The sequence below is a fragment of the Paractinoplanes hotanensis genome (assembly GCF_023717965.1).
GTDB classification, from domain to species: domain Bacteria; phylum Actinomycetota; class Actinomycetes; order Mycobacteriales; family Micromonosporaceae; genus Actinoplanes; species Actinoplanes polyasparticus.
Genome location: NZ_JAMQOL010000067.1, coordinates 1 through 55,492, shown reverse-complemented (window position 1 = coordinate 55,492; position 55,492 = coordinate 1). Strand labels below are relative to the sequence as shown.

The window sequence follows — 55,492 nt, the reverse complement described above, 5'->3', positions numbered from 1 at the left end:
CCGCAGATCGCGAACGGCACCGCCAACAAGGTGTGGATCGTTCCGACCGAGCTGACCAAGGCCCTCGAGGGCATGGGCGGCGCGCTGGGCGGCCTGGCCAACATGGCCGGCGACGAACCCACCTCCGCGCTCGACGCGCGGGCGGTCGAACGTGAAGCGGCGGCTGCGTCCGCGGCGGCGGCCGAGGAAGCCGAAAAGGTCAACGTCGACGTGCGCACGGCCGAGGCCCAGGTGTCGGGATCGGCCGGCCTGCAGCCCGGCGGCAGCCCGGCGACGAACCGTCGCGTCGAACGGACGTAAACGAACTCTCATCCCGCGTGTCGTCATGAGACTGTCGTCGTTTCGCCGGGACGCTGTCGGCCGACGATGGCATCGTCGACGGTGTTGCTGTCCGAGTGGAGGAGCGGACCACAATGGTGGGATGGCCTTGGCCGGAGGGTGATCCGGAGTCCCGTGGCGAGGAGCCGGTCATGCCGTCCTCGTCCGTGGACGAGAGGTTGAGCCGGAATGTCACTCAACGACTGAGAGCCGACGCCTCGCACTGCTTCGGTCAGGTCGCAGTCGAAGCGCAGAACGGTGTCGCCCTGCTGTCCGGCGTCGTTGAGTCGCACACCCACCGAGAGATCGCCGGACAGGTAGCGCGTGACACTCAAGGCGTTCGAGATGTGTGCAACATGCTGTCTGTGGCATCGCCGGACGACCGACCGACCGGCGGACGACTGGATCATGAGCGCGTCGGGCTTGCGGGGGAGCGGCCAAAGGCCGGTGACAGAGGGCAAGCCGGAGACACGCCGGTCCCACGCCACCCCACGCGACCGGTGGTGCAACGGCAGACACGGGTAGGAGCCCGGCTTCTGCTCGGCTTCGCGATCTGCTGGTGGCTTCTGTGTGTCCTCCTCGTGACCCTGGGAACGACCGGCATCGTGATCTGGTGTCTTGCCCTGGCGACCGCCCTGGCGGCTTACACGTCACGACGCGGCCGCGGTCGATGATCCCCTTCGCCGGCCTTGCCTCGACAGGTCGAGGGTGCGTCCTCAGACAGCCAGCGGGTGGCGGTCATCAGCGATGAGCAAAGTATCGGCCCTGCGGTTCTCGCGATCAGTGCGAGCGGTGAGGCTGTCAACCGCCGGAGCCGACCGGCAGTTCCGCTCCGGCCTGGCCCCGGGAGGGGTGCTGCATGCCGGCTTGGTCGTCGCCGAGTCCTGGGCCGAGCAGCCGATCACACCGCTGCGGCTGTTCGCCGGCATCCGACAGTGAGCCGCCGTCACCCGCGGGTGACGGCGGCACACTGTGCGACCAGTGGTGGATCACATCGTCGGCGAGTCGCGGTAGCTGCCGGTGTAGTAGTCCCCGACCCGCTCGCGGTACTCGGGCGTACCGAAAGTGTCCTTGTCGTACTCCGGGGAGTCCTTGATCTGGTCCTTGGTGCGGTCGACGTACACCTTGCGGTCGTCGTGGTCGACGCGCTGAACCGTACCGGCGGGCAGCAGCACCTTGCGGCCGAAGATCCACGGGCCGGTGTCTACGACCAGGCAGGCGCTGCCCACGTCGTAGGTGGCCTCGTCGATCTCACCGATGCTGCCGTCGGCGGCCTCTACGTCGTAGCCGGACAGGTCCGCACCGGCCTGTTCGTCCGCACTGATGCTGTCGCCGCGCCCCGCGGCCAGGTCTCCGGTACGACCGTAGCCGCCGCTCAGCACAGATTGGTCGCGCCAGACCCAGGGAGTGAACGCGAAGGGTTGCATGGCCGCCTCCTCAATTCGCTGGTGAATATGTCTTCTCCCTCGGCTGTCCGTATCCCGGTGACGGAACCGTGCCGTCGCATGTCGTTTCCGGGACGACGAAGGGCCGAGGTGGCACGGCGCTATTCGCCTTCTGCGTCGCGGCCGCGGGGCTCCTGCGGGCTGTTGGTCGCAGTGGCGCCGGGACCGTACGGAGACTGCTGGTCGGCCGGCACCTTGCGGTGCTCGGCGCTCGGGCTCTTGCCGGTCGCGCCGTCCGGGCCGTCGCTGTCCTGGACCAGGCGGGTTTCACCGCTGCGGCGCATCTCGGGCTGTTGGACGTTCGGCATGATCGGGCCTCCTTCGGTGACGGTGACCTGGTGTCTTCTCTGAAGGCATCCCCCGTGTGTGCCGGTCTACCCATGACAGTTCTGTGTCAGCGCCTATGAAGAAGCATCGGATGAGGACTCGCGTTTGCGGCGTGCCTGCTGCCGCCCGGCGCGGGTTGACGCGTCAGGTCGTGACTCGTCGATGGCGGCGTTCAGTTCGGCACCGACCAGCACCGCGAGCGCGGTCAGGAAGAAGAACAGCAGGAAGGCGATCGGCGCGCCGATCGGCCCGGCATCGCTCCGCAGGCCCGAGGAGAGGTAAGCACGGAGAGCCGCGCTGCCGCCGATCCAGATGGCCAGGGCGAGCACCGCTCCGGGCAAGTCCCTGGTCCAGCGGGTCTTGACGGGTACCGCGAGGTGATAGAGCGACGTCAGAGCGATCAAGGACAGCAGCACCGCGGTCGGCCAGTAGGCCACGGTGATCAGCCATGTCAGGTCCGGGCCGGGTAGCTCGGACAACAGCCGGGCAAGGATGCCCGGACCCACGATCAGCAGCGGCAGCAGGACCGCGCCGATCAGGAGGGCGGCCACGTAGAGGACGAGGCTCAGCAGCCGGGTACGCCAGAAGCTGCGCAGCCCGTCCATGTCGTAGGCGACCGTGATGGCGGTCAGGTAGTTGCTCAGTGCCGCGGATCCGCTCCACAGGGCGACCAGCAGGCTCAACGACAGGATCCCGGAGTCGCCTTCACGCAAGGTGGTCGTGACCAACGGCTGGACCACGTCTCGTACCGTCGATTCGGTGAAGATGTTGCCGGCCCAGCCGAGGACCGCGGTGGCCACCTGCTCCGCCAGGTCCTCGCCGAGCACGGCACCGATCGGCCCGACGAGGGTGAGCAGAGCGAGCAGCAGCGGAGGCAACGACAGCATCGTCCAGAAGCTCGCCTCGGCGGCCAGGCCGTGCAGCCGGTCGTGCAGCGCTTTCCGTGCTGTCCGCGCGGCCAGCCGGCCGCCGGCACGGACCCGGGTGGTCCACCAGTCCCGCCGACGAGCCGACTCACGGTCTTTCCCTCCGGTGTCCGCGTCGTGGTCCGCGCTGCCGCGTGCGCTGTCGAGCATCGAGTGTTCCCGTCACACGCGTTCCAGGACGATGGGCAGGTCGCCGTCGTCGTTCGGGGTGATGGTGAGGGTGTCGCTGTCACAGGTGTAGGTCCCGGCGTCGAAGAACGGGTCGATGTCGACAGCGTCGCCGGTACGTGCGGCACCGTCACCGGTGTAGTCCTCGAGCGGCACGTTGTCGAAGACACGCGCGGATGCCGGCTCGGTCAGATCGACGGTGAGCCGGGTCTGGTCCCAGTTGATGTCGCCGACCGGCTGCCAGGTGCCGCTCGTGGCCGGTGAAGGGCTGGTGCCCGAGCCGGCGTTCGTGGTCATCGTGCCCGTGGCCCGGCCGCTGTAGGTGAACTTCCCGCTCACTTCGGCTTCACCGAGGCGGGCGGAGAAGACGACAGGGTCCATGCCGTCGAAGGTGATCGCCGTGTCCCCGTCGGTCACGATGGCCACCTGGAACCCGGCGCCGCCGGTCAGATCGGCGTCCGCGGCGCCGCCGTCGGGGGCGGCGGGCAAGCCGGTGCTGCGCCACTGACCGACCGCGCACGCGGCGACGTCGGCCGCCGGTGCGGCACTTGTGGGCGCGGGCTCACCGGTCGCCGACACGTCGGGAGCGGGCGTCGGGTCGTCGTCACCGCAACCGGCCGTCAGGAGAAGTCCAGCGGCCGTGAAGCAGGCGAGAACCTTCTTGTTCATGGGTGGCTCCCCTCTGTTTTCAGTACGCCGGCACCCGCCGGATGCTGTTCGGCGCGACGCACCTCCTCTTCATCCGAGTACCCGCGGTGCGCCCGTCGACCCGGTCGGCCGTACGTCGACGTCGTGACAGTCCGATGACAGACGGCCTCTGCCGGAACCCGGGAACGCCGTGATGCCGTCGTATCCGGAAAAGAACGGACGACGGGGACAACAGCACAGTTCGAATCCGCTGAGAACCAGGAGAAAGCCATGATCAAAATGAGTCACCTGCTGGTATGTGGTTCGACCGCGCTCATGCTCGCCGGTTGTGCCACCTCCGGCAGCGACGATTCCAGCGCGGACCCGACGGCGTCCCCCGAGATGCCGGTGCTGCTGCAGGTGCGCAGTGGCGGCGGTATCGCCGGGATGGGGCCGCCCATCGGTGAGGTGCCGGCAGTGAGCTTGTACGCCGACGGACGTTTGATCACGCCGGGGCCGCAGATCCTCATCTACCCGCCGCCTGCCCTGCCCAGCGTGCAACTGCAGCGGATCGGTGCCGACCGGGCGGAGGCGCTCGCCGGGCAGGCCGTGGCAGCCGGGGTGCGACCGGACACCGACTTCGGTGATCCGCGGACACCCGACGCCACCACCACCTGGATCACCGTGAACAGCGCCGGGACGGAGGCGACCGTAGCGATCACCGCCCTCCGAGAGGCCGACGCCGACGATCCCGATCTCACCGCGGCCCAGCAGGCAGCCCGACAAGAAGTGAAGGCGCTGGTTCGCGAACTCGAAGGACTGCCGACGGCGGAGAGCCTGCCGGAGCCAGAGCCGTACCAGCCGGGTGAGATCGCCGTTCTCGTACGCCCGCACACGCCGGGCAGCCCCGATCCGGCGAGTCCGGCACCGGTCCGAGCCTGGCCCGGGCCGGCGCTGCCCGGTTCCGAGCCGCCCGGTTCCGAGCCGCCCGGAGAGAACTGGACCGGTTGCGTCATCGCCGATGGATCTGACGTGGAAAGGATCCGCTCGGCCGCGGAGGATGCCAGCACCATGACGGCCTGGACCTGGCAGGGCCAGGCATGGCAGGTGGGGATTCGCCCGCTGCTGCCGGACGAGTCGCGATGCGCCGACCTCTCGATGTGAGCTCCGGTACAGCGCTCCGTCCAGGTCGTAGGGGCCCGATGCGCCGAGGATGGCAGCCGCGGCCTGGCCGGGTCTCGCCGCGGGGCAGCTGTCATCGAAGTGAGCGACGTTCGTGTGATTCTCGTGCGGTCGCTCCGCGTAGCGTTCGACCAGAACCGTGATCCCCAGCGTCCATGACCTTTCCGGCCCGGCGGGCCGACGGGAGGAGGACGCACATGCACACGGAATCCGGCGCCCTGAGGCGGCTCGGCGACAGCGATCAGATGCTCGCCGACCCAGCTCAGGACATCCGCGGGTACAAGGTTCACGGGCGCGACGGAAAAGATCGTCGAACTCGAGCGGTATCGCAGATGGAGGAGGTGCTCTGATGGACCCCAGCGCGCGCAGGCAGGCGCCGGCCTCCCAGCCCGGCCCGAAAACAACAGTCCCGGCCGATGAGATGTCGCCGAGGCGTGCTGATCCCGGCTTGCGGCGGGCCGTCCTGGTCAACTGGCTGGTGCTCGCGCTGGGCGGGTGGCTGATGATCTCCGCTTTCCTGTGGGGGCGGGGCACCGTCGGCGGTTTCGGCGCCGGCTGGAGTGACTTTCTGGCCGGCGCGGTCGCGGCCGGTATCGCCGTAGCCCGAATCACCGCTCCACTGCGCACCGTCCCGCTCGGGGTGGTCACCGTTCTGCTCGGTCTCTGGCTGATCGCGGCGCCGTACGCGCTCGGCTACAGCAGCGGCACAGAAGCCGCTGTCGCGACGGCGAACAGCCGGGCGGTCGGGATTACCATCGCCCTGCTGGCGATGTTCGGCATGCTGGCAACGAAGGACGACAGACGCGCTCGCTGAGAGTGGCGTATGCCAGGCCGCCCACACCCGTGATGACCTCCTTGGTCAACGGCATCGAAGTGTCCGTGGTCCGGGTGCCTGCCGGGCCCCACCAGCCATCGCGGCCGGCAGGGACCGTCATCGAATCGACAACTTCGCGATCGCGGGATGACGGGGCCGCTGCGGAACGCCACGGTCTCGTGACAGTGCTGTGACGGTCCGCCATGATGCCGGTTGCCCGTCACACGGACGGGTGTCCGGCGCCGATGCGGTGGTCGAAGGATGTGAATGCCACGACGGTCGAGCAGCGACCAGCCGGCCGGTTCGTCGGGCGCTTGTCGGTTGGTCTGCTGGCTGTGGCCGTGGCCGGCGTGCTGTTCGCGCTGCTGGTGGTGTCGGTGCGGCGGCAGTGGAGCGGGTTGTTCGCGGTGGACCGGGCCGTGGCCGCATGGTTCAACGACATCGTCTCCGGCAGCCGGATCACCGTGAACATGTTGCGCGGGGTGACCGAGTTCGGCGTTCGCAACATGCTCACTCTGGTGCTGGTGGCTGCCACCGGATATCTGCTGGTGCGCCGTCAGCATCGGCTGGCGGTCTACGCGGTCGTCACGAGTCTGGGTGCGCTGATTCTGGACCCGATGGTGAAATTGCTGGTCGAGCGTCTTCGCCCGGTCGTCGACGTGCCCGTGGCGACCGCTCCGGGGCCGAGCTTCCCCAGCGGGCATGCGCTCGGATCGCTGGTGTCCTACGGCGTCCTCATGCTGATCTTTCTGCCGGCGGTGTCGCGACGACACCGGACGGTTCTCGTCGCCGCGACGGCAACGGTGATCGTCGCGGTCGGTGTCACCCGCATCGCTCTGGGCGTGCACTACCTCAGCGATGTGCTCGGCGGGTGGGCTCTCGGGGTGGTCTGGCTCGGTGTCACCGCGGTGGCGTTCCGGCACTGGCGTGCCGAGACCGGCCGCTCGTGGCTCCCGCTCTCCGGCGGACTCGCACCCGAAGCTGCCCCGCAGCTGCGCGCCACCGGGGGTGAGATGGCCCGGGAACCGCATCGATTCCGGGCGGCGGCGTCTCTACTGATCGCCGCGATCCTCGTCGTCGGCGCTCTGTCCGGTGTCGGTGTCCTGGTCACGGCCGTGTTGGCCGACGGCGCGGTGGGCCGTTTCGACCGGGAGGCCGTCGCTTGGTTCGCCGCCCTTCGATCTCCGGACCTGACCCGGGTCATGGACCTGCTCAACATCGCCGGTGACACCGGCCCCATCATCACCGTCACGTTGGGTGCGGGTGTGCTGGCGCTGGCAGTGTTCCGTAGCTGGCGGCCGGTGGTCTTCCTGTGGATTGCCGTCGTCGGTGAGGTCGTCCTCTTCCTGACCATCTCCACTGTTGTGGCGCGGGCACGGCCGGCCGTGCAGCCGCTGCAAACGGATGTGCCGGAGACCGGTAGCTTCCCGTCCGGGCACGTGGCCGGCTCCTTGTGTCTCTATACGGCGATCGCGGTGCTCGTGTGGCAGGCCACCGGCGCACGGGCGTGGCGCGGCCTTGCCGTGGCTGCCGCCGTGCTGCTGCCCGCCGGCGTGGCCTTGGCGAGGCTCTACCGCGGCGTACACCACCCGATGGACGTTGTCGGGAGCGTTCTGCTCGCCGCCGCATGGGTGACAGCCGCGTGGCTGATCCTGCGACCCGTCGCACCGCGCGGCCGGATCTCGTCGTCAGGTCAGGTTGTCGGCGATCTGCGGTAGTCCGCCACGTTGCGGCCTGACAGGCAGGCCACCCTTTCCGGTGCGGCTCGGCTTCACGCGACCCGGAGCACCAGGAGGATCACCGTCGCGACGTACACGAGGGGGATGATGATGCCTTCGAATCCGATGCCGCGCCGGTCGCGCATGATCAATCCGGCCGTGAGGGCCACTGTCATCAGGATCGTGGATCCGGCCAGCAGCAGCGCCGCGGAGGAGGCGTCCGTATAGACCGAACCCCGCAGATAGGTGGCGTCCGCCAGGAAGATCATCAGCGCGTCGAAGGCGTTGCCGCCGATGATGTTGCCGATGCCGAGACTGAGGGCGCCGATGCGTACGGCGGCGATGAGGGTGACGAGTTCGGGTAACGAGGTGATGGCGGTGGTGAGCGTGAATCCGACCAGATCGCTGGGCAGTCCGGTCGCCGCCACCACACCGAGCCCACCCTGACCGATGAGGTATCCGGTGCCGGCCACCGCCGTGGCCAGCGCGGCCAGCCGCCACCACAGCCGGGCGGTGCCGGCACTGTCGTCGGCGTCGTCGTCCGGCTCGTCCTGGCGGGTTTCGGAGGTCTGCTTGGCCTGCCACATCGGCTCGCGTCGCAAACGCTGGAGCAGGCGCAGCCCGTACAGGTAGACCAGCGGGATGGCCAGACTCGCCGGATGCACCCAGCCGATCCGCAGAGCCGGCGTGGCATAGGCCACCACCGGGATACAGAGCAGCGCGATGAGAACCAGCGACTGCAGCACGTTCTCCAGCGACGCTGCCGCATGCTCGATGTTCGACCGCCGGTACAGCAGGTCTGCGATCGCCAGCCACACTGTCTGCACCGCGATCCCGCCCAGCGGGTTCGCCAGGGCGAACTGGGCGTCACCGCCGAGCGAGCCCACCACCGTGGTGCCGATACCCGGCAGCGAGGTCACCGCGCCCAGCAACAGCGCGCCGGCCGCGGCTTCGCCCATCCCGGTCCGGTCGGCCAGCACGTCCACCGTCGTCGCCAGCCGCCGCCCCAGCGACATGATCACCACCAGCGCGACAATCAGCGCGACGACGCTGGGCGCCAGCGGCCACGGCGGACCGCCGATCATCCGACACGCTCGGGTCGCCGGTTCGGCGTCCGCTGCGGTGTTACGGCTGCGGTTCGGCTGTCGTTCATGCCCGGCTCTCTACCCGGGCGCGCTGTTGTTCATCCATCGCCGTGCGGCAACATCAAGGGCGGACGGGTTGCCGGACTGCTGCGCCGGTATAACGCTGAAGCTCTCGTCGGTTTCCAGGACCACAGCGGCGACGGTGTCCAGGGTGCGGATGTTCTGGGCGCGGATCCCACCTGTACCCCGGGGGGCGTCGGCCCGCGCCTCAGGGGTTGTCGTCCTCGGCCGGGCGCTCGTCCCCGGCCCCGTCAGTGTCCTCGCTGACAGGCCGGCTGCCGGATACCGGCGCGGCATCGTCGTCTCGCGCGCGGTAGCCCAGGACGGCGTGGTAGGCGACGGCGCACGCCGGTACGGCGATCAGCGCGCCGGCGATGCCGGCCACCAGGGTGCCGGCCGTGACGGCCAGCAGGGTGACGACCGGGTGCAACCGTACGGCGCGGCGCATGATGAACGGCTGGAGCAGGTTGCCTTCGGCCTGTTGCACGACGATGACGACGATGAGCACGATGACGGCGTCGCGGGGGCCGTTGGTCACGAGCGTGACCAGGGTGGCGGCAGCGCCCGCGACGGTGGCGCCGATGATCGGTACGAAGGCCGACACGAAGGTCAGGACGGCGAGGGAGACGGCGAGCGGGACGCCCAGCAGGAACAGCGCCGCGCCGATGCCGATGGCGTCGACGGCGGCGACGGCCACGACGCCGTGGGTGTAGGAGACGAGGGTCTGCCACGCGGCCCGGCCCGCGCGGTCCGCGGCGCGCGCTCGCGGGCCGGGGACGAGGCCGGTCAGCCAGGACCACATCCGGTCGCCGTCGCGCAGGAAGAAGAACAGCAGCGCGATCGCCAGCAGGACGGCGGCCAGGGTTTCGGTGGCGGTGGTGATTCCCGCGTACGGGCTGGGCAGTGCGTCGCGCAGGCCCTGGACGAGGCGGGCGGTGATGTCGTCGAGGCGGCCCTGGTCCAGGCCGGGCAGCATGTCGAGCAGCGTCTGCCGCAGCCGGCCGGCGCCTTCGACGACCTGGACCTGCAGATCGTCGAGCTGGCCGGCAGCGCGGTGCCCGATGAAGTACGAGGATGCGGTGAGCACGGCCAGCAGTCCGACCACGCCGATCAGTGCGGCAGGCGTGCCGGGCAATCCGGTCCGTTTCAGCCGGTTGGTCAGAGGGCTGATCAGGGCGGCCAGTAGCAGTGCCGCGATGACGGCCATGCTCAGTGGCGCCACCCGGGCCAGGACCCGCGCGGCCGTGTAGGCGGCTACCGCGAGCACCAGCACGGCGGCCGCGGCGGCACCGGCGCGCAGCAGCCGTTGGAAGGGGGTGCGCTCGCCAGGGACGGTCATACCGCCGTTCATGCCCCGTTGCAGCCGATAGATGCGCTGACGCACGGTCGTCGCGCCGCCGACCACGGTGCTGTTGCCGTGCGGTGGGGTGATCCGGCTCGTACGGTGATTCGGCAACGGAGCCGTCGGAAGGTGGATGTTCGTGTCGACAGGAGACTGGCTGCTGACCGCAGAAGAGCGCGGCAACCCGGCGTCGGAGCTGCCGGCATGGTCGTCCGGCAATCAGGTCCGGGTGCTCGTGCACGGTGCTGCCTATTTCGATCGGCTGGCTGCTGCGGTGCAGGCGATGCGAGCTGGTGACCTGCTGTTCTTCACCGACTGGCGGGGAGACCCGGACCAGTTGATGCGCCCGCAGGGTCCGACGGTGGCGCAGCTCTTCTCGGCGGCCGCCCGGCGGGGTGTCGTGGTGCGTGGCCTGGTGTGGCGTTCCCATTTCGACTGGGTGCAGTACAGCGCCGCGGAGAGCCGCAGCCTGGCCGACAACATCGACGATGACGGCGGCCAGGTGTTGCTGGATCAGCGGGTTCGCGTGTTCGGCTCGCATCACCAGAAAGTGGTCGTGCTGCGTCACCCGGGCCGCCCGGAGTCCGACGTCGCGTTCGTCGGCGGCATCGACCTGTGCCACGGCCGGCGCGATGACAGCGAGCACCGCGGCGATCCACAAGCGGTGCGCATGTCCGGCCGCTACGGCAACCGGCCGCCGTGGCACGACGTCCAGGCGGAGATCCGCGGACCGGCGGTGGACGTGGTGGACCGTTCGTTCCGGGAACGCTGGACGGATCCGGCCCTGTTGCGCCTGGGCAGTCCGATCGCCATGCTGCGTGACCGTCTCGCCGGCCGCCCGAGCACCGGCGGGCCGTTGCCGCCGAGTCCTGCCCCACCCGCGCCGGCTGGTCCGCACACCGTGCAGGTGCTGCGGACGTATCCGGCGAAGCGGCGGCCCTACCCGTACGCGCCACGCGGGGAGCGATCGATCGCCCGCGGCTACGTCAAAGCGATCCGGCGGGGGCGCCTGCTCATCTACCTGGAGGATCAGTACCTGTGGTCCACGCAGGTGGCCGACCTGTTCGCCCAGGCGCTGCGGGACAACCCGCTGCTGCACCTGGCCATCGTGGTACCCCGGCATCCCGACGTCGACGGCCGGTTCGCGCTGCCACCGAACCTGATAGGCCGGCGCCACGCCATCGACGTCTGCCGGAAGGCGGGCAGCGACCGGGTGCACGTCTTCGACGTGGAGAACCACGCCGGCGATCCCGTCTACGTGCACGCCAAGGTCTGCGTCATCGACGACGTCTGGGCCAGTATCGGCAGTGACAACTTCAACCGCCGCTCGTGGACCCACGACAGCGAACTGTCTTGCGCCGTCCTCGATGACACCCGCGACCAGCGAGAACCACACGATCCCGCCGGCCTCGGCGACGGCGCCCGCCGGTACGCCCGCGACCTGCGCCTGACGCTGATGCGCGAGCACCTGGACCGGGCGCCCGGCGACGACGCCGATCTGCTCGACCCGATCGCCGCCGTGCGCGCCCTGGCTGCCTCGGCGGACACGCTCGACGCCTGGCACACCGCCGGCCGTCCGGGTCCCCGCCCGCCCGGCCGGCTACGCCGGCACATGCCCGCACCGATGTCGCGGTTCACCCGGACGTGGGCCGCCCTGCCGTACCGGATCCTGTACGACCCGGACGGGCGCCCTGGCCGGCTACGCCGTACTCGCAATTGGTGAGGACCGATCTGGCCTGCCTCAGCAGCGTCGCACGGTCGCTGGAGTCCATCGCGCTGTTGAACGTTCGGCCAGGCGTAACGCCGCGTGCCGCCTGTCGTCGGTCCCGCCGGTGCCGTGCGGCATCCGCGAGGGCGGATCGTCACGGGACCGTCATCAACCTGGCGGGCGACCGCCAACCCAGCGGCACACGCTCGGACCAACCGCCGCCGGCCAGGGAGGATGACCAATGAGCATGGCGTCATTGCATCACGTCGCGCCGACTGTACGGCCGGCGGATTCAAAGACCGTGATGGAGCTGGTCCTGTCCGGCGACGTCGACATGGAAAACGCGCAAGAGCTGCGGCGCTACCTGACCGGCGCTTTGGAACGAGGCGCTGACATCGTCATCGACCTTGCCGATGTGCGGCTGATCGACTGTGCCTGCCTGGACGTTCTGGTCAGGGCCGCGCGGACGGCCCACACGCTCGACAGCGTGATCAGCCTCGTCACCCCGTCGGACCTGGTGCGTATGACGCTGCGAGTCACCGAGGCCGACATCCTCTTCCCCATTTGTGACGATCGTGCTGCGGCGTTACGTCGCTGCGGGACGGAAGAGGCTGCCCAGCGAGATCTCAGTCCGTCGGATCCTTTCTGCTGATCCTCCCGTCACGCGCATAATCGCTGAAAGTCCGCGCCGCCGACCTCGCCTGTGCCGACGAGGCATGGGCCGGCGTCGACCGGGGTAACGAGTACGCGGCCGGTGGCCGAGCCGGAGAGGTCTCTTCTCGACAAGGGGGCAAGCTGATGGCCGGGCCACCTGGCACCGAGAAGGCGCCTCGGCAACGGCTGTTCCGGCTGTCGTCGTGGCGTGAAGCCAAATTTTTGGCCGAGGCGCTGCGCATGGAGACAGTGGGTGGCGCCCTGCTGCTTCTGGGCGCGGTGCTCGCGCTGGTCTGGGCCAGTACGCCCTGGGCCGGCACGTACGAGCGGCTGAGGCGATTTGTTCCGTGGCCGGGCGGTGAAGGTCTGCACCTCGATCTGGATCTGGCGCACTGGGCCGGTGACGGCCTGCTGGCGATCTTCTTCTTCGTGGTCGGTCTGGAGCTCAAGCGGGAGTTCGTGGCCGGCGACCTGCGCAATCCGCGTAAGGCCGCGCTGCCCATCGTGGCGGCGGTCGGTGGGATGGCCGTACCGGCGTTGATTTTCGTTTTGTTCAATCTGGGGGAGAGCGCGGCCCTGCGCGGCTGGGCGGTGCCCACAGCGACCGACATCGCCTTCGCGCTGGCGGTCCTGGCGGTGATCGGGTCGCATCTCCCACTGGGATTGCGGGCCTTCCTGCTTACCCTGGCCGTGGTCGACGACCTGTTCGCGATCACGATCATCGCGGTGTTCTACACCGACGATTTCAACCTTCTGCCGCTGCTCGGATCGCTGGCGCCGATCCTGGTGTTCGCCTGGTTGGCGCAGCGCGGCCGGACCTGGTGGTGGGCGCTGATTCCACTGGCGGTGACGTCCTGGGCGCTCATGCACGCTTCCGGGGTGCACGCCACGATCGCCGGGGTGCTGCTCGGCTTCACCGTGCCGGTGCTGGCGCGCAAGGGCGCGGAGCACGGTCTGGCGGAGCACCTGGAGCACCGGTGGCGACCGGTCTCGGCGGGGGTCGCGGTGCCGGTGTTCGCGTTCTTCGCCGCCGGGGTTTCGCTGCGCGGCAGCGACCTGGGCGCCGTCGCGGCGGACCCCATCGTCCTGGGCATCGTCGCCGGCCTGGTGCTGGGCAAAGTCATCGGCATCTTCGGCTCGTCGTACCTGATGGCCCGGTTCACCGGCGCGGAGCTCGACGACGAGTTGTCCTGGACCGACCTGCTCGGGGTGTCGCTGCTGGCCGGGATCGGCTTCACCGTCAGCCTGCTCATCGGCGAGCTCGCCTACGGCACGGGCTCGGAAGGCGACGAAGCAGCCAAGGTTGCCGTCGTCGCCGGCTCGGTCATCGCCGCCGTCCTGGCCGCGGTCGTTCTTGGCCGTCGCAACCGGGTATACCGCCGTCTGCAGGCCCGCGCGGACGTCGACGCCGACAACGACGGGGTCCCCGACATTCACCAGGAGGAATCGTCGCGGTGAGGAAACCACATGCGGCCGCCGCCCCGGACCGGTCCGTCCGTTCCGGCTCACCCCCGCGTCCGGGCGCATCGGCCCTGGCTTGGTGGGTCCCTGGCTGTTCGGGCGGCGTCACCGGCTGACGAACGGCGTGTCCGTAAGACCGTCACCGAGGAGGAGCTTTGGAATCACGTCTGTTCGCTGCGGAGGCCGTCGAACCGGCTTACTCGGCGGGGCCGCTGCTGCTGATCGCGGCGGCCTCTGTCGTGCTGTTGCTGTTTATGATCATCAAGCTGAAGCTCCACGCCTTCCTGGCGCTGATCCTGGTCAGCCTTCTCGTCGCGCTGGTCGCCCGGGTGCCTCTGACCGACATCGTCACCACCCTGACCTCCGGCTTCGGCTCGACGCTGGCCAGCGTCGCCCTGCTCGTCGGCCTGGGTGCGATGCTCGGCCGGCTGCTCGACTACAGCGGCGGCGCCCAGGTGCTCGCCGACAGCCTGGTCCGCGCCTTCGGGGAAAAACGTGCTCCCCTGGCGCTGGGGGTGGCTGCCCTGCTGTTCGGCTTCCCCATCTTCTTCGATGCCGGCTTCGTGGTCTTCCTGCCGATCGTCTTCACCATCGCTCGGCGGCTCGGCGGCTCGATCCTGCTGTACGGGTTGCCGGTAGCGGCGGCTTTCGCCGTCATGCACGCCTTCGTCCCACCGCATCCCGGTCCGGTTGCCGCGGCCGAACTGCTCGGCGCCGACCTCGGTCTGACCCTGGTCTTCGGCCTGCTCATCGGCCTGCCCACCTGGCTGATCGGTGGCTACTGGTTCGGCACCTGGGCCGGGCGGCGCTACCACATCGCGGTGCCTGATGTCTTCGGTGGCGGCTCCGCGAGGACGGACCCGACGGCGGCAACCGCCGCGCCGGACGCCGCGCAGAGCGGCTCGGACGGAACCGTAGTCGCGGGCACCGTCCCCGCAGTGGCCGGCCAGTCAGGCGGCCCCGGGACGGACGACGAACCAGTGCACCCGGCGAACCCGCCGTCGTTCGCCACCGTTCTCAGCCTGCTGCTGCTGCCGCTGATCCTGATCTTCCTCAACACCGGGCTGAGCACCCTGGCTACCGCCGGCACAGTCGACGAGGACTCCACCGTCGTCGCCGTGGCGCAACTCATCGGTTCCACTCCGGTGGCCCTGCTGATCACTGTGCTGGTCGCCATTGTTGTGCTCGGCCGGCATCGGGGCGAGTCGGCGGAGAAGATCGAGTCGGTCGTCAACAGCGCGCTCGGGCCGGTGTGCGCGGTCATTCTGATCACTGGTGCGGGCGGCATGTTCGGTGGCGTGCTGCGGGCCAGCGGTATCGGCGAAGCCCTGGCCGACGTGCTCGCGGACACCGGACTCCCCGTGATCGTCGCGGCGTTCGTCATCTCGGTGCTGCTGCGCGTCGCCCAGGGCTCGGCAACCGTCGCCCTGACCACGACCGCCGGCCTCATCGCGCCGGTCATCGAGGCCACCAGCGGGCTCTCCGGCCCGGACCTCGCGCTGATCGTGATCGCCATCGCCAGCGGAGCCACCGTGCTGTCGCACGTCAACGACTCGGGTTTCTGGCTGGTCAGCAGATTCTTCGGGATGGACGTCAAGACCACCCTGAAGACCTGGACCGTGATGGAGACCCTGCTCGGCACGATCGGCTTCGCTCTGGCCCTGCTGCTGAGCCTGATCCTGTGACGGCTACGGTGCCCGGCGCTCAAATCGACCGGGAAGCACCGTACGCCTGTCGGTGGGCACGCCGAGAAACCGGTCGTACCGTAGCGGTCCGTTCTCGTGGACGGACAAGCCCGTGGTGCCGTAGCGTCAGCAGAACGGTGGCGGTGGCGTATGACGGCTTCCGATGTGCCGAAAGCGCCGAGCCGGGGGAGCCCGAGAGGGGCACAACATGCCGTGGTGGCTTTGGTTGATCCTCATAGTTGGTGTCATCGTCCTCGTGGTGGGCGTGGTCCTGGCCGTTCAAGCACGTCGGCGTAGCGGCGGGGTCATCTCCGTCCGGGATGATCCCGATGGTGGTGGCCGGTCGTGAGCCTGCTGGTGCGAGCCACCGAACTGGTGAGAAGACCGGTGGTGACGATGGGCGGCGAGGACATCGCGCAGATCAAGGACGTCATTTTCGACGCGTCCGGTGGGGGCGTCAGCGGCTTCACCCTCAACGGCCGCGGCCTGTTCGCCGGTCCGCTCGACCGCGCGCTGCCCATGGCCGCGGTGACGGCGATCGGCCGTGACGCCGTGATGGTCCCCGGCGCCGATGCACTCGCCGCGAGGGCCGACGTGGCTGACTCGGCCGACATTCGTAACAGGAACGTGCTGGACAACCGGGTCGTGACCGACACCGGGACCGACCTGGGCACAGTGGTCGACGTCATCCTGCAGGTGGGCCGGACGACCGACGTCGCCGGCTACGAGATCGAAGCCGCCGAGGTGCTACGCGAGGGCGGTCGGCGCGTGTTTCTCCCTCTGCCCGACGCGCTCGCGGTGTCCGGCGAGGCGTTGATCGTGCCCGCCGGCGCCGCCGAGTTCGTGGCGCACGATCTCGCGGGTTTCGGTGCCGCCGTCGAGGCGTTCCGCAACCATCTGAAGGGCGGGCCCGATGCTGTTCAGTGAGGCCACAGGCCGCACGGTGCTCAGCACCGGCACCGCCGAGACCGTCGGAACCGTCTCGGGCTTCCTGGTCGACCCGATCACCGCTCGAGTCGTGGCGATCCGGCTGAAAAGGACGCACAGCCGCGGTGACACTGTGCACTGGCCGGACTTGACTTCGTTCGGCGTCGACAACGTCACCGTCGCCTCGGCCGACGTCGTCACTGCCGCCACCGGCGCCGCGAAGGATCTCGACAGCAAGGCCGCCCAACTGCTCGGCAAGCGGCTTCTCACCGATGCGGGCGCCGAGATCGGAACAGTCGACGACATCGACTTCGACCCCGACAACGGCGCGGTCATCTCCTTGCTGAACAGCACCGGAAACGTCAGCGGCGACCGGCTCATCGGATGCGGCTCCTACGCCGTTGTCGTCAAGGACGCCGCAGGCGAGCAGTGACCATCGGCCTCTCCGCGAAATACTGCGGAGTCTTGGACCGGCGTCGACCCGGGCCATGTCTCTCCTCCGACCGCAAGAGATCGGCGTGATCGTGGCCCTGATGAGTGCGGGCCTCAAGTCAGACTGGCTTTTCCTCCATGGGGCGCCGCCGGTCCGGGCCGGCTGGGGAGTGGTCCTGGAAGATCTGAACTACCGGCCCTCGCCGGGCCGGCGCTCATTGGTTCGTGCGGATTCCGTCATCGCCGCCGCCACAGCGGAGCGTTGAGCGCGGCCATCCCTGCCGCCACGACGACCGCACCGGCGCCGACGAGAATCATCCATCCGACCGGGATCAGCGCGCCGGCAACGGCCGTCACCACTCCGGCAACCGCCAGGCAAACGAGCAGTGTGCGCACGAGAGACTCCCTTCTGGAGATAATCGACCGTTTCAGCGTGGCCGCCCCGGGTGGCGAGCTTGCCCCGGAACATGCACAGTCGTGTGACAGCGCCGAGCCCGACAGCTGTGACACCCGATGAAGAAGATCGGCAACGCACTGTCACCGGAGTGTCACGAATTCGGGTCTGGACCGTCCTGCGCCGCGGGCATCCCACAGGCATCTGTCGATGCGTTTGGGAGGCGATTCTGATGATGACTCAGGCTCGGATATTGCTCGCCGGTCTATTGGTGGTGGTGGTGTCCGGCAGTTCCGGGTGTGAGGCGGCCGGACCGCCGGCGTCGGCGCCGTCATCTCCCGCTGTTCCTACCGCGGCCAGTAAGGCGCCGACGCCCTCCGGCTCGTCGCCGCAGTTGGAGGCCTCGTGCGTCGCAGGGAAGTGGCGGGTCACCGGCGTCCGTTCGGCCGGCGGGTTCGGCACAGCCGCGGGGCGGGTCGATGGCGGCGCCGGCGCGACCATGATCGTCGATGCTGACGGTGTCACCTCGGTCGACTTCACCGATTCCGAACCGGTGACCTTCTCGGCGGAAGCCGCCGGAGCGCAACTGAAGGGCCGGGTCGAGTACACCGGAATGCTGACCGCCGCCGTCCAGTTCCGGCCGGCTGCGGGTGACGGGCCGGGCACCTGGCGTCCGGTGAGTACCGCCGACGACAACGAGTTGCGAGCAACGGTGCGTCTCACCGAACCCGTTTCGCTCACGCTTCTCGACGATGCCCGCATCGGAGACATGGTCAGGCGCGAGCTGCCTCGGGCCGGGGACGCTCTCGACATCCGGCCGATCCTGAGGGGCGGCACCTACCGCTGTGCGAGGGACGACCTCGAGGTTCGGACCGAGCAGAACGGCCCCAACCTGACCTGGGTCTTCAAGCGCGCACGCTGACGACTGCGCACATGGCCGGGAGGGAGACACCCGTGTCGGGAGCGTACGCGCGGGCCGTGGTCCGCTACCGGTGGGCGTTGGTGGTCGGATGGCTGCTGCTGGCCCTGGCTGCCGTCGGCTACCAACCGCCGTCCCGGGGAAGTGGGCTGGAAGGACTGATCTCGGCGGAGAACCCGGCTGTGCAGACCGAGCTGCGCTCGTTCGAACGGTTCGGCTTTCCGCTGATGAGCCGGGTCGCCGTGGTGCAACACGATCCGGCTGGACTGTCTGCCCTCACCCAGGCGGAGGCCGTCGCCCGCGCCGCTGCCGTCACCCAGGGCCAGTATCCTGACGCCGGCCCCATCCTCGGTGCCATACCGGTGATGAATACGGCCGGCTGGTTCCCGTCGAGCCAGCAGCGCGACACCACCATCCTGACGCTCTTGTTCATGCCGCCGAATGTCGGTCCGGGCACGCAGATGGGTGCCGCGCACCGTTTCGTCGAGCGCCACTTCGGCCCGGAGGACCGGGTGATCGGCGTCACCGGGACGCTGCCGGCCCAGGTCCAGCAGGGCGTGGTGGTGGGCCGCTCGGTGCATACCACGGAGTTGGTGACGCTGGCGGCGGTGCTGCTCATCGTCGCGGTTGCGTTCCGCTCCGCGGTGGCGCCCTTCGTTACGCTGATCACCGCTGGAGCCGCGGCCTTGCTCCTGCTGGACGTGGTGGGCGCGCTCGGCTGGCTGCTGCAGGTGGCGGTGCCCAATGAAGTGGCGCCGCTGCTGATCGCGTTGCTTCTCGGGGTGGTCACCGACTACGTCGTGTTCTACCTGTTCGCCATGCGTCGTGCGCTGGCGAAGGGACTTGACCGGTACGAAGCAGCCCGGCAAGCCACGCAGGACACCACCGTGATCGTCACTGTGGCCGGGTTGACGGTCGCGGCGGGCACCGGTGTGCTGGTGGTCGCCCGATCGCCGTTGTTCCACGCCTTCGGGCCCGGTATGGCGCTGGCGGTCCTGGTCGGCCTGCTCGCGGCCACCACACTGGTGCCGGCTCTGATGGCGATCCTCGGCCCGTACCTCTTCTGGCCGGGCGGGCATCGTCCTGGGGCCGCCTCGGAGCGGGACTCGCTGATCAGCCGAGGTCGACGAACCGCCTGGCTCGTGCGGCCGCGCAACGCTGCGGCGGTACTCGTCGTAGGCGTCGGGCTACTCGCCCTGGCGTCGGTGCCGATGCGCAGCCTCGGCCTCGGCATGTCGTTCGTCGCTTCGCTGCCGGCTGAGAACGAGGTTCGGCAGGCTGCGGTCGCGGCGCGGCAGGGGTTCGCAGCGGGGGTACTTTCCCCGACAGTCGTGCTGGTCGAAGGACCTGGCGTGACGCAACAGCGGGATGCCCTCGCCAGGCTTCAGGCGATGCTCGCCGACCGACCGGCGGTCGCCGATGTCCTGGGGCCTTCGCAGCAACCACTGCCGGACGAGCTCGGCTTGGTGCTGTCTCGGGACGGCGCTGCGGCCCGATTCCTGGTCATTCTTGACACACAGCCGCTGGGTGCATCGGGAATCGAAGCGGTGGTTCAGTTGCGCCGGGATCTGCCGGCCCTACTCGACGCCGCCGGCCTGGTGGCGGCCACCGCGGGAGTCGGCGGGGACACAGCGGTGGCCGCGGACATCGTGTCCCAGACCACCGCGGATCTCCGGCGGATCGTCGTGGCGACGGTTGTCGTCAACCTGATCATGCTGATCCTGTTCCTGCGGGCGCTGGTCGCACCGCTGCTCCTACTGGCGCTCAACGTGCTGGGACTGGCGGCCACGCTGGGATTGAGCACGTGGTTCTTCACCGACGTGCTGGGCGGGGACGGCCTCACCTTCTATGTGCCGTTCGCTACCGCCGTCCTGCTGGTGGCCCTCGGATCGGACTACAACATCTTCACCGTCGGTCAGGTATGGCACGAGGCTCGTCGGCGGCCGATGCGCCAGGCGCTGGTGCTGGTCACTCCGGCCTCCTCGCGGGCGGTGACCACGGCGGCGGTGATCCTGGCGGTCAGCTTCGGCCTGCTCCACCTCATCCCTCTTCAGCCGTTCCGGGAGATCGCGTTCACCTTGGCGGTGGGCGTCGTGGTGGACGCCGTTCTGATCCGTTCGCTGCTGATGCCGGCGTTGCTGTCGTTGCTGGGTTCGGCCAGCGGCTGGCCCAGCCGACGCTTGCGGCGCGCCGGGTCACCGCCGGAGAGGCAGACCCGTCGACGTCTGACGAAGCTCCTCATGCCACAGCGTGGAGCCGTGCGCCGGTCGATGGGCGGGGTTCGTGCCCCGTCACGACGGGGCGCAGTCACCTTCGCTGAGCAGGTGCACCGCCGCGTGGACCGCGACCACACGGCCGTCATCGGCCACCACGGGGTCGGCGACGACGCGGACCCGTGAGGGCACGCCTTCGCGATGCAGCCGTAGCGTCAGATCGAGTGTTTCACCGGCACGTGTCAGACGGTGGATCGCGGCGACCGCGGCAGTGGCGTCCTCTGCGGCGACATACCGGGGCAGGGCGGACAGCTTCACCGGGCCTCGTGCGGGATCACGCCGCAAGATCCGGTAGGTGTGCGCGGACCAGGTCGTCTCTCCTTTGACGAGGTCCCATTCGGCCCACCCGGCGTCCGCCGTACGCTGCAGCCGCTCCAGGTGGGAGGCCATGCGTCGCTCGCTGTCGTGGTACTGCCAGTGCGCGAGGAGTCCGTCACCGAATCGGGAGGCTCGCGTGCTCAGAACCACCGGCAGCTGCCCGCGGTTGGTCAAGACGGACGTCGGCGTGGCTGCCGACTGGAACGGCTCCCCGGTCAGCAGCGCATGCCGGTAGCCGTCGAAGATCCCGTTCGTTGTCGCGTGCGGGTGCAGGTCGAGCATGCGGCGCCCACAGATCTGCTCAGCACTGCGCCCGGCGGCGTCGGTCGCGTCCGGGCTGCAGCGGTCGAAGCGGAAGTCGACGACCTTGCCGTCGTGGTCACGCACCGGCGCCAGCAGGGCGAAGGACCCCGGCAGGGTTTCCAGCACCGCCTCGACCCAATGCGCTGCAGGCGAAGCGACCGGCGCGCCGCCGCCCTTGCGTAGCAGCTGCGAGAGCCGTCGGCCGCACGCCTCGGCGACCGCCCCCACATACGCCCTGACGCCTGCCTCGGAGGCGCCGCCCTCGGCCCAGAGGATCGAGGCGACTGCGAAGGTGCGTCCGCCGTCACGCAGCGGGATGCAAGCGCGGAGTTCACCCTCTCCGAGCAGCTCGTAGCCGAGCTCGGCGGCGCGTGTGCGGACGAGCCAGAGGGGACGTCCGTCCGTCACAGCGCGCAGGAAGGCGACGTTGAGGTCGCTCGGCACCCGATGCCACGCGCTCGCCAGGTTCTGCGGCAGCCCGTACGTGCTGACGAGCCGGACCGCGCCGTCGGGCTCGAGCACGCCGATCAGGACGGTGGTCCACCTCGTCCTGCAGGCGCTGAATGGCGGCGGTCAGCCGGGCGGTCTCACCGCCGGACGTACTCTTTCGCGCACGACCAGGCATCTATACCCCTCAAATGCCCACATTCGGATGCTCACTTCGTCCAGGAGGGCGGTGGTGAGCCCTCCACGTGGATACGGACGAAGCGTACCTTCGGGTGCTGGCAGGCGCTCGTCTAGACACTGTCGCGGCCGCCCGTCAACGGGGCGTGCTCAGTTGCGTTCGGTCACTTCTGTGCGGCACTGCCGGGACAGCCGCTCCACCTCCTGCTCGGTGTCCTGCAGGCGGTCGAGCAACTCCTGCAACCGCGCGGAATTGAAATCGCGCGCCGCCTCGACCGCCTCGCCGACCGTTGACAGCGCGGTGCGAGCTCGCTCGAGGCCCTGCGCGCAGCTGGCCGGCACGGTGATGTTCCGGTCGTCCGGTGCCGGGACCGGTGAAGGGGCGGCCGTGACAGCGGACCCGGGAGCAGCAGCGTTGCCGTCGTCCCGGCCGCCTGCGCTCGCCATGACGGCCCCGCCCAGCAGAAGGCCGACAACGAAAGTCAAGGCAGGGACGATCCAGAACCAGGGACGTGAGCGGGAGCCGTCGATCCGGGCGTCCGATGGGTGGGCCGGTCGGGACATGACAGCCTCCTCCGAAGTCAGGTGACATCGCCTACCCGTCCTTGAGGCACGTGAAGCGATTTCGAGTAGTGGCTCGCCATGGCTGAACTGATCCGCCGCGTGGACGCCTCAACGTCGAACGTGATCGATGGCCTCATTCTCTTCTGGCTCTCACTCTGGGAGCCGGCCGCGATCGGCGACACCCTGGCGCAGTCCGAGCACACGCTCGACAGCGCCGGGATTGGCTGACGGCTCTTGGACGGTTGTGTGTCAACTCGGTGACGTCCGCGGGCCCGGAGTTTCCATCGGGCGGTCACGGCAACAGTGCAGACGAACCTCGATGGCGCAGGTGTCAAGTAACGGCACCAAGGCCGCTCCCGGCCTACCGTTGCGGCCCGAGGTCGTTGCGCCGCAACCCTGCGGTGGCCACCTCGCACGGCCGGGGCCTGAGCCGTTACCCCTCTGCACATTTCGGGAGTCACCATGTCCTCAGTGCTGTACGCCAGTCGCGTCTCTGCCTCTCCGGGCATGGACAGCCCGGGCACTGCCGATGCCGATCGCCGGGATCGGGCGAGCATCGAGATCATCGGCCGCATGCGCGACCCGGGCTGCCCGGCTACCGAGCGCCGGCTGCTGCGGGAGCAGGTGGTGCGGTGGAACCTTGCCATGGCGCGCGGACTGGCGTCGCGCTATCAACATCGCGGCGAGACGCTCGACGACCTGACACAGGTCGCCGCGCTTGCCTTGGTGAAGGCCGTCGACGGCTATGACCCGGAGCGGGGCCACAGTTTCACGGGCTATGCCGCGCCGACGATCCTCGGCGAGCTCAAACGGCACTTCAGGGACCGGGTCTGGGCCGTGCACGTGCCGCGGGGCCTCCAGGAGCGGTGCCTGGAGGTGACCCGGACCAGGACCGAGTTGGCGCAGCGCCTGAACCACGTTCCGTCCGCGGCGGAGATCGCGACGGCCATGGGTGTCACGGAGTCGGAGGTCCGTGCCACCGAGGCCAGCGTTTCGGCGTACCGGGCCGACTCGCTCAACCGGCCGGTCGGCGGAAATGAGGACGCCGCCGAACGGCAGGACCTGCTCGGGTGCCGGGACGGCTCGTTGGAAGACCTGTGCAACCGGCTGACCGTACGGGCGGTCGTCGATCGACTGCCGCGACGCGAGCGTGAGGTCATCGAGGGCTACTTCTTCGGCGACCGGACTCAGGCCCAGCTCGCCGCCGAGCTGCGCACCTCCCAGATGAACGTCTCCCGGCTGCTGAGGCGCACCCTCGCACAACTGCGCGACCACCTGACCGAAGACGCGGCTCCCGCTCCTCGGCAGCCGCGGCCGAACTCCGGACGGCTGCGTGTCCGTACGCACCAGGTCCGACCGGGATACCTGGTCGCTGCGGTCCGCGGCCGGCTCGACGACCAGGGCGCGGCCGACTTGCGTGATGCGCTTGTCGATCTCGCCGCCACCCACCGTCCGCCGATGCTGATCGTGGATCTCCGCTATGCCGAGGCCGCCGCGGCGACGGTGGCCGGTGCGCTGCTCGACGTCTACCGCGCCGGCGGGCACACGGGCACACGCCTGTATGTGGTCAACGCACCGGCGCAGCTGCACGCGCTCCTGTGCCGGACCGGGCTGCATCGCCTGTTCGCCTGCCGGCCGGTCCGGCCGGTCACACGCCCTGCGGTGGTCAGCCGGGACGCGTCGGACCCGCCGACCGATCCGGTACCGGACGTCCCTCGGGCGGAGGCGGTCGGCGACCTCCGTTCCGGCGAGGGCGCCAGCGCGACCACGTCCCATGCGGCGGCGTCGCGGGGTCTCGTCGAGCGTTGGCGCCAGTCAACGGGTATTCCGTGTCGCCGGGTCACCACTGCGGGCCGCCGCGGCGCCGTCGGGCCGATGGCCCCGTTGGTCGGGATCAGGCCGGTCTGGAGTCTCGTTGTCGATGGCCCGCTGCCGGTTATCGCCTCGGTGAGCGGTTCGCCGTCGCGCGACAGCGTCGGCGTGGACCCGAGTGCCTCGGCAGAGGTGAGCAGCGCACCGCGTTGTGATTCATCGCTGCCGAGGCAGCCGGCGTCACGAGGCCAGGGGAGCGACGGACGGACCTTCGTGGCAGCGATTGCTGGGCTCCGGCCGGACGGCGGTGCTGGGTTGCACGGCGGCGTCCACCGTGACCGATCCAGCGTCCTCGAACGTGAAGGTCACCGGGATGGTCGTCCCGGCAGGAACCGCTCTGTTGAGCCCGACGAGTTGCACGTGATACGCGTCGAACGGTGGCACGCCGAGCCGGGAGGCCGCCGGATTGGGTTCCACCGGCTGAAAGGTCAAAGCCGGTACCGCGGTGGCGTTGCCGTCGCAGTCGGCGTCCCAGCGGATTTCTCCCGCATTCGCGTAAGGACTCTGTACGGAGCGCAGAACATCGGCGCGCCGGCCCTCGTTGTAGACGGTGAACCACAGGCGTGCGTCATCGCCTTCCTGGTACCGCACGTCCGTCGGCGCCTCGATGTGCACACTGAGCAGCTCGATGGGGCCGACGGTCGCATTGGCGCCCATCACACTTTCCTGAAACGGCGCCTGCGGATCGCCTGGAACCGCAACCGGATCTTCCGTTTGGCAGCCGCTCACGACGGCCGCCGCCATGATTGCCACGATACCCGCCGTCATCCTGGTCATCCTGGTCATCCTGGTCATCCTGGTCATCCTGGTCATCTTGGTCATGCCGTACTGCCTACCCGGAGCGGCGCAGCCGCATAGCCCCGCATCGACACGACTTCCGCCTTCGGCGCTTGAAACCAATACCGGCTCATAGGCAAGGCTATGGCGTTCAGCCGCTTCGCTCGGCAGACGCTGCGCCGACGCTGTGAACGGAGGCCGAGTGACGGCCGGTCTTACGCTGTCGGGCATGACTCGCTGGCTGACCGCGTCCCTCGACAGTCCGTCACGTGACGCCGAGACGTTCTGGCGGGAGGCGACAGGTTCGACCCTGTCGCCTCGCCGCGATGCACACGGAGACTTCGTCACCTTGCTTCCAGCGCAGGGCGACGCTTTCCTGCGGATGCTGCTCGTGGATGACGGTCCGGCGCGCGCGCACCTGGATCTTCACGTGGACGACGTGGCTGCGGAAGCGAGCCGCATGGTGCAGCGAGGTGCCTCGGTGGTTCGCGAGCAGGATGAGCGGGTTGCTTTACGCTCGCCGGCTGGTCTGCCGTTTTGCTTGGTGCCGTGGCGCGGTGAGTCGGTGTGGCCGGAGGCCGGCGGAAGACGGCACCGGATGTGCCTGGACGTGCCGTCGGCGTCATACGACGTGGAAGGGCGGTTCTGGAGCGCTGCTCTCCGCCGCGAGCGGACCACGCCGCTGAATGTGGTGATGCGGCGTCTGGACGGCGGCCGGGCCGGCATGCACCTGCATGTGGAAAGTACGGACCGGCAGGCCGACACGCAGCGGCACCTCCGAGCGGGGGCATCGATCGAGCGCGTAGCGGCGGACAGGACGGTCTTGCGCGATCCGGCGGGCCGCGAGTACTGCCTGACCGACGTGAATCCTCGCTCGAGTACCGGTTGACACGGGTGCTCCACCCGCTTGCCGTCAGAGGACCGATCGGGGAGGTCACGCGACTGTCATGCATCTGCGAACAGGTTGTGACCTGGAGCGCCGAGCATGGTGCCCGACTTCACCGACGGAGGATGAGAGATGCAGTCCCACGCTGCGGTGAGCGACCGATGGGAGCGGCTGTCCGCGGCGCCGCTCACAGCCCTGTCTCTGGCTTTCCTCGTCGTGTACGCGGTGCCGATCCTTTTTCCCGACATCAGTGCGGGATGGCGCCACCTCTGCGCGACTCTCAACGTGGTCATCTGGCTGCTCTTCGGCGCTGACTATGTCGTCCGGGTCGTCCGGACCGACGACCGGCTGGGCTTCATCCGGTCACACTGGTTCGAACTCATCGTCCTGATCTTGCCTGTCGTGCGACCTTTGCGGGCGTTGCGCCTGGTCATGGCGGTCAAGATCCTCAACCGGCGCGCCGAGTCCTTCACCCGAGGCCGGCTTGCGGTGTATGTCACGGCAACCACCGTTCTGCTGGTCTTCGTGGCGGCGTTGGCGGTGCTCGACGCCGAGCGAGGCCGGCCCGGCAGTTCCATCGAGACCTTCCCCGAGGCTTTGTGGTGGGCCGTCGTCACCGTCACCACGGTCGGGTACGGCGACTACTCCCCGGTGACCCTCGAGGGACGGCTCGTCGCGCTGGCCATGATGATCGGGGGCATCGGCCTGCTCGGCTTCGTCACCGGGTCGCTGGCGAGCTGGATCGTCGAACGGATCTCCACCGAGGATCAGAAGACCGAAGCCACCCGCGAGGACGTGGCCGGCCTGCTCCAGGAGATCCGGGATCTGCGGCTCGAGTTCGCCCAGTTACGTGCCGCCGTCGGCGAGACCGGCCCAGGCCTGGCACCCGAAGCCGACGACGGGCGACGATCGCTGCCCGGGTGATCCGCGCCGCGTCATCGACCCTCGCTACCCGGTATCAGCGCTTTCCCGCCGGGCCGGCCAACGATGGTTCCCGGCCGCGACGGCGGACTGCGCCTGGCCGTTCCGCGGGGCCAGGCGTGCCGATCGGAAACCCACCACCACGGAGTCGCGTCAATGGTCATGGAACCGTCACACTATCGTTCGGCCGTCGTGCGGCCCCAGGCATAATTTCCGGTGCATGAGCCGGGTTTCGCATCTCACCGATGTCTACGGCCGGGTCTTCGCCGTCGTGGCTTCGGTGTTCGCGGTTGTTTTCGTCGCCGCAGGCTGCGCCTGGCCGGACCGCCCGCCCGCGGACGAGGGCGTCGTGGGTTCGGAGTGGCAGATAGTGGCTAGATCCAGCCCCGGCGCCGCAACGGCGACTGCGCGGGCAGAACTTACCGAGATTGTTCTCGACGAACGCCAGGACTACGACCGGCTCCTCGTACGTTTCCAAGGAAACCGTCCGGGCTACCGAGTGGCCTATCGCGACGACGGACGCACCTTGGCGTTGACTTTCCGTAACGCGCGGGATTCCGCTCAGCGTCCTACCGCGAACCTACCGGCGATACAAGAGGTAAGCCCGTCCTCCACCGAGAACGGCGCCACAGCGACCGTGGTGACCCTGTCCGCCGCCCGTCTGCCGTTCCGGGTGGGGCTGTCCATCGGCTCGTTCTACGTGGACGTTGCACACCCAGGCGCCGTGCCCGAGCACGCTGCGGGCGGATGAGGCTCACCCCGCTTGCGGGTCGGCCGGCCGAGACGCTGACCAGGAGCGCGACGGCGTCTCTTGTCATGAAACTGTGATGGGAGGGAGCGGGCAGTGCCATTGCCGGCCGGTACTTGTGGAGCGGTGCAAGTCGTACTGATGCAGGAGGATGCCGTGGAGGCTGAGCGCTGGGACCAGGAGTTCGACCAGATCGTCACTCGACTGGTTGCCGAAGAGCCGTCTCTCGGCAGTGGTGCGCGCGGCGCTCGTCGGCCCAGCGTTGCGGCCAAGGCGCTGCTGGCCGGAGTCGCGGCTGTGGCGTGGGCTGCGCTCTACCTGCTGATGATCGCGGCGCCTTGGATCTGGGTACTCGTCACCGTGCCGGCAGTCGCGGCCGGCATCGTGATCGCCGTACGCCTCAGCTACCGGGAAAGCGCTCGCCCGGGCTCCGGACGCTGACCGTGTTCCGTACCCGGCAGCGCAGGTCGCGGAAGCCCGTGCGGGCGCGTCGGCTGGACCGCCGTCAGGAGAGCAACGCGGCCAGCCCCTGACTGCGGAGCTGTGCGTGCACCTCCGGTGCGGCGTGGACGACTTCGACGTCCGCGTCGTGGGTCTTCGCTCTGTCGTATCCCATTCGCAGGGCATCGACACCTGCCTCGGAGATCGCGGGAACCGCACTGAGATCGACGACGATGCGTTCCGGGTTGGTGGCGGCAAGAACCATGCCGAACCTTCCTCGCAGCAGGTCGGCTGCCTCGGCCGTCGCGATCTCGCCTTGCGGTTCGATCGCGATGGCCATCGTCTTCTCGGGCAACCGATGCGTGTTGATCACGTAGGTCATCGCTGGTCCTCTCGCGTGAAGTCGCCGGTCGGCGTACTCGTTGACACCCCGACGGTCTCGCGCCCCTTTGACGATCACACCGCGGAGCGTGCACGCTCCAATGACAGGTCGGCAACGGGGAGCGCGAGCCGGGAATATCGACGCCCAGCTCGGCGAGGGCATGGCGACCGTGCTCCAGCAGCCAGAAGGCGATCTCCGGCGGGCGGGCCTCTGCCGCCGTTGATCCGGCCAACTCCAGCGGAAGGCGTTTCCGGTACGGGCAACAAGCCTTCCGCCAGCCGCTCAGCTCTGCGCGAGCAGCGCGTACGGGTGACAGTCACCCCTTCAGCGATGGCTCGCCCGCGAAAAGCGCGGCGTCGGTGCGCAGGACCGGCGCACCCACAGGTCACGAGGCGCGTAGATCGGCGAGGGGGCGGGTATCCCCGGAGCCGTTCCAGTCCACGTCGAAGCCGTGATCCCGGAAGGCGCCGACGACCAACTCGCCTACCCGCTTCATATCGCCCGGGGCGCCTTCCGGAGCGCCCCAGAACGCGAGCGGGAGGCGGCCGGTGCGCTTCGCCCGCTTAGTGTCCTGTCGGGTGTAGTAACAGAAGCCGTGCAGCCCGGCTGCCGCTCCACCATGGCTGCGATACGCCCGGGCGCACTCGGCGAAGCCGTCTTCCTGGCTGCTCCCGATGTTCTGCAGGGCCACGACTCCGGCGCCGGTGAGCGTTTCGAAGACGGCGGCGATACGAGCGCTGGCGGCGTGCCATTGGCGAGCCTGCATCCGGACCGGGTCGGGCTCGGGGGTCGCCTGCCGCGGAACGGGACGACCGGTGACCCGGGACAGCAATTGCGCGACGGCCGGCGCCCTGGCGTTGTCCAGGACGTGCAGTCCGTTATCCGTGGCGATGTCGGCTTGCGCACCGGCATTCAACAGCAGTTGCACGGCGTCGGTGGAGGACGCGAATTCCGCCGCCAGGAAAAGCGCCGTCCGTCCGTCGCCGCTGCGCTGTTCCAGGGAGGAACCGGCCCGGACGAGCAGGTCGAGAACTGCCAGGTTCTGCGCTACGGGTGTGGCGTCGGCGCCGATCGCCGCCGAGTGCAGGGCAGTGAACCCGTACGGGTCGACGGCCGACATGTCCGCTCCCGCGCCGAGATGGTCCTGGACAGCTCGCACGTCGCCGAGCCGAGCGGCTTCGAAGATGTCCGAGTGGTCGCCCTTGGCCGTCATGGACCGTCACGATACCGACCGGGTCAGCAGCTCGATGGCGGCTGGGGACCATTGTGCGGCCCCCGGCCCGCCGGCGGAGGGGCATACCGATTGTGGCAGCCCGCGTTGCGGCGAAGTAGAAGTATCAGTCGTGCACAACGGTGATGACGACGTTGCCGACCTTGTGTCCGCGGTCGACGTGTCGGTGGGCATCGATGATCTCGGCCATCGGATAGCTGCGGTCGATGACGATCTGGAGCCGGTTCTGGCGGAGCAATTCTTGCAATGCGGCCAGGGCGGCATGTTTGCGTACCGACATCCCGGTCCGGACCCGCGGGCCGCTGGAAAGGGCCGTGCGCAAGGCGAGCACGTTGTTCCACAGGCCGACCGTGGACAGGTAGCAACCGCGCGGTGCGAGCACCGGCCGACAGCGGGCGAAGGAGCTGCGACCGACAGTGTCGAAGACCACGTCGTAGCGCTCACCGCCGGCAGTGAAGTCCTCGACGGTGTAGTCGAACACTCGGTCCGCGCCGAGCGACTCGACGAGCTCGGCGTTCCGGCCGCTGCACACGCCGTGTACCGTGGCGCCGACCTGTTTGGCGAGTTGAACGGCGTACGTGCCGATACTGCCCGATGCGCCGATGATCAGAATCTTTTGCCCGGGTTGGATGCCGCCCAGCTCACGCAGGAAATGCCACGCGGTGGTGAACCCGTCGACGGTGGCTGCGGCTTGCGTATACGTCACGTTGGTGGGCATCGTCGTGACGGATGCCCGCTCAGACAAGCATTTGTACTCGGCGTTCGCCCCGGCGCCGAAGCTGGTGAAGCCGAAGACCCGGTCACCGATCCGCAACCGGCGCGCCTTCGGCCCGACCGCCGTGACCTCGCCCGCGAACTCCAACCCGAGCACCCGGAAGCTCTTGCGGGGGCGGCGCAGACCAATGATGATCCGTCCCCAGCGCGGCTCCCCCCGGCGCATCCCGCACTCGGCGGACGTCACCGTGGTGGCGTGCACCCGGACCTGCACCTGATCGCCGCGTGGCAACGGCGTCGGCAGGTCGACCAGCGTCAGCACATCCGGGGGACCGTACATCCGGAACAACACAGCTCGCACGTACGACATGATCCGGCGTTGCTGCTGTGACGGCGCTGAGGAGATTCACGCAGTCGGAGAGCCGGCCGCTGCGCGCCGGGCGAACATGATCACGCAAACCGGGACGTGCACAGTGAGTGGATGACAGCGCCCGGAAAGTCGCCGGTGATCCCGATGCGCCCTGGGTAAACGACGCCGGGTTCCCGTGCTGCGGCCAACTCTGGACTACTGCAGCTAAAGGGAGCCCGCTTGCGGACTTCGTGTGATTGGCTCCTGTGCCAGGTCGGTGCTCTCGTGTGCCGCTACCGGTGCGGCGGCCGGCTGGTGGCTCGAGTGACGCGCGAACTCGATCGCGGTAGGGGTGTCGGGAAAGACGAGTCCGGTCCGGTACAGGTGGGCGGTCGCGGCGACCGTGGTCATGACCTTTTCGTGGACAGGGCCGACTCCGGACAGCAGGACGGTGATTCCCCGGTGCCGTAACCGGGTGACGGCGTCGCCGAGGATGTGGGCTCCGGTGGCGTCGATGGTGGACACGCGGGACATGCGCAGGATGACGACGCGGATGTCGGCGACTTCGGTCAGCTGGATCAGGAAGTCGTGGGCGGCGGCGAAGAAGAGCGGTCCGTCGATGCGGTACGCGACGATGTGCTGATCGAGCAGGGCCTGTTCCTCTGCGGTGAAGTCGCCGGTCTCGAGCGGGATCTGTTCGACCCGAACGGACTGGGCGACCGCACGGAGGGCGAGCACGACGGCCACGCCGAGGCCGACCGCTACAGCGGCGACAAGGTCGAACACGACCGTGACGGCGAAGGTCAGGACCAGCACGACGGCGTCGCGGCGGGTGGCGCGTAGCAGCGCGAGGAGGGAGGCAGCCTCGACCATCCGCACGGTGGTGGCGATCAGGACGCCGGCCAGCGCTGCGAGCGGAATCCGGGAGACCAGTGGGGCGGCGGCCAGTACGACTCCGGCCAGGACGACGGCATGGGTGAGAGCGGCCACTTTTGAGCGGGCGCCGGCGCGGACGTTCACGGCGGTGCGGGCGATCGCCGCCGTGGCGGGAACTCCACCCATGACCGGAGTGACGAGGTTGGCCAGGCCTTGGCCGAACAGTTCGCGGTCGGGGTGATGGCGTTCGTTGACGGTCATGCCGTCCGCGACCGTGGCCGAGAGCAGACTTTCCAGCGCGGCGAGCGCGGCGACAGCCAGCGCGGCGGTGAACAGGCTCGGCACGGCGTGCCAGTCCCAGAAGCTCACCGACGGGGCGGGGAACCCGGACGGCAGCGCACCGATGCGGGCTAGATCGAACGGCGCCAGTTCGGCGAAGACTGAGCAGGCGATGACGGTGAACAGCGAGAACGGCAGTGCCGGGCGCCACCGGGCACCGACAAGAATGACCGCCGCGACCGTGGCGGTCATCAACGCGGGGGCAGGATTCGGGTGCTGAACGAAGCGGAGCAGCGCGTCGCCGGCGACGGCCCACACCTTGTCGCCCTGGGCGCCGACGACACCCAGGGCCGCCGGCACCTGCTGCAGGGCGATCACCACGGCGATACCGGCGGTGAAGCCCTCGACGACGGGAGTGGGCAGGTATCGCACGTACCGGCCGAGGCGGGCGACGGCCAGAGCGATCAGCAGGAGGCCGGCCATGGCGCCGACCATCAGCACGCCGGGCCCGCCGAAGCGGTCCACGATCGGCAGCAACACGACGGTCATCGCCCCGGTCGGCCCGGAGACCTGCAGGTTCGACCCGCCGAAGAGGGCGGCCAGGGCACCGGCGACCACGGCCGTGACCAAGCCGGCTTGGGCGCCCATGCCGGAGGCGACACCGAACGCCAACGCCAGCGGCAGCGCCACGATCGCGACGGTCACGCCGGCCAGGATGTCCCGGCGCGGCGAGCGGCGGGCCGCAGCCCAGTCGGAACGCTGTGGCAGCAGCTCGACGAAACGTGTAGCCCATGGGCTCATCGGAAGGTGCCTTCGGCACGCAGTTGCTCGCGCAGACCGTCGCGGTCGTCGAGCACGGAGGCGAGGATGCGCCGGCCCGCGGCCAGCAGATCGGCCACGTCGGTAGTGCTCAGCGCGTAGACGACCAGGGCGCCTTCCCGGCTGGAGATGACCAGGCCGGCCCGGCGCAGCACGGCGAGTTGCTGAGACAGGTTCGACGCCTCGACATCGATCTCGGCGAGCAGATCCCGAACCGCCAGCGGTCCGTCCTGGAGGAGTTCCAGCACCCGTACACGCACGGGATGACCGAGCGTGCGGAACAGCTCGGCCTTGACCTGGTGGAGCGGAACACCCACGGCAACAGTCCCGTCGTTGCGAAATACGGATGCTCGCAATTTAGCACTTGAAGAATCCTTCAAGTCACGGCGTGCGCAGGGCGTCGCCCCGGATACCCCGTCGCCGTGCAGGTGCGCAGTCGCCGGCGCCGTGAACTGCCCGTCGCGGTCGGTGCCACGGTGCTGCGGCTCGGGAGCGGCCGGCGAGCGCCATGCGGAATCATCTGCGCGATGAGGTGCGGTCGCCGTGTGCCAGGGTCTTGTCTGCCGGCTTCTTGAACTCGACCTTGCGCTTGCCCTTCATGTAGTCGGCGAGCGTCCGGTACACCGCCGGGTTGACCTGGTGGTGGCGCAACCGATCGCGGTGGTTCTGGTAGTCGGGGTTGACCAGGTAGCCGGCCACGACCAGCGATGTGGTGCCCGCGATAAGTGCGGCAGTCTTGTCGTCGTCCGTCGTACCGGTCTTGCCGAACACCGGGTGCCTGACGACGCGCTTCGTGTCGGCGGCGGTGCTGCCGTGGCAGCGGCCGAGCTGGGCGGAATCGCCGACCGGGCAGCGGGCTGCGTCCAGTGCCGCACGCGCCACGTCCTTGCTGGTCGCCCGGGTGCAGTACGACTTACCGACGTCGAGCTTCCGGCCGTCGTGGGTGCTGATCCGCTCGATCGGGGTCGGTTCGCAGTGCATGCCGTCCGCGGCCAGCGTGGCGTACGCGTTGGCCATGTCGAGCGGCGTGGTGGCCGACACGCCGAGGGTGAAGGCGCCCCATTGGTGTGCGTGCTTCGGTGACGCGTACTTGGCGTCGCTCGCCGCCCGGAACTTGACTCCGAACCTCTTGGCGACCGCCACTGCCTTCTCCGCGCCGACCCGCTCCACCAGGGGGACGAAGTAGGTGTTGATCGACTTGGCGAAGCCGGTCCACATGTTGTATCGGCCCTCGCCGCCGCCTCCGGCGTTGCTGGGGCACCAGAAGCGCGTGCCGGGACAGGCGGAGTCGTTGCCCCGATCGATGATGTATCGCGTCTTGGCCCGCTTCTTGGCCTTGATGGTGTAGTCCAGCGGGTAGCCCTCTTCCAGCGTGGCCACGATCGTGAAGATTTTCATGACCGAGCCGGCCTGGTAGCCGGTGATGTCGCCGCCGCCGGTCAGCAGCGGGTTGGTGGTGTTCGGGTACGAGCCCCGGATGCCTTTGGCGGCCTTCTTGGGGTCTGAACTGAGACGGTTCTGCGGATCGGCCGGGTCGTCCAGTTTGTAGCGCCGGTTGGCGGCGAGCAGCCGCACCTTGCCGTTGCCGGGCTCGACCGCGGCTAGCAGCAGGGCGTTCTTGTTCTTTTCTGAGATCAGTTGGGCGACTCGGCGCCGGGCGTCCTGCTGGGCGTCGACGTCCAGGGTCGTGGTGATCCGGTAGCCGCCGCTCTTCAGGCGGCGCTCACGGTCGTACGTGTTCTTCCCGAACTCCTGCCGGCTCATCCACCAGCGGTAGAAGTAGTCGCAGAAGAGGCCCCAGTTGTTCTTGGCCACCGACACACAGCCATTGCCGATTCGTTTCACCTTCCGAGGCACGGCTGCCTTCTTGGCCTTGGCGGCCTGGGCCGGGGTGATGGCGCCCATCTCGACCATGCCGGGGATGACGTAGTTGTTCCGGCGCTGCCGGATCTGCCGGTGGCCGTCCGGTGTGGCGGGGTTGAAGCTCGACGGCGCCTTGACGATGCCGGCCAGCAACGCGGCTTCTGCGATCGTGAGGTCCTTGGGCTTCTTGTTGAAGTAGACCCGGCTGGCGGCGGACACGCCGTACGCTCGGTTGCCGAAGGGCGCGATGTTCAGGTAGCGCTCCAGGATCTGGTTCTTGGACAGCTGCTTCTCCACCTGCAGCGCGTACTTCATCTCGGCGAGCTTGCGCTTGGCCGTGTCCTCGGTCGCGTCGACCACCTGCTGCGGATTCGTCGCCGAGTACGCCAGCGACATCCGGACCCACTGCATCGTGATCGTCGACGCGCCTTGCTTGGATTTGCCGTTGTTGTTGTTGACGAACGCGCGGACGACACCCTTGAGGTCGACGCCGTTGTGGTGGTGGAACTCCCGGTCCTCAGCGGCCACGATGGCGTCGCGCATGTGTTTCGAGATGTCCTGCAGAGGCACGTCGCTGCGGAACTCGTCGTAGAACTGTGCGATCTGCGTTCTGTTGTCGGACGCGTAGACCCGCGTGATCTGCGGCGATCTGAAATCCCGGAGTTCGCTCGGCAGACTCGCGACGGCCCGGCCAGTGGCCTTGACCATCAGGCCCGACATGGCCGCAGCCGGAAAGGCGGCCGCAGCCACTATGACTCCCGCGAGCGCGCCACAGAACAGCAGCGAGAACGCCTTGAGGTAGATGTTGTGGTCGCGCCGACGCATCCAGGAACCCATTGCACCGTCCTTCGAAACTCGGCCGGATTGATCATCTTTCACCGGCTTTATGACGATCAACAATCGGTACCCCTGCACTCCGATGAAACCTGACGAGGGCTCCAGGGAGAACGCCGGCCTCAGCGATGCCAGGCGCGGGCTGGATGCCGCGACCGTGGCGGCGGGCCGCTCGCGGGGGACGAGGGCGCCGTACCTCCGGCCGCGGCACCAGCGCCCAGATTTCCCGGGTGGTGTGGCGGGTGCTCTGCGGGTCTGTGACGGTTCTGCGACGGTCAGGCCGATGACCGGGGGGCGGCGACGGTGATTCGCGGGCCGAAAGGACGGTGATTCGCGGGCCCGAAAGTGAGCCTGGTCGCCGGATCGGCAAGGGAGAGCGCGTCATCGAACCGACAAGGTTCTGTATGAAGCCCGCGGAAATGGCCGCCTAGCGTTTGCCGTGGACCCCTTGTACCTCGATGAATCTACCGGCTCGGCGAGCCGGGGAGGAGACGCACGATGAACATCGAGTCCGGCACCATGATGCGACTGGGCGACAGCGGCCAGATGCTGGCCGATCGGGACCAGGACATTCGCGGACGCAAGGTTCTGGACCGGGATGGCCACGAATTGGGCAAGGTGGATGATCTGCTGATCGATACCGAGCACCGGAAGGTGCGGCTTGTCCGGGTCGAGCACGGAGGCTTGTTCGGCATCGGCGCCACACCGCTGTTCATCCCGGTGGAGGCCGTAGAGCGCGTGACCGACGAGGAGGTCGGGATCGACCGTTCCCGGGTGCAGGTGGCCGGCGCCCCGCACTACGACCCGGACCTCGTCGACAAGGACGAGTACTTCAACGAACTGTACGGGTACTACGGCTATGCGCCGTACGGGGCGCCGGGCTATGTCCCGCCGAGCCGTGGGTTCTTCCGCTGACAGCTGACCCGGGCGTCGCCGCACGGCGACGCCCGGCACCGGCGGACATGCGAGATCGCGAGTCCGCTGATCTGGACGGTGTCGCTGATCTGGACGGTGTCAGAGCGTTGGCTTTCGATGTGTCCGACCGGCGGCCGCGATCACATGTTGATCGTGGCCGCCGATGTCTGCCTGTCGGGAGTCCCCGGACGGACACTGGTGCCGGGCTGTGGCCGGCTGCTGATTTGTGGTGATCTGGACGCCGTCGAGGACGATGGGCTCGCGGCGGGACGGCCGGTCGTGGGCGGCGAAAGAGTAGGGGCTCCGGTCGGTTCCCGCGTCGGATTACCGGTGGGGGCCGATCCGGAGGGCGCTGCCGGCGTCCCGCTCGCACTCGGCGAGGTGGATACGGCCGGAGATGACGGGACAGCGGGAGACGACGGAACGGCGGTAGATGAGGGAACCGCGGGAGACGACGGGACCGGCGGAGACGACGGAACCGGCGAGGCGGATGAGGTCGTGGGCGCGTCGGTGCGGGGCGCCGTCCGGGTCTCGGCGGTCCGTGGTGAACGTTGTTCCGGGACGAGCCGATGAGTCCGCGTTGCCCCGGCCGATGTGGGCGACGTGCCGGATGACGATCGGACCTGGGTGACGGCGCGACCGCACTCGGCCCCGTTGAGGCTGAAACCGCTCGGTGTGCCCTCCTCCGTACGGTCGAAGGTGCCCTTGACGAGAATCGTGGCGGCCGAACCAGGCCGCAGCACGTCGTCCGCGATGATCGTCACCCGGTCGGCGCTCTGCGTCCACGTAGCACCCGATATGTCCGAGACCCGGTGACCGGCGGGCACGGTGAAACGCGCCGACCAGTCGGACAGCGGTGTGTCTCCCGTATGGGACATCTGCAGCTGAGCGGTGAACGAGCCGTCGGCCCGCCGGTTGCTCAGGTAGTCGGCGGCGCATGAGGTGACCTGCTCGTCCGACGCCGGCCCGCCGGCCCGCGCGGCCTCGTCACCGGGGGGCGTGACGAGGTTCGCGCCTATCGTGCCGGACAGCACGGCGGCGGGCGCGACTGCCAGCGCGATCGCCTGCCGGGAGAGGCGACGCCGCCGTCGCGGCACGACGGGAGCCGTGGCCCCGGTGGAGGCGACTGCCGTACGCAGTGTCCTTCCGTCTGCCTCGCGCGGTGTGACGCCGGCCGGTCCGACCTGCCGAATCACGCGGGCAACCTCGGCGGCGGAGGGACGATCAGCCGGATCGGGCGACAGGCAACGGCGATAGAGGGCCTCGACATCGGGCGGCAGCCCAGCCGGGCGCGGCAGCTTCGGCACCGGCGTACGGCTCCGCTCGGCAAGCAGCTCGTCGACCCTGGTCGACTGCCAGGGCGGGCGACCGGCCAGGCACTCGTGCATGAGCAGGCCCAGCGCGTACACGTCACCTGCGGGAAACGCATGCCCTCGGTGCAGTTGCTCGGGCGGCAGGTAAGCGGGCGTTCCCCAGAGGCGCCCGGAGGGGTCGACGGGCAGCCGCCCGGCGGGAGTGGCGACGCCGAAGTCGACCACCTTGGCGCCCGCGGCGGTCAGCATGACGTTGCCCGGTTTGACATCTCGATGCACGAGGTTGGCTCTGTGCGCCGCGGCCAGGGCGTCGGCGACCTGAGCGCAGACAGAGAGCGACTCCGTCCAGTGCATCGGTCCGTCCGCGGCGATGCGCGCGGCCAGCGTGATCCCGTCGATGAACTCCAGCACGACGAAGGGTTGCCGGTGGCCGTCGTCGGTGGTTTCGCCGTAGTCGTACACCCCGGCCAGGCTCGGGTGGGACAGGCGCGCAGCGGCTCGCGCCTCCTCGAGGACGGCCCGGGTGAGATCGGCGTCCCCGGTCAGCTCGGGCGCCAGCAGCTTGACCGCGACGGTCCGGTGCAGCACCAGGTCACGGGCTCGCCACACGGTAGCCATCCCGCCGCGACCGACGGCACGTTCGAGGCGATAGCGCGCTGCCAGAACTCGCAACACACACCTCCTCGACCCGGCCACGACGGAACTTCGTGCACACCTCCAGATGGCCTACCCGGCGGTGAGGACGAGAAACGGCGGCGCCGGTGATCACGCGCGTTGTCAACAAATCGTCATACGTGCGGCGGCCGCCCACCGGCAGCCGGGCAACCTTACGGATGCGTGACGAACGTTGCGAACGACGTACGGAACGGCGCCGATCGGTTGCCGTCGGCTGCGCCCGGCTGCCCTTGCGGCCTCCACTGGATGAGAGGTCATGCCGAACGCCGCCTCTCCCGGGCTCGGCGACGGCGCCGACGAACGGAGGCCGACATGCGGACATCACCGATCCTGACCGGCCTCGCCGCCGTCTCGCTGATCGTGGCGGGATGCGGCGGCGGGGGAGACGACGACGCGACGGCGAGCACTGGTGGGGAGTTCTCGGTCTATGTCTGCGAACCGGAACATCTCGTGCCGCAGAACACCAACGAGACCTGCGGCGCCGAGGTGCTGGGAGCACTGTTCACACCGCTGGTGGACTACGACGTCAACAGCAACGACGTGCGGATCGGGTCCGGCACGGCCGAATCGATCGAGTCCGGCGACCAGCGCGTCTGGACCATCCGGCTCAAGCAGGGATGGACGTTCCACAACGGCGAACCGGTGGACGCGGCGGCCTATGCCCGCGGCTGGAACGCCGGGGCCTACGGCCCGAACGCCTACGGAAACGCCTACTTCTTCGAGAACATCCAGGGCTACGACGACCTGCAGGTGCCCGAGGGCGCCGCAGCGGGCACGCGGCCGGAGGCCACCGAGATGAGCGGCGTCGAGGTGGTGGACCCGCTGACCCTGCGCGTGACCCTCGTTCAGCCGTTCAGTCAGTTCCCGGTGACTCTCGGCTACACGGCGTTCTATCCGCTGCCGCGGTCCTACACCGGGGACCCGGACGCCTTCGAGGAGCGCCCGGTCGGCAACGGGCCCTTCCGGATGGACGGCGCCTGGCAGCACAACCAGCAGATCCGGGTGCAGAAGTACGACGGCTACGCCGGCGAGGAGGCGAAGGCCGACGCGATCACGTTCCGGATCTACAGCAACGTCAACACCGCGTACAACGACCTGCTCGGCGGCAACGTCGACATCATGGACGCTCTGCCCCCGGAGCGACTGGCCGGTGCGCGCAGCCAGTTCGGTGACCGCTACATCGAGCGGCCCAGCTCGTCTTTCACCTACCTCGGATTCCCCCTCTACGACGACCGCTTCTCGGACGCACGGCTGCGCCGGGCGCTGTCGATGGCCATCGATCGGCAGGCCATCATCGACGCGATCTTCTCCGGCGCGTACACCCCGGCCCGGTCGCTGGTCTCCCCGGTGGTCGCCGGGGCGCGTCCTGACCCCTGCGGCACCGCGTGCCGCTACGACCCGGCCGCGGCGAAGGCACTGCTGCAGCAGGCCGGCGGATGGGACGGCGCCTTGACCCTGTGGTTCAACAGCGGCTCGGGGCACGAGAAGTGGATGGAGGCGGTCTCCAATCAACTGCGCTCCAACCTCGGCATCACCTCGATCACGTTCCGGTCGCTGGAGTTCGCCGAGTACCTCAGCCTGCTGGACGCCGAAGACGTCACCGGGCCCTTCCGTCTCGGCTGGGTGATGGACTACCCGAGCCCGCAGAACTACCTGCAGCCGATCTACTCCACCACCGGGTCGAGCAACAACTTCGGATATTCCAACCAGCAGGTCGACCGTCTCATCGAGCAGGGCAACGCCGCCGAGTCGGTCGACGCCGGCATCCAGCTCTACCAACGAGCGGAGGATCTGATTCTGGCCGACATGCCGAACATCCCGATGTGGTTCGGCAAGGTGCAGGGAGCGCATTCGGCCCGGGTGGGCGACGTCGCCATCGACGCCTTCGCCCGCATCCGGCTCGCTCAGGTCACCGTCGACCAGTAGGGCTGTGTGATGGTCCGCTACACGCTCAGGCGCCTGCTGCAGGCGATCCCGGTCCTCATCGGCACCACGTTCATCGTCTTCGCGATGGTGTTCGCGATCCCCGGCGACCCGATCCGGGCGCTCGCCGGGGATCGCCCGATGGCCGAGGGCACGTACCTCGCGCTGCGGGACCGCTACAACCTGGACGATCCGTTGCTGGTGCAGTACGGCAAGTACCTGTGGGGTCTGTTGCAGGGAGACTTCGGCCAGGACTTCAACGGGCGGGCGGTCTCGGAGATCATGCTCGAGCGGTTCCCGGTGACGATCAAACTGGCCCTGGTCGCCTTGGCCTTCGAGATCGTGCTCGGGATCGCCGCCGGCGTGCTGGCGGCCCTGCGGCGCAAATCCTTCCTGGACAGCCTCGTGCTGGTCACCACCACGGCGATCGTCAGCATCCCGACCTTCGTGCTCGGCTTCACCCTGCAGCTCGTCCTCGGGGTGCGACTGGGCTGGTTCCCGATCGCCGGACTGACCGACGGCGCCCGTAGCTATCTGCTGCCCGGCTTCGTGCTCGGCGCGCTCTCGCTCGCGTACGTCGCCCGTCTGACCCGCACCTCGCTGGTGGAGAACCTACGGGCCGACTACGTGCGCACCGCGACCGCCAAGGGTGCGGCGCGCACACGGGTAGTCGGCATCCACGCGTTACGCAACTCGCTCATCCCGGTGGTCACCTTTCTCGGCGTCGACCTCGGCGCCCTCATGGGCGGCGCCATCGTCACCGAGGGCATCTTCAACCTTCCCGGCGTGGGCCAGCAGGTGTTCCTGTCCGTACGCGCCCAGGAGGGACCCGTGGTGGTCGGCATCGTGACCGCCCTGGTGCTGGTGTTCGTCCTGGCCAATCTCGTCGTGGACCTGCTCTACGGCGTGCTCGATCCGAGGATCCGCTATGACTGAGGACTCCACTGCCCGGATACCGGCTACGGCCGGCACGGACGCGTGGACCGCCGATGAGCCCCGGCCGCCGGAACGGCGCGGTGGTCTCTGGGCCGATGCCTGGCGTGAGCTGCGGCGGGACCCGGTGTTTCTGATCTCCGGGTGTGTGGTCCTGGTCTTCGTGCTCATGGCCGCCTTTCCCGGCTTGTTCACCCGGACCGATCCGCGGGCCTGTGACCTCTCGCTGTCGCTCGCGCCGGCGTCGTGGGCCCACCCGTTCGGATACGACGTGCTGGGTTGCGACTACTACTCGCGCGTCGTCCACGGCGCCCGGGCCTCGATCGCCATCGGCATCCTGGTCACCCTGGGCACCGTGGCGGTGGCGGTCACCCTGGGCTCGCTGGCCGGCTACTATCGGGGCCCGGCGGACACAGTGATCTCCCGGTTCACCGACGTCGTGTTCGGCCTTCCGTTCGTGCTCGGCGCCATCGTGCTGCTGTCGACGGTCGGCAGCCGGGGCATTCTGCAGGTCGGGCTGGTGCTGGTGGCACTCGGCTGGCCCACGATGACCCGCCTGATGCGCTCGTCGGTCCTGACCGTGCTCGGCGCCGACCACATCAGCGCCGCCCGCGCGCTGGGAGCGTCGAATCCGCGGATCCTGGCTACCCACGTGCTGCCGAATGCGATCGCCCCGGTGCTGGTCTACGCCACCATCTACGCCGGCATCGTCATCTCGGTCGAGGCCACCCTGTCGTTCCTAGGCGTCGGTCTGCAGCTGCCGGCGATCTCCTGGGGGCTGATGATCTCGGACGCGCAGTACCGGATCGGGCAGGCGCCGCACCTGCTGCTCTGGCCGGGCCTCTTCCTGAGTCTGACAGTGCTGAGCTTCATCCTCATGGGCGACGCCCTGCGCGACGCTCTCGACCCCAAGCTGAGGTGAACGACGATGGTCATCGACGTCACGCGGACCGGCGAACCGTTGCTGGAGGTGGAGGACCTGAGTGTGGAGTTCCGTACCCGTGACGGTGTCGTCCGTGCCGTCAACAGCGTGTCCTACACGGTGCTGCCCGGCGAGACGTTCGCCGTGCTGGGGGAGTCGGGCTCGGGCAAGAGCGTCAGCGCCCAGGCGATCATGGGCATTCTCGACACCCCTCCGGCGCACGTGACCGGCGGAGCCATCCGGTTCGCCGGGCAAGACCTGCTCACCGTGGGTGAGCAGCAGCGGCGGCGACTGCGTGGCGACCGGATCGCGATGGTCTTCCAGGACGCGCTGACCGCGCTCAACCCGGTCTTCACCGTCGGCTGGCAGATCGCCGAGATGCTGCGCATCCACCGCGGGTGTTCACGTGCCGAGGCGCGACGGCAGGCCGCCGAGCTGCTGGACCGTGTCCGCATCCCGGCCGCTGCGGACCGGCTGGGCGACTACCCGCACGAGTTCTCCGGCGGGATGCGCCAACGCGTCATGATCGCCATGGCGCTGGCGCTCGAGCCGGAGCTGCTCATCGCCGACGAGCCGACCACCGCGCTGGACGTCACCGTGCAGGCCCAGATCCTGGAACTTCTGGCGGAGCTGCAGGCCGACAACGGCATGGCCCTGGTGCTGATCACCCACGACCTGGGAGTCGTCGCGGAGGTCGCCGACCGGATCGCGGTGATGTACGCCGGACGGGTCGTCGAGACCGCCGATGCGAGCCGGCTGTTCCGGGCGCCCGCCCACCCGTACACCGAAGGTCTGCTCGCTTCGGTGCCGCGGGTGTCGGCCCGGGCGGGACGCCTCGAACCCATCGGAGGCGCGCCGCCCAACCTCGCCCGTATCCCGCCGGGTTGCCCGTTCCATCCGCGGTGCCGCCATCGCCGCCCGGTCTGCAGGGTGGATGATCCGCCTCTTTACCGGGTGGAGAGCGGCCGGCGTAGCGCCTGTCATTTCTTCGAGGAGGTGCTCGATGGCCGGAGCTGATGTGATCATGGCCGCTCGTGGCCTGGTCAAGCATTACCCGCTTACCCGCGGTGTGGTTCGCCGCAAGCGGTACGGCGAAGTGCGCGCCGTTGACGGAGTGAGCCTGGAACTGCGGCGCGGCGAGACGCTCGGTGTGGTGGGAGAGTCCGGCTGCGGAAAGTCCACCCTGGCACGACTGCTCGTCATGCTGGAGGAGCCCACCGCCGGGGAGGTCTTGTTCGACGGGACGCCGGTGCGTGGACTGACGCGCACCGACCGCCGGCGGTTCCGGCGGCGCGTGCAGATCGTCTTTCAGGACCCGTACTCGTCGCTGGACCCGCGGCGCACCGTCGGCGACCTCGTTGCCGAGCCGTTCCGCATCCATCGCGACGTGCTCCCCAGGTCGCAGATCCGCTCCCGGGTGCGGGAACTGCTGGAGGTGGTCGGCCTCGATCCGGACTTCGTCAACCGCTACCCGCACCAGTTCTCCGGGGGGCAGCGTCAGCGCATCTCCATCGCCCGGGCGCTGGCGCTGCGTCCCGAGGTCATCGTCTGCGACGAGCCGGTCAGCGCGCTCGACGTCTCGGTGCAGGCCCAGGTGGTCAATCTTCTCGAGGACCTGCAGCGCGAGTTCGGGATCGCATACATCTTCATCGCCCATGATCTCTCGGTGGTCCGGCACATCTGTGATCGGGTGGCCGTCATGTATCTCGGGCGGGTGGTGGAGGCGGGATCGGAGGGCGAGGTGTACGAGCATGCCGCGCACCCGTACACGCAGGCTCTGCTCTCCGCCGCTCCGGACCCCGAGCCGGACCGCCGCCGGCCGGAGCGCATCGTGCTCACCGGCGACGTCCCCAGCCCGGCCGATCCGCCGTCCGGATGCCGCTTCCGCACCCGCTGCTGGAAGGCCGCCGATGTCTGTGCCGCGGATGACCCCGACTTGCGCCCGCGGTCGCGGCCGCATCCTGACGCGTGTCACTTCTCGGAGGAACGGGTGGTCGCCGGTGGCGCGGCGGATTAGGGGGCCGCGGGAAGTTCGACGACGAAGCGGGCGCCGCCGGCGGCGCGGTCCTCGACCCACACCCGTCCGCCGTGCCGCCGCACCTCCTCGGCCACCAGAGCAAGACCGAGGCCGGTGCCCTCCGTACGCCGCGGGTGCAGACGGCTGAACCGTTCGAAGATTTCCCGGCGGCAGCCCGGCGGCACCCCGGGACCGCTGTCCTCGACGAGAAGGCGCACGGTGCCCGCATCGCGGTCGGCGGCGACGCGCACCAGCCCGCCGCCGTGCCGTTCGGCGTTGACGGCCAGGTTGGTCATGACCCGCTCCAGCCGAGAGCGGTCGCCGATGACCGCGCCGGCCTTGAGCGGGACGTCACTGACACGCCGTCCGGTCACCCGGTCGGCAACGGCCATGATCTCGGCGACGGGCACCGGTCCGGTCGCCAGGGGGGTCTCAGCCGCTGTGGCGACCTCCAGCAGGTCGGTCAGGACGTGCCGGAACCGGTCGACCTCGTCGGTGAGCAGGTCGAGCAGTTCGCGATCGGCGGGCTTGAGGTCGTCGCGGTGGGCTCCGAGCAGGGCGACCGCGTTGACGATGGTGGTCAGCGGCGTCCGCAGCTCGTGGCTGACGTCCGCGGCGAACCGGCCGTCGCGCTGCACCCGCCGGTGCAACTCGGCGACCGTCCGGTTGAACGCCTCGGTGAGAGGGCGCAGGTCAGCGTCGTGGCGGGCCGACATGCGCACGGTGAGGTCTCCCTGCGCAACCGCGCCTGCCGCACGGGTCAGCGCGGTGACCGGTCGTAGCGCCGCCCGGGCGGCCCACCGGCCCAGCCCCGCTCCGGCCAAAGCCGTGGCCGACCCCGCACCGATCATGATGAACACCAGCATGCGCATCGTCTGGGCGATGTCGTCGAGCGCGAAGACCTCGACGTAACCGGAACCGCCGGCGAGCGGGCGGACGACGACCAGGGATCGGCCGTGCGGCAGGGAGACGTTCGCCGTGGCCGTCCGGCTCCGCAAGGCGGCGGCTCGCAGATCCGCCGGCAGATCGCCGGCGTCCGCGGTGGCCTGGCTCGCGTACCAGCGCCCGTCCGTGGCGACCAGGGAATAGGACGTCAGCGGGCGGTCCAGGCTACGCAACGTCTCGGCGATCGAGCCCGGCGCCTCGCCGAGCGCGCGACCGGCCACCTCGGCGTTGACCGCCGCTTGGCGCTCGGCGGATACCCGGCGCTGTTCCACCATCACCGGCCGCACCAGCGCCGAGCTGACGACGGCCAGCACGGCCGAGACGGCGAGCGCACCCAGTGCGAACGTGGCGCCGACCCGGTCGTGGAGACTGAGCGCCATCGGAGTTCTCATCGTCGCAGGCGGTAGCCCAGACCCCGTACGGTGATCAGCTGCCGTGGGCGTGACGGGTCCGGCTCGACCTTGGCGCGCAGTCGCCGGATGTGCACGTCGACCAGCCGCCCGTCGCCCAGGTAGTCGTAGCCCCACACCTCACGCAGCAGCTCATCACGGCTGACCACCTCGCCCAGGCGCTCCGCGAGCGTGACCAGGAGGCGGAACTCGGTCCTGGTCAGCGTGACCGGTTTGCCGCCGGACAGCACCACGGCCTCGGCCGGACGCACCTCAAGCGGACCGGCGGTCACGACGCGCTCCGGGCGGGGACCTTGTGCCCGCCGCATCAGCGCGCGGACGCGTGCCGCCAGGACCTTGGCCACGAACGGTTTGACGATGTAGTCGTCGGCGCCGCTCTCGAGACCGGCGACCATGTCGTGGCTGTCGGCCCGGGCGGTCACCATGATCAACGGCACGTCGCTCACCGTCCGCAGACGACGGCACAGTTCCAGGCCGTCGAGGTCGGGCAGCATCAGGTCGAGCAGCACCACCTCGACCGGTAGCTGCGCGAACAGGTCCAGGGCCTGCCGAGCGGTCGCTGCGACGTCGAGGCGGAACCCCTCCTCCCGCAACGCGATGGTGAGCACGCGCTGTACGGCCGGGTCGTCCTCGATCAGCAGCAGGTGCTTGCCGGGCCCGCCGTCGCCGGCCGGCCACGGCGCCGGTGCCCGACTCCGGTGCCCAGTCGTCGCCCAGAGGCCGCAGACCCGCAGGACTGACCCGACCGGGGGCCGCGGATTCGAAAGCTCGAGGCCGCGGCCACGCCGGCTCAGCTTGTTCCGGTGTGCCAAGAGCACGCTTGCGCCGGCCGCACCGAGAAAGCCGACTTCCGCCAGATCGACCACGATGAGAAGCGGATCGCCGGTCTCTGCTTGGAGGAGAGTGCCATCGAGGCGGTCGACGTTGTCACGGTCGATCTCTCCGGACAAACGCACCAGCGTGCGTTCTCCGCCCCGTTCGATGGTTGCTTTCAGATCCGGCCACGTGTGGTGGTCGGCCGCACCGGAGAAATCCATGATCAGCGCCCGGTTCCCTCGGGGACCGGCGCCGACGGAAGGCGGTCCGTGGTCAGAGTGCGACCGCTCTCCGGGTCGAACAGGTGAACCTTGTCGAGATCGACCCAGACGCGGGCGGACGCGCCCTCGCGGGCACGTGACTCCACCGACATCCGGGTCACCAGGCCCTCGGTCGCACCCAGGTCGCTCGCGCCGGCGTCGGCGGCCAAGTCCTCCAGGTCACGCGAGACGGCCCGGTCTCCGCTGACTGCCAGGTAGACGTACTTGTCGGAGCCGAGCGACTCGACGACGTCGACGGACGCCTCGAATTGAGCACCGCGCGCCCGGGCGGCGTCGTCGACGAGAGCAGCATCCTCGAAGTGCTCAGGACGAGCGCCCAGGACGAGTTGCCGTGGCGTGTCGCTGTGTGACACCAGGCGGCGGAGGCGGTCGTTCAGCGGCAGGTCACCCAGCGGTGTCCGCAGCATCGACTCCTCGACCTGCGCGGGTAGGAAGTTCATCGCGGGTGAGCCGATGAAGCCGGCCACGAACAGGTTGACGGGGAAGTCGTACAGCGCCTGCGGATCGCCGACCTGCTGCACCACGCCGCCCCGCATGACCACGACGCGGTCGCCGAGCGTCATCGCCTCGGTCTGGTCGTGCGTCACGTACACCATGGTGGTGCCGAGTTGCTTCTGCAGCCGGGAGACCTGGGTACGCATCTGAACGCGCAATTTCGCGTCCAGATTGGACAGCGGCTCGTCCATGAGGAAGGCCTTCGGATTGCGGACGATGGCGCGTCCCATTGCCACGCGCTGGCGCTGGCCGCCGGACAGATTCGCCGGCTTGCGGTCCAAGTGGTCGGTCAGCTCCAGCACCCGGGCCGCTTCGTCGACCTTCTGCTTGATGACCGACTTGTCGAGCTTGGCCAGCCGCAGGGGGAACGCCATGTTCTCGCCCACGGTCATGTTCGGATAGAGGGCGTACGACTGGAACACCATCGCGATGTCCCGGTCCTTGGGCGCCTTGTCGTTGACGCGTTGACCGCCGATGCGCAGCTCGCCCGACGTGATGTCCTCGAGCCCGGCGATCATGTTGAGGGTTGTGGACTTTCCGCAACCCGACGGGCCGACCAGGATGATGAACTCGCCGTCGGCGATCTCCAGGTCGACGTCCTCGACGGCGACGGTGCCGTCCGGGAAGCTCTTGCTGACGTGATCCAGCACGATTTCGGCCATCGCGACTCTCCTAACCCTTCACGGCGCCGGACGTCAGACCGGAGACGATGCGCCTCTGGAAAAACAGCACGAACAGGATGATCGGAATGGTGATCACGACGGCGGCCGCGGATATCGCGCCCGTCGGATCCTCGAATTGCGACTCGCCCGTGAAGAACGCCAGCGCAGCCGGGACCGTGCGCGCCTGTTCGGTCGAGGTCAGCGAGATGGCGAACAGGAAGTCGTTCCAGCAGAAGATGAACACCAGGATCGCGGTGGTGAAGACCCCGGGCGCCGCCAGCGGCGCGATCACCCTTCGGAACGCCTGGCCCTGGGTGGCGCCGTCCATCTTGGCCGCCTTCTCGAGGTCCCACGGGATCTGCTTGAAGAACGCCGAGAGCGTGTAGATGGCCAGCGGCAGGGCGAACGTGATGTACGGCAGGATCAGGCCGGGCCACGTGTCGAACAGCCCGAGCCGGCGTTCGATGTCGAACAGCGGGGAGATGAGCGACACCTGCGGGAACATCGCGATCAGCAGCGACACCCCGACCAGTGCCTGCTTGCCGGGGAACCTGAGCCGGGAGATCGCGTACGCCGCGAGCATGCCGAGCAGCACCGCGACGAAGGTGGCGATCAGCGCGATGCCTATCGAGTTGACGAGAGCGCGCACAAATTGGTCGGTGGCAAAGATCGTCCGGTAATTGTCGAAAGTCCATTCCCGTGGAATGAAGCTGCCGTCGGTGAGAGTGGCGGTCGTCTTGAACGACAGGGAGATGATCCAGAGCACGGGGACGAGGGCGAACACCACCACCAGCGCGTCGATCAGCCCCCAGCGCCATTTCGCCCGCGGGCCGGCGTCGATCGTTGTCATCACCGGCTCCCTTCTGTGCCGGATCCGGGGGCGGCGGTGCCGAAGAGCCGCACGAAGACGAACGCGATGATCGCCACCGTGAGGAAGATCAGCACGGACATCGTCGAGCCGATGCCGAGATTCAGCCCGCGGATCAGATTGTTGTAGGTCAGCATCGACACCGACGACGTCTGGTTGGCGCCCTGGGTGAGGACGTAGATGTTGTCGAAGACACGGAAGGCGTCGAGGGTCCGGAACAGCAGCGCCACCAGGATCGCCGGTTTCATCACGGGCAGCATCACCCGGACGAACCGCTGCCAGGCGCCGGCGCCGTCGACCGATGCGGCCTTGAGCAGGTCGTCGGGGACGAGCGCCAGCCCGGCCAGCAACAACAGCGCCATGAACGGGGTGGTCTTCCACACCTCGGCCAGGATGATGATCGCGAGCGCGCCGGCCCGCTCGGTCAGCGGCGCCCCGTCCGGCGCCACGAGCTCCGCCAGATAGCCGGTGCCCGGCGTCCACGCGAACCGCCAGGAGAACGCCGCGACCACGGTGACTATGCCGTACGGAATCAGCGCCGAGGTGCGCACCAGGCCTCGCCCGACCAGCGTGCGATGCATCACCAGGGCCAGCGCCATGCCGAGCACCAGCTCGATCGCCACCGACACGACGGTGATGAGCATGGTGACGCCGAAGGCGGTCCACCAGTAGTTGTCGCTCAGCACGACCGCGTAGTTGCCGAGCCCGACGAACTCGCGCCGCTCCGGGAACTTCAGGTCGTATCGCAGCAGGGACAGCCAGGCCGAGTAGAGGATGGGGTAGCCGGCCACAGCGACCATGACGATCACCGCCGGGGCGCACAACAACCAGCCGAGCCTTCGCTCCGCCCGCGTTCCCTGACTCGAAGTCTTCGCGCGGCGGCGTCCCCGCGGCCGGGGCTGATCCGGCCGCGACCTCTCCTGCTCGGCCGCCGTAGCGCTGCCGGCCGGTGTTCTCGCGATGCTCACGGGAGCACCCCCTTCGACTCCAGAGCGTCCTGGATCCGTTCTCTGAGCAGCCTCAGCGCCTCCTGCGGGTCGATGCCCGACGGGGGCGACAGGGTCGCCGAGACCACCGTCGACACGTTCTGGTAGGCGGGCGTCCTCGGCCGTACGGCGGCGTCCCGGAGCTCGGCGAGGATGACGTCCTTCATCGGGTACGCGTCAGCCATCTCCGGCTCGTCGTACACCGCCTCGATGGTGGGTGGCACACCGTCGTTGAGCGCCGAGAAGAGCTGATGCTCGGGGTTGCGGATGCAGAGCGCTGCCTCGAACGCGAGGTCCGGGTGCCGGCTGTAGGCGCTGACCGCCAGGTTGAGCCCGCCGATCGTGACCCGGCTGGGCACGTCCGCCTCGACCCGGGGATAGCGCGCCCACCTGACGTCGCGGGCGAGGCCGGGCGCCGCCTCCTGCATCGCCGGGTAGACGTACGGCCAGTTCAGCTGGAACGCTCCGCCGCCGGACTGGAACTCCAGGCGAACCGGATCCTCGACGGAGTTGCTGAAGGACGGGCTGACCAGGCCCGAGTTCGCGAGCGTGCGGAGCAGGCGCAACGCCTGTAGTCCGTCCTCGCCGAGCGCGACCTGTTCGGCGTCCTCGCCCAGGATGGAGCCGCCGGCGCTCTCGACCAGCGTGTTGAAGAGCACCACGAGGCCTTCGTACTGCGCTCCCATGGTCAGGATCTGGTGAGTCTGCCCGGCGTCCTTGAGCTCCTGAGCCATCCGGAACATCTCGTCCCAGGTCTGCGGTGGCTCGTCGACCAGATCCGTGCGGTACCAGAGCAGTTGGACGTTGGTGTTCTTCGGCGCCGCGTACAGCCGGTCCTCGAAGCGGGCGCTGTCGAGCGGTCCCTCCAGGGTGCCCCGCTCGGCGCGGGCGCGATTCTCGCCGGTCCACTCCACGATCCAGTCCGCGCTGGCGAACTCCTGCGTCCACGTGACGTCGAGTCCGAGAATGTCCATGCTCTCGTCCTCGGCGGCGAGCCGCCGCACCATCTGCACGCGCTGTTCGTCGGCCTGCCGGGGCAACGTGCGATAGTCGATGCGATAGCGGCCGCCGGCCTGTTCGGTGCAGTCTTCGACCACCTGCTGAAGGTTCTGCTCCGGCGCGCTGTACAACGTGACTGTGGGAATGCCGTCCGGGTCGCCGGATCCACACGCCGCGAGCGGTGCGAGAAGAACGCACGCCGCCGCTGCGACAGCTGTCTTGTGCCGGGTTCCGCGTCGGTGCCAACTCGAGTGATCTGCCACTGTTTCGCCTCCTTGCGAAAGTCCGTGGGACACGGGCGCCAAGATCTGGTGCGGCGTGGCACGACAGGCGTGCTGCGCTGCGGCGACCGGTCGCCGTTCAGATCTGTCGGCGACCTTCGTTCCGCCTTGTGGCGCATCTCTTGATCGGCTTTGCTGTACACTCGGCGAAACACGTCTTCAACAGTTTTCTCGTCGGATGTCAGCAAGCCGGTGACGGTGATTTGACGTTCCAATGACACCGTCCTGGTCGGCTTGCCGACATGTCCCGCAAAGCGATGGCAAATACGTCAACGGTCCGTTCCGCTACATGACGTTGCGGGTTCAGACTCGTCCATCGGCGTCGTTCGGCTGTGATGACGGACGGCCTCGGCGCTGGGTAGCCGCACCGCGTGGATTCCGTGTGCTGCCGGCTCAGGCCCACGAGCGGACGCTATGTGCCACGACAACCTTCCGGCTCTCGAAATCGGTGTAGCGTTCACGTCGCTCGAGCCCGTACGGCGCCGAGAGACGGTCGAAGTCGAACTCGTCGACCACCCCTCGTACCGTTACCAGGCCTCGCTGCTCGAGGCCGGGGGGCACGACACCGAGCACGAGCGTGCCCTGGTCCGGCAGATCCGCGTCAGCGATCACGAACGCCCGCGCCGTCATGACCGCGACCACCACCGCCGTCATGACGACGGGGTCGCCGACCTGACGCATCGCCATGGTCTTGACGGCAGCGCTGGGACGAGTGGTGGGTGTGAAGGAGACGGCCGGCGCAGGGGTGTCCTGCCTCGCTGTGCAAGCCGGCGCAGCGGCAAGGCAGGCGGCCGCGAGGACAAGAACCCCGCAGCGTGTCAACGTCGATGCGTGCGCGTGCTGTATCGGATTGCCTCCTCGCGACGACGCTGCCGCACGACCCCGATGCGCTTGCCGGCCAGCGGCATCTTCCATTGTCGCGCCGCTGGAACGCGGTGACCTGCCGATGGCCGGACCGACATGAAACCGTGAAATAGCCCAGCGGTCCGACGCCCGTCCTCGCCGTTCAGCACAGTCACCGCGGGGCTCGGGCGCTCGCTGATCGAAGGCGGCGCCCCGGCACGTTCATGAACTCATGACACGGACCGAAGGGGCCCGCACGAGGAAGGCGACGCCGGGTGGCGCCGGCGTCTCACGACGGCCCATGTTCAGGGAACGTCCGGCCAGGTTGTGGCATGTCGGAAAGTCCAACAGACGGCGGGATACCGGACCCGCCGCCATCGACGCGACCCTGAACCCGGACGGCGAACATCCGAGTCATTCCCGAGGCGATGATGATCGCCACGCCGACCACGACAAGCAATGCCGACGCCAGTGTCAAGCCAGTCGCGCCGATCGTCAGACCCACGACAACCAGGAGTGCCGGAGAGATACGCATCAGGTCCCCTTTCCTTGGTCCTGAGCGTTATTCATCTCCTTGTCGCATGTCCTGCAGTGGTTCGGCATTTTCGTGACGGTTCCGCCGAGCCGAGGGGTACCGGCGTCGCCGGGCTCGGGCTCCCCGCAAGCTGCCCCGGTCGAGATGCCGGGCGATCCGTTCCACGCGGTGGTTCGGGATCGCCCGCACCTCGGCAATCGCCTACCGGGTCGACAGGTCCAGGACGAACTGCACGTCGCCTGTCCCATCGGTGCGGACGTCGAAGGTTTTGTCGTCCACCTGTTCCGCCACGGTCTCGGCGACGAACAGCAGTGCGTCGGCGCCGGCTTCGTACACCATGTCGCCGGCTTCGGGCGCCGGTGATACGGCCAGGCGAAGCATGCCATCGTCAGGGGCCTTGTCGATCCGTAGACCCGATCCTTCCGGCACGCCGGGCCGGGTGACGATCCGGCGGATGGCGTCGGCCGCGCTGTCGGAAACTGTGAGCACAGTGGTCTCCTTCTGTCCTGTTCACCACATCGGCAAGTGCCCCAACCTTGCGCCGCTATATGTAGACGCCTCCGCATCGACATGACGGTTCAGTGACGAAGCGGATGCCTTCGCCTTGAGAAGGCCTCCACCGGCCGTGCGGGGCGGCGGCTCGGTCGCGAAGCCGGATGTCACGACATGACGATTTCGTGACAAGACCGCAGTTCGGCCGGACGAAGGTGCCGGCCGGCCCTCGACGGGGCATCATGCCGAGATGACCGCAGTGTTGTTGATCGAGGACGACGACCGGATCCGGCTGTCCCTGGTTCTGGCTCTGGAGGACGAGGGATACGCGGCTCACGCCGTAGCCACGGCCGAGGAAGGGCTGATCGAGCAGCGTCGCGTCGGCGCCGACACCGTGCTGATCGACTTGATGCTGCCCGGCATGGACGGCTTCGAGTGCATCCGTCAGCTGCGCCGGACCGACGACGTGCCGATCGTGGTGATCAGCGCGCGCGACGACACCCACGACATCGTGGCCGCGCTCGAGGCCGGCGCCGACGACTACCTGATCAAGCCGGTCGCGGTCAAGGAGCTCGCCGCGCGGCTGCGGGCGCTGCGCCGACGGTCCCGGACCGCCGATGCGCCGGCGCTGAGAATCCTCACCTTCGGCGACCTCGAGCTGCGTCCTGAGGCGGGAGAGGTTCGCCTGCACGGCGCCGAGGTGCCGGTGACGCGTACGGAATTTCAGTTGCTCTGTGAGTTGGCCGACCATGCCGGTCAGGTGCTGTCGCGTGAACAGTTGCTGCAGCGGGTGTGGGGCTACGACATCGGCGACGAGCGTCTCGTGGACGTTCACGTCGGCCGGCTTCGGCACAAGATCGAGGACACTCCGGGCAAGCCGCGCCATCTCGTGACGGTGCGCGGGCTCGGCTACAAGTTGCAGCCATGAGACGGGCAGGCCTGCGCACCCGGGTCAGTGCGGCCTTCGCGGTCGGCGCCCTCGCGTTGTCGGCGTGCGTGACCCTGGTGTCGTACGAGCAGACTCGCAGCACCCTGTTCCGTGAGCGGGAACGCACCGCGGTCCGAGCCGCCTACTTCGACGCCTCCATCGTCGCTGCCGGTCTCGCCAGCGGCAACCGCAACGTGGCTGACGTGCTCGGGTCCCTTGACATCGGCGCTGACCGGTACGTGCTGGTGAGCCGGGCCGGGCGTTGGTACGCCCGCAGCGCCGACACCGACGCGCACGCCGCCGTGCCCGCCGCGCTGCAGGAGATGGCGAACGGTGGGCAGGCCGGCGCCCAACGCATCCGGCGCGACGGCGTACCGGCTCTGGTGGCCGCTGTGCCCTTGACCGAAGACGCGGTCTTCTACGAGATCGTGACGCTGCGCGAGCTGGAACGCACACTGCAGGTGCTGGCGCTCGTGCTGGCGGCTGTCGCGATCATGGTGGCCGCGGGCGGGGCGGCCGTCGGCTGGTACGTCACCAGGCACGCGCTGCGCCCGCTCGCCGCGGTCGCCGGGGCCGCTCGCGGCATTGCCGGCGGTGACCTGGACACTCGTCTCGACCCTGACACCGAGCCCGACCTCGCCCAGCTGACCACGTCGTTCAACCACATGGCTGACGAGCTGGCCCGTCGGCTGCAGCGTGATCGCCGGTTCGCCGCCGACGTCAGCCACGAGCTGCGCTCACCGTTGCAGACCCTCGCGGCCGCCGTCAGCGTGGTCGACCGCCGCCGCGATGATCTGGACGATCGGGCCGCCGCCGCCGTCACCCTCATCGTCGATGAGATCGCACGCTTCCAGGAATTGGTCAGCGATCTGCTGGAACTGGCGCGCAGCGATCAACCGGTGCACCGGGAGCTCACCGACATCACCGAACTGCTGGCACGCGTTGCTCGGGCGCACCGGCTCTCCGACGGTGTGGTCGAAACCCTGCCCGACGACGTGCCGCCGGTCTGGAAGGTCGATGCGAGGAGGGTCGAGCAGGCGCTCAGCAACCTGGTGGAGAACGCCGTCCGCTACGGCGGAGGGCCGGTGGCTGTCCGGGCGGGACGCTGCTTCCTCGAGGTCGACGACGCCGGATCCGGCGTGCCGGCTGAGATCCGCACGTCGATCTTCGACCGCTTCGTGCGCGGCCCGGCGGCGAACGACCGGGGCGCCGGCGACGGAACCGGCCTGGGCCTGGCCATCGTCGCTGAACACGCTGTCGCGCACGGCGGTTCGGTGACTGTGAACGACCGTCCGGGCGGTGGCGCCCGTTTCCGCATCGATCTGCCGGAGTGTCTGCCATGAGACGTGTGCCACTGCTGATGGCGGTGCTGACAACTGTCCTGCTCACCGCCTGCGGTGTGCCGGCGCAGGACGATCCGCACCCCGTCGACCTGCCCCGGCGTCCGCTGACCGCCTCGTCCGACAGCGAGGCCACGGCGTCGAGTCCGCCGGGTGAGGTCGCGCACGTTCTGTGCCTCGTCCGCGGTGACCGGCTGGTGCAGATCGTGCGCCGTGCGCGTGCCTACCCGAGCGTGCAGGAGCAGTTGGACGAGCTTGTTGCCGGGCCTACCGGAACTGAGAGCGAAAGCGGTCTCTCCACGGCTCTGGCTGGACTGGTCGTCACGGCGAGCGCCGCACCGGGCTCCCGGATCGCTGTCGAGGCCGCGGAGATCGACGAGGGTAGTGGCCGCAGCAACGAGATCCTGGCGTACGGCCAGGTGGTCTGCACTCTCACCGCCCGTGCCGACGTCAGCGCCGTGTCGTTCACGCGCGCGGGCCGGCGCCTCGATGTTCCGCGCGCCGACGGAATCCTCACCGGCGAGCCGCTGCGCGCGTCGGATTATGTGAGCCTGCTCGGCCCGGCCTGAGTCGGCCCGGCCTGAGTCGGCCCGGCCTGAGTCGGCCCGGCCTGAGTCGGCCCGGCCTGAGTCGGCCCGGCCTGAGTC

Annotated in this window: 54 protein-coding genes and 3 pseudogenes; 30 read left to right on the top strand and 27 right to left on the bottom strand. The window is 69.0% G+C overall.

Annotated elements, in window-relative coordinates; all coding sequences use genetic code 11:
* The 3 genes and pseudogenes from LXN57_RS40745 to LXN57_RS40740 all read left to right on the top strand — a co-directional run.
* A pseudogene (locus LXN57_RS40745) lies at positions 1-300 on the top strand (SPFH domain-containing protein); the annotation flags it as partial.
* A 113-nt stretch (positions 301-413) separates the two neighbouring features.
* Positions 414-992: a BON domain-containing protein gene (locus LXN57_RS48445; protein WP_369077301.1), complete on the top strand. Its 579-nt coding sequence runs from the start codon at positions 414-416 to the stop codon at positions 990-992.
* Positions 993-1,110: 118 nt separating this feature from the next.
* Positions 1,111-1,257, top strand: coding sequence for a hypothetical protein (locus tag LXN57_RS40740; protein WP_251803660.1), 147 nt, complete (start codon positions 1,111-1,113; stop codon positions 1,255-1,257).
* A 50-nt stretch (positions 1,258-1,307) separates the two neighbouring features.
* Here LXN57_RS40740 and LXN57_RS40735 read toward each other — a convergent pair whose 3' ends face one another.
* The 4 genes from LXN57_RS40735 to LXN57_RS40720 all read right to left on the bottom strand — a co-directional run bounded on the left by LXN57_RS40735 (position 1,308) and on the right by LXN57_RS40720 (position 3,853).
* Positions 1,308-1,745, bottom strand: a complete 438-nt coding sequence (locus LXN57_RS40735) for a PRC-barrel domain-containing protein (RefSeq protein WP_251803659.1) — start codon at positions 1,743-1,745, stop codon at positions 1,308-1,310.
* A 119-nt stretch (positions 1,746-1,864) separates the two neighbouring features.
* A complete protein-coding gene (locus LXN57_RS40730; RefSeq protein ID WP_251803658.1) occupies positions 1,865-2,071 on the bottom strand; it encodes a hypothetical protein in 207 nt (68 codons plus the stop codon).
* 93 nt (positions 2,072-2,164) lie between these two features.
* A complete protein-coding gene (locus tag LXN57_RS40725) occupies positions 2,165-3,166 on the bottom strand; it encodes a YihY/virulence factor BrkB family protein (RefSeq protein ID WP_251803657.1) in 1,002 nt (333 codons plus the stop codon).
* A 12-nt stretch (positions 3,167-3,178) separates the two neighbouring features.
* A complete protein-coding gene (locus tag LXN57_RS40720) occupies positions 3,179-3,853 on the bottom strand; it encodes a hypothetical protein (RefSeq protein ID WP_251803656.1) in 675 nt (224 codons plus the stop codon).
* Between the two features lie 249 nt (positions 3,854-4,102).
* Between LXN57_RS40720 and LXN57_RS40715 the strand changes: the two genes are divergently transcribed.
* The 4 genes from LXN57_RS40715 to LXN57_RS40700 all read left to right on the top strand — a co-directional run bounded on the left by LXN57_RS40715 (position 4,103) and on the right by LXN57_RS40700 (position 7,525).
* Positions 4,103-4,975 carry a hypothetical protein gene (locus LXN57_RS40715; RefSeq protein WP_251803655.1) on the top strand — a complete coding sequence of 291 codons (873 nt, stop codon included), beginning with the start codon at positions 4,103-4,105 and terminating at the stop codon, positions 4,973-4,975.
* 215 nt (positions 4,976-5,190) lie between these two features.
* Positions 5,191-5,343 carry a hypothetical protein gene (locus tag LXN57_RS40710; RefSeq protein WP_251803654.1) on the top strand — a complete coding sequence of 51 codons (153 nt, stop codon included), beginning with the start codon at positions 5,191-5,193 and terminating at the stop codon, positions 5,341-5,343.
* A complete protein-coding gene (locus LXN57_RS40705) occupies positions 5,343-5,807 on the top strand; it encodes an SPW repeat domain-containing protein (protein WP_251803653.1) in 465 nt (154 codons plus the stop codon). Before LXN57_RS40710 ends, LXN57_RS40705 begins: the two co-directional genes overlap by 1 nt.
* Positions 5,808-6,070: 263 nt before the next feature.
* Entirely contained in the window at positions 6,071-7,525 is a 1,455-nt protein-coding gene (locus LXN57_RS40700) for a phosphatase PAP2 family protein (RefSeq protein ID WP_251803652.1), read from the top strand.
* Positions 7,526-7,578: 53 nt separating this feature from the next.
* On the opposite strand, the gene LXN57_RS40695 is transcribed toward LXN57_RS40700, so the two are convergent.
* A complete protein-coding gene (locus tag LXN57_RS40695; protein ID WP_251803651.1) occupies positions 7,579-8,610 on the bottom strand; it encodes a sodium:calcium antiporter in 1,032 nt (343 codons plus the stop codon).
* Positions 8,611-8,878: 268 nt separating this feature from the next.
* The gene (locus LXN57_RS40690; protein ID WP_251803650.1) at positions 8,879-10,126 is read right to left on the bottom strand and encodes an AI-2E family transporter; all 1,248 of its coding nucleotides are present in this window, start codon (positions 10,124-10,126) and stop codon (positions 8,879-8,881) included.
* Between the two features lie 25 nt (positions 10,127-10,151).
* Between LXN57_RS40690 and LXN57_RS40685 the strand changes: the two genes are divergently transcribed.
* From LXN57_RS40685 to LXN57_RS40660, 6 genes are all read left to right on the top strand, one after another.
* Positions 10,152-11,735: a phospholipase D family protein gene (locus LXN57_RS40685; RefSeq protein ID WP_251803649.1), complete on the top strand. Its 1,584-nt coding sequence runs from the start codon at positions 10,152-10,154 to the stop codon at positions 11,733-11,735.
* A 226-nt stretch (positions 11,736-11,961) separates the two neighbouring features.
* A complete protein-coding gene (locus tag LXN57_RS40680) occupies positions 11,962-12,372 on the top strand; it encodes an STAS domain-containing protein (protein ID WP_251803648.1) in 411 nt (136 codons plus the stop codon).
* Between the two features lie 146 nt (positions 12,373-12,518).
* Positions 12,519-13,832, top strand: coding sequence for a Na+/H+ antiporter NhaA (gene nhaA / locus LXN57_RS40675; protein WP_251803647.1), 1,314 nt, complete (start codon positions 12,519-12,521; stop codon positions 13,830-13,832).
* 158 nt (positions 13,833-13,990) lie between these two features.
* A complete protein-coding gene (locus LXN57_RS40670) occupies positions 13,991-15,520 on the top strand; it encodes a GntP family permease (protein ID WP_251803646.1) in 1,530 nt (509 codons plus the stop codon).
* Between the two features lie 345 nt (positions 15,521-15,865).
* Positions 15,866-16,447, top strand: a complete 582-nt coding sequence (locus tag LXN57_RS40665; RefSeq protein ID WP_251803645.1) for a PRC-barrel domain-containing protein — start codon at positions 15,866-15,868, stop codon at positions 16,445-16,447.
* Positions 16,434-16,880: a PRC-barrel domain-containing protein gene (locus tag LXN57_RS40660; RefSeq protein ID WP_251803644.1), complete on the top strand. Its 447-nt coding sequence runs from the start codon at positions 16,434-16,436 to the stop codon at positions 16,878-16,880. The genes LXN57_RS40665 and LXN57_RS40660 overlap by 14 nt, the downstream gene beginning before the upstream one ends.
* 236 nt (positions 16,881-17,116) lie before the next feature.
* On the opposite strand, the gene LXN57_RS40655 is transcribed toward LXN57_RS40660, so the two are convergent.
* Complete coding sequence (locus LXN57_RS40655) at positions 17,117-17,275, bottom strand: hypothetical protein (RefSeq protein WP_251803643.1); 159 nt, start codon at positions 17,273-17,275, stop codon at positions 17,117-17,119.
* Positions 17,276-17,505: 230 nt separating this feature from the next.
* On the opposite strand from LXN57_RS40655, the gene LXN57_RS40650 reads away from it, so the two are divergent.
* Both LXN57_RS40650 and LXN57_RS40645 read left to right on the top strand, forming a co-directional pair.
* Complete coding sequence (locus tag LXN57_RS40650; protein ID WP_251803642.1) at positions 17,506-18,195, top strand: hypothetical protein; 690 nt, start codon at positions 17,506-17,508, stop codon at positions 18,193-18,195.
* A 32-nt stretch (positions 18,196-18,227) separates the two neighbouring features.
* The gene (locus tag LXN57_RS40645; RefSeq protein ID WP_251803641.1) at positions 18,228-20,591 is read left to right on the top strand and encodes an MMPL family transporter; all 2,364 of its coding nucleotides are present in this window, start codon (positions 18,228-18,230) and stop codon (positions 20,589-20,591) included.
* On the opposite strand, the gene LXN57_RS40640 is transcribed toward LXN57_RS40645, so the two are convergent.
* Entirely contained in the window at positions 20,484-21,608 is a 1,125-nt protein-coding gene (locus LXN57_RS40640) for a hypothetical protein (RefSeq protein WP_251803640.1), read from the bottom strand. The two genes, LXN57_RS40645 and LXN57_RS40640, sit on opposite strands and share 108 nt — an antisense overlap.
* A 252-nt stretch (positions 21,609-21,860) precedes the next feature.
* Positions 21,861-22,196 (bottom strand): hypothetical protein, encoded by a 336-nt coding sequence (locus LXN57_RS40635; RefSeq protein ID WP_251803639.1) that lies wholly within the window; start codon positions 22,194-22,196, stop codon positions 21,861-21,863.
* 156 nt (positions 22,197-22,352) lie between these two features.
* On the opposite strand from LXN57_RS40635, the gene LXN57_RS40630 reads away from it, so the two are divergent.
* The gene (locus LXN57_RS40630; RefSeq protein WP_251803638.1) at positions 22,353-22,502 is read left to right on the top strand and encodes a hypothetical protein; all 150 of its coding nucleotides are present in this window, start codon (positions 22,353-22,355) and stop codon (positions 22,500-22,502) included.
* Positions 22,503-22,736: 234 nt separating this feature from the next.
* Positions 22,737-23,897, top strand: a pseudogene (locus tag LXN57_RS48440) (sigma-70 family RNA polymerase sigma factor); the annotation flags it as partial.
* Between the two features lie 429 nt (positions 23,898-24,326).
* Here LXN57_RS48440 and LXN57_RS48435 read toward each other — a convergent pair.
* A complete protein-coding gene (locus LXN57_RS48435; protein WP_369077300.1) occupies positions 24,327-24,803 on the bottom strand; it encodes a copper chaperone PCu(A)C in 477 nt (158 codons plus the stop codon).
* A gap of 349 nt (positions 24,804-25,152) precedes the next feature.
* Between LXN57_RS48435 and LXN57_RS40620 the strand changes: the two genes are divergently transcribed.
* The 4 genes from LXN57_RS40620 (at position 25,153) to LXN57_RS40605 (ending at position 27,919) form a co-directional block, all read left to right on the top strand.
* Positions 25,153-25,812, top strand: coding sequence for a VOC family protein (locus tag LXN57_RS40620; RefSeq protein WP_251803636.1), 660 nt, complete (start codon positions 25,153-25,155; stop codon positions 25,810-25,812).
* 129 nt (positions 25,813-25,941) lie between these two features.
* A complete protein-coding gene (locus LXN57_RS40615; RefSeq protein WP_285904728.1) occupies positions 25,942-26,733 on the top strand; it encodes a potassium channel family protein in 792 nt (263 codons plus the stop codon).
* A gap of 217 nt (positions 26,734-26,950) precedes the next feature.
* Positions 26,951-27,481 (top strand): hypothetical protein, encoded by a 531-nt coding sequence (locus LXN57_RS40610; protein ID WP_251803635.1) that lies wholly within the window; start codon positions 26,951-26,953, stop codon positions 27,479-27,481.
* 153 nt (positions 27,482-27,634) lie between these two features.
* Complete coding sequence (locus LXN57_RS40605) at positions 27,635-27,919, top strand: hypothetical protein (RefSeq protein WP_251803634.1); 285 nt, start codon at positions 27,635-27,637, stop codon at positions 27,917-27,919.
* Between the two features lie 64 nt (positions 27,920-27,983).
* On the opposite strand, the gene LXN57_RS40600 is transcribed toward LXN57_RS40605, so the two are convergent.
* The 6 genes from LXN57_RS40600 to LXN57_RS40575 form a co-directional block, all read right to left on the bottom strand.
* Positions 27,984-28,301 (bottom strand): STAS domain-containing protein, encoded by a 318-nt coding sequence (locus tag LXN57_RS40600; RefSeq protein ID WP_251803633.1) that lies wholly within the window; start codon positions 28,299-28,301, stop codon positions 27,984-27,986.
* Positions 28,302-28,686: 385 nt separating this feature from the next.
* Positions 28,687-29,514, bottom strand: a complete 828-nt coding sequence (locus LXN57_RS40595) for an ankyrin repeat domain-containing protein (RefSeq protein ID WP_251803632.1) — start codon at positions 29,512-29,514, stop codon at positions 28,687-28,689.
* A gap of 124 nt (positions 29,515-29,638) precedes the next feature.
* Entirely contained in the window at positions 29,639-30,607 is a 969-nt protein-coding gene (locus LXN57_RS40590; RefSeq protein WP_308206698.1) for an NAD(P)-dependent alcohol dehydrogenase, read from the bottom strand.
* Between the two features lie 213 nt (positions 30,608-30,820).
* Positions 30,821-32,551 carry a SulP family inorganic anion transporter gene (locus LXN57_RS40585; protein WP_251803630.1) on the bottom strand — a complete coding sequence of 577 codons (1,731 nt, stop codon included), beginning with the start codon at positions 32,549-32,551 and terminating at the stop codon, positions 30,821-30,823.
* Complete coding sequence (locus LXN57_RS40580; RefSeq protein WP_251803629.1) at positions 32,548-32,886, bottom strand: ArsR/SmtB family transcription factor; 339 nt, start codon at positions 32,884-32,886, stop codon at positions 32,548-32,550. Before LXN57_RS40580 ends, LXN57_RS40585 begins: the two co-directional genes overlap by 4 nt.
* A gap of 199 nt (positions 32,887-33,085) precedes the next feature.
* Entirely contained in the window at positions 33,086-35,269 is a 2,184-nt protein-coding gene (locus LXN57_RS40575; protein WP_251803628.1) for a transglycosylase domain-containing protein, read from the bottom strand.
* 495 nt (positions 35,270-35,764) lie between these two features.
* Between LXN57_RS40575 and LXN57_RS40570 the strand changes: the two genes are divergently transcribed.
* Positions 35,765-36,181 carry a PRC-barrel domain-containing protein gene (locus LXN57_RS40570; protein WP_251803627.1) on the top strand — a complete coding sequence of 139 codons (417 nt, stop codon included), beginning with the start codon at positions 35,765-35,767 and terminating at the stop codon, positions 36,179-36,181.
* 140 nt (positions 36,182-36,321) lie between these two features.
* Here LXN57_RS40570 and LXN57_RS40565 read toward each other — a convergent pair whose 3' ends face one another.
* A complete protein-coding gene (locus tag LXN57_RS40565) occupies positions 36,322-38,169 on the bottom strand; it encodes a serine/threonine-protein kinase (protein WP_285904727.1) in 1,848 nt (615 codons plus the stop codon).
* 312 nt (positions 38,170-38,481) lie between these two features.
* Here LXN57_RS40565 and LXN57_RS40560 point away from each other — a divergent pair, with 312 nt between their 5' ends.
* Genes LXN57_RS40560 through LXN57_RS40540 form a run of 5 tightly spaced genes read left to right on the top strand, consistent with a single transcriptional unit; the run spans position 38,482 to position 43,964 of the window.
* Positions 38,482-40,095, top strand: coding sequence for a peptide ABC transporter substrate-binding protein (locus LXN57_RS40560; RefSeq protein ID WP_251803625.1), 1,614 nt, complete (start codon positions 38,482-38,484; stop codon positions 40,093-40,095).
* A 9-nt stretch (positions 40,096-40,104) separates the two neighbouring features.
* Positions 40,105-41,028 (top strand): ABC transporter permease, encoded by a 924-nt coding sequence (locus LXN57_RS40555; RefSeq protein ID WP_251803624.1) that lies wholly within the window; start codon positions 40,105-40,107, stop codon positions 41,026-41,028.
* Entirely contained in the window at positions 41,021-41,947 is a 927-nt protein-coding gene (locus LXN57_RS40550; protein WP_251803623.1) for an ABC transporter permease, read from the top strand. The genes LXN57_RS40555 and LXN57_RS40550 overlap by 8 nt, the downstream gene beginning before the upstream one ends.
* A 6-nt stretch (positions 41,948-41,953) precedes the next feature.
* Positions 41,954-42,964, top strand: a complete 1,011-nt coding sequence (locus LXN57_RS40545) for an ABC transporter ATP-binding protein (protein ID WP_251803622.1) — start codon at positions 41,954-41,956, stop codon at positions 42,962-42,964.
* The gene (locus LXN57_RS40540) at positions 42,951-43,964 is read left to right on the top strand and encodes an ABC transporter ATP-binding protein (protein WP_251803621.1); all 1,014 of its coding nucleotides are present in this window, start codon (positions 42,951-42,953) and stop codon (positions 43,962-43,964) included. The genes LXN57_RS40545 and LXN57_RS40540 overlap by 14 nt, the downstream gene beginning before the upstream one ends.
* Here LXN57_RS40540 and LXN57_RS40535 read toward each other — a convergent pair.
* The 10 genes and pseudogenes from LXN57_RS40535 to LXN57_RS40490 all read right to left on the bottom strand — a co-directional run bounded on the left by LXN57_RS40535 (position 43,961) and on the right by LXN57_RS40490 (position 52,574).
* Positions 43,961-45,289: a HAMP domain-containing sensor histidine kinase gene (locus LXN57_RS40535; RefSeq protein ID WP_251803620.1), complete on the bottom strand. Its 1,329-nt coding sequence runs from the start codon at positions 45,287-45,289 to the stop codon at positions 43,961-43,963. The genes LXN57_RS40540 and LXN57_RS40535 overlap by 4 nt on opposite strands.
* A gap of 8 nt (positions 45,290-45,297) precedes the next feature.
* Positions 45,298-45,963, bottom strand: coding sequence for a winged helix-turn-helix domain-containing protein (locus LXN57_RS40530; protein ID WP_251803661.1), 666 nt, complete (start codon positions 45,961-45,963; stop codon positions 45,298-45,300).
* Positions 45,964-46,047: 84 nt separating this feature from the next.
* Positions 46,048-46,356, bottom strand: a pseudogene (locus LXN57_RS40525) (STAS domain-containing protein); the annotation flags it as partial.
* 2 nt (positions 46,357-46,358) lie between these two features.
* Positions 46,359-47,573, bottom strand: a complete 1,215-nt coding sequence (locus tag LXN57_RS40520) for an ABC transporter ATP-binding protein (RefSeq protein WP_251803619.1) — start codon at positions 47,571-47,573, stop codon at positions 46,359-46,361.
* Between the two features lie 10 nt (positions 47,574-47,583).
* Positions 47,584-48,423, bottom strand: a complete 840-nt coding sequence (locus tag LXN57_RS40515; RefSeq protein ID WP_251803618.1) for a carbohydrate ABC transporter permease — start codon at positions 48,421-48,423, stop codon at positions 47,584-47,586.
* On the bottom strand, positions 48,423-49,409 hold the full coding sequence (locus LXN57_RS40510) for a carbohydrate ABC transporter permease (RefSeq protein WP_251803617.1): 987 nt from the start codon (positions 49,407-49,409) through the stop codon (positions 48,423-48,425). Before LXN57_RS40510 ends, LXN57_RS40515 begins: the two co-directional genes overlap by 1 nt.
* Entirely contained in the window at positions 49,406-50,524 is a 1,119-nt protein-coding gene (locus LXN57_RS40505) for an ABC transporter substrate-binding protein (RefSeq protein ID WP_251803616.1), read from the bottom strand. The genes LXN57_RS40510 and LXN57_RS40505 overlap by 4 nt, the downstream gene beginning before the upstream one ends.
* Before the next feature lie 576 nt (positions 50,525-51,100).
* On the bottom strand, positions 51,101-51,394 hold the full coding sequence (locus tag LXN57_RS40500; protein WP_251803615.1) for a hypothetical protein: 294 nt from the start codon (positions 51,392-51,394) through the stop codon (positions 51,101-51,103).
* A 445-nt stretch (positions 51,395-51,839) separates the two neighbouring features.
* Positions 51,840-52,085: a hypothetical protein gene (locus LXN57_RS40495; RefSeq protein ID WP_251803614.1), complete on the bottom strand. Its 246-nt coding sequence runs from the start codon at positions 52,083-52,085 to the stop codon at positions 51,840-51,842.
* Positions 52,086-52,286: 201 nt separating this feature from the next.
* On the bottom strand, positions 52,287-52,574 hold the full coding sequence (locus tag LXN57_RS40490) for a hypothetical protein (RefSeq protein ID WP_251803613.1): 288 nt from the start codon (positions 52,572-52,574) through the stop codon (positions 52,287-52,289).
* Between the two features lie 253 nt (positions 52,575-52,827).
* On the opposite strand from LXN57_RS40490, the gene LXN57_RS40485 reads away from it, so the two are divergent.
* The 3 genes from LXN57_RS40485 to LXN57_RS40475 are packed head-to-tail and all read left to right on the top strand — an operon-like array spanning position 52,828 to position 55,414.
* On the top strand, positions 52,828-53,505 hold the full coding sequence (locus LXN57_RS40485) for a response regulator transcription factor (RefSeq protein ID WP_251803612.1): 678 nt from the start codon (positions 52,828-52,830) through the stop codon (positions 53,503-53,505).
* On the top strand, positions 53,502-54,848 hold the full coding sequence (locus LXN57_RS40480) for a sensor histidine kinase (RefSeq protein ID WP_251803611.1): 1,347 nt from the start codon (positions 53,502-53,504) through the stop codon (positions 54,846-54,848). Before LXN57_RS40485 ends, LXN57_RS40480 begins: the two co-directional genes overlap by 4 nt.
* Positions 54,845-55,414 (top strand): GerMN domain-containing protein, encoded by a 570-nt coding sequence (locus LXN57_RS40475; protein ID WP_251803610.1) that lies wholly within the window; start codon positions 54,845-54,847, stop codon positions 55,412-55,414. Before LXN57_RS40480 ends, LXN57_RS40475 begins: the two co-directional genes overlap by 4 nt.
* Positions 55,415-55,492 lie beyond the last annotated feature (78 nt).

Bases quoted from the DNA above. Each gene is read 5' to 3' on its own strand.
- LXN57_RS40540 (WP_251803621.1), top strand. From the start codon at position 42,951: ATGGCCGGAGCTGATGTGATCATGGCCGCTCGTGGCCTGGTCAAGCAT.
- LXN57_RS40725 (WP_251803657.1), bottom strand. From the start codon at position 3,166: ATGCTCGACAGCGCACGCGGCAGCGCGGACCACGACGCGGACACCGGA.
- LXN57_RS40545 (WP_251803622.1), top strand. From the start codon at position 41,954: ATGGTCATCGACGTCACGCGGACCGGCGAACCGTTGCTGGAGGTGGAG.
- LXN57_RS40550 (WP_251803623.1), top strand. From the start codon at position 41,021: ATGACTGAGGACTCCACTGCCCGGATACCGGCTACGGCCGGCACGGAC.
- LXN57_RS40570 (WP_251803627.1), top strand. From the start codon at position 35,765: ATGAACATCGAGTCCGGCACCATGATGCGACTGGGCGACAGCGGCCAG.
- LXN57_RS40650 (WP_251803642.1), top strand. From the start codon at position 17,506: ATGATGACTCAGGCTCGGATATTGCTCGCCGGTCTATTGGTGGTGGTG.
- nhaA (WP_251803647.1), top strand. From the start codon at position 12,519: ATGGCCGGGCCACCTGGCACCGAGAAGGCGCCTCGGCAACGGCTGTTC.
- LXN57_RS40500 (WP_251803615.1), bottom strand. From the start codon at position 51,394: ATGGCGATGCGTCAGGTCGGCGACCCCGTCGTCATGACGGCGGTGGTG.
- LXN57_RS40495 (WP_251803614.1), bottom strand. From the start codon at position 52,085: ATGCGTATCTCTCCGGCACTCCTGGTTGTCGTGGGTCTGACGATCGGC.
- LXN57_RS40480 (WP_251803611.1), top strand. From the start codon at position 53,502: ATGAGACGGGCAGGCCTGCGCACCCGGGTCAGTGCGGCCTTCGCGGTC.
- LXN57_RS40475 (WP_251803610.1), top strand. From the start codon at position 54,845: ATGAGACGTGTGCCACTGCTGATGGCGGTGCTGACAACTGTCCTGCTC.
- LXN57_RS40615 (WP_285904728.1), top strand. From the start codon at position 25,942: ATGCAGTCCCACGCTGCGGTGAGCGACCGATGGGAGCGGCTGTCCGCG.
- LXN57_RS40705 (WP_251803653.1), top strand. From the start codon at position 5,343: ATGGACCCCAGCGCGCGCAGGCAGGCGCCGGCCTCCCAGCCCGGCCCG.
- LXN57_RS40620 (WP_251803636.1), top strand. From the start codon at position 25,153: ATGACTCGCTGGCTGACCGCGTCCCTCGACAGTCCGTCACGTGACGCC.
- LXN57_RS40735 (WP_251803659.1), bottom strand. From the start codon at position 1,745: ATGCAACCCTTCGCGTTCACTCCCTGGGTCTGGCGCGACCAATCTGTG.
- LXN57_RS40560 (WP_251803625.1), top strand. From the start codon at position 38,482: ATGCGGACATCACCGATCCTGACCGGCCTCGCCGCCGTCTCGCTGATC.
- LXN57_RS48445 (WP_369077301.1), top strand. From the start codon at position 414: ATGGTGGGATGGCCTTGGCCGGAGGGTGATCCGGAGTCCCGTGGCGAG.
- LXN57_RS40730 (WP_251803658.1), bottom strand. From the start codon at position 2,071: ATGCCGAACGTCCAACAGCCCGAGATGCGCCGCAGCGGTGAAACCCGC.
- LXN57_RS40695 (WP_251803651.1), bottom strand. From the start codon at position 8,610: ATGATCGGCGGTCCGCCGTGGCCGCTGGCGCCCAGCGTCGTCGCGCTG.
- LXN57_RS40575 (WP_251803628.1), bottom strand. From the start codon at position 35,269: ATGGGTTCCTGGATGCGTCGGCGCGACCACAACATCTACCTCAAGGCG.
- LXN57_RS40520 (WP_251803619.1), bottom strand. From the start codon at position 47,573: ATGGCCGAAATCGTGCTGGATCACGTCAGCAAGAGCTTCCCGGACGGC.
- LXN57_RS40585 (WP_251803630.1), bottom strand. From the start codon at position 32,551: ATGAGCCCATGGGCTACACGTTTCGTCGAGCTGCTGCCACAGCGTTCC.
- LXN57_RS40610 (WP_251803635.1), top strand. From the start codon at position 26,951: ATGAGCCGGGTTTCGCATCTCACCGATGTCTACGGCCGGGTCTTCGCC.
- LXN57_RS40680 (WP_251803648.1), top strand. From the start codon at position 11,962: ATGAGCATGGCGTCATTGCATCACGTCGCGCCGACTGTACGGCCGGCG.
- LXN57_RS40535 (WP_251803620.1), bottom strand. From the start codon at position 45,289: ATGGCGCTCAGTCTCCACGACCGGGTCGGCGCCACGTTCGCACTGGGT.
- LXN57_RS40720 (WP_251803656.1), bottom strand. From the start codon at position 3,853: ATGAACAAGAAGGTTCTCGCCTGCTTCACGGCCGCTGGACTTCTCCTG.
- LXN57_RS40595 (WP_251803632.1), bottom strand. From the start codon at position 29,514: ATGACGGCCAAGGGCGACCACTCGGACATCTTCGAAGCCGCTCGGCTC.
- LXN57_RS40660 (WP_251803644.1), top strand. From the start codon at position 16,434: ATGCTGTTCAGTGAGGCCACAGGCCGCACGGTGCTCAGCACCGGCACC.
- LXN57_RS40630 (WP_251803638.1), top strand. From the start codon at position 22,353: ATGGCTGAACTGATCCGCCGCGTGGACGCCTCAACGTCGAACGTGATC.
- LXN57_RS40555 (WP_251803624.1), top strand. From the start codon at position 40,105: ATGGTCCGCTACACGCTCAGGCGCCTGCTGCAGGCGATCCCGGTCCTC.
- LXN57_RS48435 (WP_369077300.1), bottom strand. From the start codon at position 24,803: ATGGGCGCCAATGCGACCGTCGGCCCCATCGAGCTGCTCAGTGTGCAC.
- LXN57_RS40600 (WP_251803633.1), bottom strand. From the start codon at position 28,301: ATGACCTACGTGATCAACACGCATCGGTTGCCCGAGAAGACGATGGCC.
- LXN57_RS40710 (WP_251803654.1), top strand. From the start codon at position 5,191: ATGCACACGGAATCCGGCGCCCTGAGGCGGCTCGGCGACAGCGATCAG.
- LXN57_RS40715 (WP_251803655.1), top strand. From the start codon at position 4,103: ATGATCAAAATGAGTCACCTGCTGGTATGTGGTTCGACCGCGCTCATG.
- LXN57_RS40485 (WP_251803612.1), top strand. From the start codon at position 52,828: ATGACCGCAGTGTTGTTGATCGAGGACGACGACCGGATCCGGCTGTCC.
- LXN57_RS40515 (WP_251803618.1), bottom strand. From the start codon at position 48,423: ATGACAACGATCGACGCCGGCCCGCGGGCGAAATGGCGCTGGGGGCTG.